This window comes from Winogradskyella vidalii, from assembly GCF_013403955.1.
In the GTDB taxonomy this organism is placed as follows: Bacteria; Bacteroidota; Bacteroidia; order Flavobacteriales; family Flavobacteriaceae; genus Winogradskyella; species Winogradskyella vidalii.
Window position 1 is genome coordinate 1 of record NZ_JABFDG010000007.1, and the last position, 57,671, is coordinate 57,671.

The 57,671-nt window shown below is 33.0% G+C and carries 44 protein-coding genes and 2 tRNA genes (1 of these 46 running past the window's edge); 29 read left to right on the top strand and 17 right to left on the bottom strand.

What is annotated here, in order from left to right; all coding sequences use genetic code 11:
* Together HM982_RS14765 and HM982_RS14770 are read left to right on the top strand one after the other, a co-directional pair.
* Positions 1-138, top strand: a 138-nt coding sequence (locus HM982_RS14765; protein WP_179352803.1) for a T9SS type B sorting domain-containing protein, incomplete at its 5' end; no start/stop codon positions are given.
* Positions 139-145: 7 nt separating this feature from the next.
* A complete protein-coding gene (locus HM982_RS14770; protein ID WP_179354088.1) occupies positions 146-1,162 on the top strand; it encodes a PorP/SprF family type IX secretion system membrane protein in 1,017 nt (338 codons plus the stop codon).
* A 67-nt stretch (positions 1,163-1,229) separates the two neighbouring features.
* Here HM982_RS14770 and HM982_RS14775 read toward each other — a convergent pair whose 3' ends face one another.
* The gene (locus HM982_RS14775) at positions 1,230-2,402 is read right to left on the bottom strand and encodes a vWA domain-containing protein (protein WP_179354089.1); all 1,173 of its coding nucleotides are present in this window, start codon (positions 2,400-2,402) and stop codon (positions 1,230-1,232) included.
* A gap of 152 nt (positions 2,403-2,554) precedes the next feature.
* Entirely contained in the window at positions 2,555-3,586 is a 1,032-nt protein-coding gene (locus tag HM982_RS14780) for an SIMPL domain-containing protein (RefSeq protein ID WP_179354091.1), read from the bottom strand.
* 260 nt (positions 3,587-3,846) lie between these two features.
* Between HM982_RS14780 and HM982_RS14785 the strand changes: the two genes are divergently transcribed.
* Together HM982_RS14785 and HM982_RS14790 are read left to right on the top strand one after the other, a co-directional pair.
* Complete coding sequence (locus HM982_RS14785; RefSeq protein WP_179354092.1) at positions 3,847-5,970, top strand: tetratricopeptide repeat-containing sensor histidine kinase; 2,124 nt, start codon at positions 3,847-3,849, stop codon at positions 5,968-5,970.
* 73 nt (positions 5,971-6,043) lie between these two features.
* The gene (locus tag HM982_RS14790) at positions 6,044-6,778 is read left to right on the top strand and encodes a LytR/AlgR family response regulator transcription factor (RefSeq protein WP_179354094.1); all 735 of its coding nucleotides are present in this window, start codon (positions 6,044-6,046) and stop codon (positions 6,776-6,778) included.
* A gap of 173 nt (positions 6,779-6,951) precedes the next feature.
* On the opposite strand, the gene HM982_RS14795 is transcribed toward HM982_RS14790, so the two are convergent.
* Positions 6,952-7,743: a DUF2797 domain-containing protein gene (locus HM982_RS14795; RefSeq protein WP_179354309.1), complete on the bottom strand. Its 792-nt coding sequence runs from the start codon at positions 7,741-7,743 to the stop codon at positions 6,952-6,954.
* 142 nt (positions 7,744-7,885) lie between these two features.
* Between HM982_RS14795 and HM982_RS14800 the strand changes: the two genes are divergently transcribed.
* Positions 7,886-9,403: a GH3 auxin-responsive promoter family protein gene (locus HM982_RS14800; protein WP_179354096.1), complete on the top strand. Its 1,518-nt coding sequence runs from the start codon at positions 7,886-7,888 to the stop codon at positions 9,401-9,403.
* Positions 9,404-9,505: 102 nt separating this feature from the next.
* Here HM982_RS14800 and clpX read toward each other — a convergent pair whose 3' ends face one another.
* The 6 genes from clpX to HM982_RS14830 form a co-directional block, all read right to left on the bottom strand.
* Positions 9,506-10,735 (bottom strand): ATP-dependent Clp protease ATP-binding subunit ClpX, encoded by a 1,230-nt coding sequence (gene clpX, locus HM982_RS14805; RefSeq protein WP_179354098.1) that lies wholly within the window; start codon positions 10,733-10,735, stop codon positions 9,506-9,508.
* A gap of 74 nt (positions 10,736-10,809) precedes the next feature.
* The gene (locus HM982_RS14810) at positions 10,810-11,484 is read right to left on the bottom strand and encodes an ATP-dependent Clp protease proteolytic subunit (protein ID WP_179354100.1); all 675 of its coding nucleotides are present in this window, start codon (positions 11,482-11,484) and stop codon (positions 10,810-10,812) included.
* A 270-nt stretch (positions 11,485-11,754) separates the two neighbouring features.
* Positions 11,755-13,077, bottom strand: a complete 1,323-nt coding sequence (gene tig / locus HM982_RS14815; RefSeq protein WP_179354102.1) for a trigger factor — start codon at positions 13,075-13,077, stop codon at positions 11,755-11,757.
* Between the two features lie 80 nt (positions 13,078-13,157).
* Positions 13,158-13,505, bottom strand: coding sequence for a phage holin family protein (locus HM982_RS14820; RefSeq protein WP_179354104.1), 348 nt, complete (start codon positions 13,503-13,505; stop codon positions 13,158-13,160).
* Between the two features lie 25 nt (positions 13,506-13,530).
* On the bottom strand, positions 13,531-14,295 hold the full coding sequence (locus HM982_RS14825; RefSeq protein ID WP_179354106.1) for an alpha/beta fold hydrolase: 765 nt from the start codon (positions 14,293-14,295) through the stop codon (positions 13,531-13,533).
* 71 nt (positions 14,296-14,366) lie between these two features.
* Positions 14,367-15,080, bottom strand: a complete 714-nt coding sequence (locus HM982_RS14830; protein ID WP_179354107.1) for a pyridoxine 5'-phosphate synthase — start codon at positions 15,078-15,080, stop codon at positions 14,367-14,369.
* A gap of 90 nt (positions 15,081-15,170) precedes the next feature.
* Between HM982_RS14830 and HM982_RS14835 the strand changes: the two genes are divergently transcribed.
* The 9 genes from HM982_RS14835 (at position 15,171) to HM982_RS14875 (ending at position 23,941) form a co-directional block, all read left to right on the top strand.
* The gene (locus HM982_RS14835) at positions 15,171-15,827 is read left to right on the top strand and encodes a CBS domain-containing protein (RefSeq protein WP_179354109.1); all 657 of its coding nucleotides are present in this window, start codon (positions 15,171-15,173) and stop codon (positions 15,825-15,827) included.
* Between the two features lie 2 nt (positions 15,828-15,829).
* Entirely contained in the window at positions 15,830-16,708 is an 879-nt protein-coding gene (locus HM982_RS14840) for an NAD kinase (RefSeq protein ID WP_179354310.1), read from the top strand.
* Between the two features lie 148 nt (positions 16,709-16,856).
* Entirely contained in the window at positions 16,857-17,546 is a 690-nt protein-coding gene (gene porG, locus HM982_RS14845; protein ID WP_179354111.1) for a type IX secretion system protein PorG, read from the top strand.
* Position 17,547: 1 nt separating this feature from the next.
* Complete coding sequence (locus HM982_RS14850; RefSeq protein ID WP_179354311.1) at positions 17,548-18,288, top strand: isoprenyl transferase; 741 nt, start codon at positions 17,548-17,550, stop codon at positions 18,286-18,288.
* A complete protein-coding gene (gene bamA / locus HM982_RS14855) occupies positions 18,260-20,887 on the top strand; it encodes an outer membrane protein assembly factor BamA (protein ID WP_179354113.1) in 2,628 nt (875 codons plus the stop codon). The genes HM982_RS14850 and bamA overlap by 29 nt, the downstream gene beginning before the upstream one ends.
* Positions 20,888-21,043: 156 nt before the next feature.
* Positions 21,044-22,165: an OmpH family outer membrane protein gene (locus HM982_RS14860; protein WP_179354115.1), complete on the top strand. Its 1,122-nt coding sequence runs from the start codon at positions 21,044-21,046 to the stop codon at positions 22,163-22,165.
* A 45-nt stretch (positions 22,166-22,210) separates the two neighbouring features.
* Positions 22,211-22,711, top strand: a complete 501-nt coding sequence (locus HM982_RS14865) for an OmpH family outer membrane protein (RefSeq protein WP_179354117.1) — start codon at positions 22,211-22,213, stop codon at positions 22,709-22,711.
* A 66-nt stretch (positions 22,712-22,777) separates the two neighbouring features.
* Entirely contained in the window at positions 22,778-23,557 is a 780-nt protein-coding gene (murI, locus tag HM982_RS14870) for a glutamate racemase (RefSeq protein ID WP_179354119.1), read from the top strand.
* A gap of 33 nt (positions 23,558-23,590) precedes the next feature.
* Positions 23,591-23,941, top strand: coding sequence for a GTPase (locus HM982_RS14875; protein ID WP_179354121.1), 351 nt, complete (start codon positions 23,591-23,593; stop codon positions 23,939-23,941).
* Positions 23,942-23,973: 32 nt separating this feature from the next.
* On the opposite strand, the gene HM982_RS14880 is transcribed toward HM982_RS14875, so the two are convergent.
* The 5 genes from HM982_RS14880 to HM982_RS14900 form a co-directional block, all read right to left on the bottom strand.
* Positions 23,974-24,492 carry a gamma carbonic anhydrase family protein gene (locus HM982_RS14880; protein ID WP_179354123.1) on the bottom strand — a complete coding sequence of 173 codons (519 nt, stop codon included), beginning with the start codon at positions 24,490-24,492 and terminating at the stop codon, positions 23,974-23,976.
* Between the two features lie 127 nt (positions 24,493-24,619).
* Complete coding sequence (gene rpsU, locus HM982_RS14885) at positions 24,620-24,814, bottom strand: 30S ribosomal protein S21 (protein WP_114308482.1); 195 nt, start codon at positions 24,812-24,814, stop codon at positions 24,620-24,622.
* Between the two features lie 210 nt (positions 24,815-25,024).
* Positions 25,025-25,888: a sigma-70 family RNA polymerase sigma factor gene (locus HM982_RS14890; protein ID WP_179354124.1), complete on the bottom strand. Its 864-nt coding sequence runs from the start codon at positions 25,886-25,888 to the stop codon at positions 25,025-25,027.
* A 109-nt stretch (positions 25,889-25,997) separates the two neighbouring features.
* Complete coding sequence (locus HM982_RS14895; RefSeq protein ID WP_179354126.1) at positions 25,998-28,685, bottom strand: AsmA-like C-terminal region-containing protein; 2,688 nt, start codon at positions 28,683-28,685, stop codon at positions 25,998-26,000.
* Between the two features lie 130 nt (positions 28,686-28,815).
* The gene (locus HM982_RS14900) at positions 28,816-29,520 is read right to left on the bottom strand and encodes a queuosine precursor transporter (protein ID WP_179354312.1); all 705 of its coding nucleotides are present in this window, start codon (positions 29,518-29,520) and stop codon (positions 28,816-28,818) included.
* A gap of 308 nt (positions 29,521-29,828) precedes the next feature.
* On the opposite strand from HM982_RS14900, the gene folK reads away from it, so the two are divergent.
* A complete protein-coding gene (gene folK / locus HM982_RS14905) occupies positions 29,829-30,956 on the top strand; it encodes a 2-amino-4-hydroxy-6-hydroxymethyldihydropteridine diphosphokinase (protein ID WP_179354128.1) in 1,128 nt (375 codons plus the stop codon).
* A gap of 49 nt (positions 30,957-31,005) precedes the next feature.
* Here the strand turns inward: folK and HM982_RS14910 are convergent, their stop codons facing one another.
* Together HM982_RS14910 and HM982_RS14915 are read right to left on the bottom strand one after the other, a co-directional pair.
* The gene (locus tag HM982_RS14910) at positions 31,006-31,707 is read right to left on the bottom strand and encodes a methyltransferase domain-containing protein (RefSeq protein WP_179354129.1); all 702 of its coding nucleotides are present in this window, start codon (positions 31,705-31,707) and stop codon (positions 31,006-31,008) included.
* A gap of 245 nt (positions 31,708-31,952) precedes the next feature.
* The gene (locus HM982_RS14915; protein ID WP_179354131.1) at positions 31,953-32,489 is read right to left on the bottom strand and encodes an RNA methyltransferase; all 537 of its coding nucleotides are present in this window, start codon (positions 32,487-32,489) and stop codon (positions 31,953-31,955) included.
* 262 nt (positions 32,490-32,751) lie between these two features.
* Here HM982_RS14915 and mutS point away from each other — a divergent pair, with 262 nt between their 5' ends.
* The 3 genes from mutS to HM982_RS14930 all read left to right on the top strand — a co-directional run bounded on the left by mutS (position 32,752) and on the right by HM982_RS14930 (position 35,657).
* A complete protein-coding gene (gene mutS, locus HM982_RS14920; protein ID WP_179354133.1) occupies positions 32,752-35,364 on the top strand; it encodes a DNA mismatch repair protein MutS in 2,613 nt (870 codons plus the stop codon).
* A gap of 94 nt (positions 35,365-35,458) precedes the next feature.
* Positions 35,459-35,530 (top strand) — tRNA-Gly (locus HM982_RS14925).
* Between the two features lie 43 nt (positions 35,531-35,573).
* A tRNA-Leu gene (locus HM982_RS14930) sits at positions 35,574-35,657 on the top strand.
* Positions 35,658-35,913: 256 nt separating this feature from the next.
* Here the strand turns inward: HM982_RS14930 and HM982_RS14935 are convergent.
* A complete protein-coding gene (locus HM982_RS14935; RefSeq protein ID WP_179354134.1) occupies positions 35,914-39,981 on the bottom strand; it encodes a hybrid sensor histidine kinase/response regulator transcription factor in 4,068 nt (1,355 codons plus the stop codon).
* Positions 39,982-40,178: 197 nt separating this feature from the next.
* Here HM982_RS14935 and HM982_RS14940 point away from each other — a divergent pair, with 197 nt between their 5' ends.
* From HM982_RS14940 to uxuA, 11 genes are all read left to right on the top strand, one after another.
* A complete protein-coding gene (locus HM982_RS14940) occupies positions 40,179-43,199 on the top strand; it encodes a SusC/RagA family TonB-linked outer membrane protein (RefSeq protein ID WP_179354136.1) in 3,021 nt (1,006 codons plus the stop codon).
* Between the two features lie 19 nt (positions 43,200-43,218).
* Positions 43,219-44,886: a RagB/SusD family nutrient uptake outer membrane protein gene (locus tag HM982_RS14945; protein ID WP_179354138.1), complete on the top strand. Its 1,668-nt coding sequence runs from the start codon at positions 43,219-43,221 to the stop codon at positions 44,884-44,886.
* A gap of 148 nt (positions 44,887-45,034) precedes the next feature.
* Positions 45,035-48,043, top strand: coding sequence for a glycosyl hydrolase 2 galactose-binding domain-containing protein (locus HM982_RS14950; protein ID WP_179354140.1), 3,009 nt, complete (start codon positions 45,035-45,037; stop codon positions 48,041-48,043).
* Positions 48,044-48,062: 19 nt separating this feature from the next.
* Complete coding sequence (locus HM982_RS14955; protein ID WP_179354142.1) at positions 48,063-49,316, top strand: Nramp family divalent metal transporter; 1,254 nt, start codon at positions 48,063-48,065, stop codon at positions 49,314-49,316.
* Positions 49,317-49,320: 4 nt separating this feature from the next.
* A complete protein-coding gene (locus HM982_RS14960) occupies positions 49,321-50,412 on the top strand; it encodes a type I phosphomannose isomerase catalytic subunit (protein WP_179354144.1) in 1,092 nt (363 codons plus the stop codon).
* Between the two features lies 1 nt (position 50,413).
* The gene (locus HM982_RS14965) at positions 50,414-51,646 is read left to right on the top strand and encodes a hypothetical protein (RefSeq protein ID WP_179354146.1); all 1,233 of its coding nucleotides are present in this window, start codon (positions 50,414-50,416) and stop codon (positions 51,644-51,646) included.
* A 7-nt stretch (positions 51,647-51,653) separates the two neighbouring features.
* Positions 51,654-53,462, top strand: a complete 1,809-nt coding sequence (locus HM982_RS14970) for a hypothetical protein (protein WP_179354148.1) — start codon at positions 51,654-51,656, stop codon at positions 53,460-53,462.
* Between the two features lie 42 nt (positions 53,463-53,504).
* Complete coding sequence (locus tag HM982_RS14975) at positions 53,505-54,644, top strand: PKD domain-containing protein (protein WP_179354149.1); 1,140 nt, start codon at positions 53,505-53,507, stop codon at positions 54,642-54,644.
* An 84-nt stretch (positions 54,645-54,728) separates the two neighbouring features.
* Positions 54,729-55,811 (top strand): T9SS type A sorting domain-containing protein, encoded by a 1,083-nt coding sequence (locus HM982_RS14980; protein WP_179354150.1) that lies wholly within the window; start codon positions 54,729-54,731, stop codon positions 55,809-55,811.
* 118 nt (positions 55,812-55,929) lie between these two features.
* Positions 55,930-56,757, top strand: coding sequence for an SDR family oxidoreductase (locus HM982_RS14985; protein ID WP_179354151.1), 828 nt, complete (start codon positions 55,930-55,932; stop codon positions 56,755-56,757).
* A 62-nt stretch (positions 56,758-56,819) separates the two neighbouring features.
* Positions 56,820-57,671: the 5' portion of a mannonate dehydratase gene (gene uxuA, locus HM982_RS14990; RefSeq protein ID WP_179354152.1), read on the top strand. It continues 324 nt past the right edge of the window; only the first 852 of its 1,176 coding nucleotides appear in the window; its start codon is at positions 56,820-56,822; its stop codon lies beyond the right edge, outside the window.

Genomic DNA, 57,671 nt, shown 5'->3' on the forward strand with positions numbered 1-57,671 from the left:
CCAGAAGGCGAAGGTTGGGATGGAACGTTTAATAACAGTCCATTGCCAACGAGTGATTACTGGTTTACAGTAGAATACGATGAGCCATTGACCAATGTACGTAAAGAATTTAAAGCCCATTTTACATTGAAACGATAAAAAAATTATGAAATTGAAAAAGTATTTTTTAGTAACATTTATAGCTTTTTTGGCAAATTTTAGTTTGGCACAAGAAGGTATACCAATTTATTCGGATTATTTAACTGATAATTATTATTTAATCCATCCTTCTATGGCGGGTGTTGCTAATTGTGCTAAAGTACGATTAACGGCTAGACAACAATGGTTTGGTGTAGATGATGCTCCAAGTTTACAAACATTGAGTATGAATGGTCGAATAGGAGAGTCGCCAGTAGCTGTTGGTGGTATTCTTTTCAATGATACAAATGGTTATCATTCAACCGTTGGTGGTTATGCTACTTTTGCATATCATTTAATGTTTTCTAGAAATGAGATTGACCTAAATATGTTATCTTTTGGTTTAAGTGCTGGGTTTTTGCAGTACAAATTAGATGAAACGAGTTGGTTGGTTCCAGGAGAGCCACATGATCAAGCTGTGGCTGGAATTGAGCAAAGTGCTACTAATTTTAATATTGATTTTGGATTCTCATACCACTTTATAGATTTCTATGCACATTTTACGGCAAAGAATATCTTAGATAATGAAGGTATTAATTGGAATGGTATTGATGGCTTTGAATATCAGAACTTAAGAACGTATTTATTGTCTTCAGGTTATACGTTTAGTAAGTATGGAAGTGATTGGAGCTATGAACCATCAATAATGTATATGTACAGAGATGCAACAGAAGAATCATCTATTGATATCAATGCTAAAGTTTACAAGGAAATGGATTTTGGTAAAGTATGGGGAGGTTTGTCTTATAGACGTAGTTTAGATGGTGCAGAATTTCAAGATGGCTCAGGAGTAAGTAATCAAAAATTACAATATATCACACCATTTTTAGGGGTTGATTATAATAATTTTGTTTTTGCTTACACATATTCTTATCAAGCAAATACGGTAAACTTTAATACAGGTGGTTTTCATCAGTTAACACTTGGTTTTAACTTTAATTGTAGAAGAGAAAAGTATGAGTGTAATTGTCCGGCGATAAATTAATACATTATTATATCATACAAAAAAAGGCTCAATTTAATAAAATTGAGCCTTTTGTTTTTTTCAGAACTTATTCTTCCCAACTATAATTTTTCTTTTCGGCTTGGGTCTTTAAAGCTTTAATCATTGCCGTTTCTAAGTTATTTGTAGAACTATTATTATGCTCAGCCACATAATGACGTCGCTTTAAATTTAGTGTTGCAATTTCATCTTGAAGTTTTTCACGTATTTTCGCCTTAGCTTCAACATAAGCTTTAATTTCTGATTTTGACTTTCCTTTTAATTCTTTTGGTAATTCGCTTTCTTTTAATGTATCATAAGAAAAATTAGCTTCTTTTTCTGCATCCACCAAATCCCATGAACTGTTTTTATATAACCGAGAACTTTTACTAACGGTTCTACTCACCGCATTGGCTTTATTATAATTTCTAGCATTAGTATCCTGTTCAGCTTGCATTTCCATTTTAGCTTGGCCAGCGCTTCCATAAGCAATATAGGTTTTATTTAACGCTTCATTGAGTCCTATAATTTTATCATCATAAGGTGAAGCGATATGTACTGTTGCTTCATTGTGATTAATGGCGGTATAGTTGCCATGAGTTAAATCGGCACCAGCTTTCCATTTTGTAGCAATACCTTGATTATAGTCGCCACAAAAAATAGTATTGACAGTTACATCATTTTGATGAGCAAATTTTGAGGCTTCCTCATAGTTTACGTTTCCTTGAGTGTAAGGTTCATTTCCAGCAATAAAAATAAGTTTTAAATCGGCTTTGTTATTTCCCCATTCTAATTGGTTAAGTGCGGTTTTAATTACTTTTCCACAGTATTCATTACCGCCATTTGTAGTTAATGAGAATAATGCTTTCGATATTTCATCTAAATCATCACTAAATGCTAGCACTTGCCTTACGTAGCCTTCGTCTGCATTAAGGTTATCATTACCGTATTCATATAAGGCAATTTTAAGATTCGGGCTCTCATCTTCACATTTAGCATACGATAATTCATTAATAAGTTTCCAAAGTTGTGCCCTAGCTTGATCTATTAAACCATCCATACTATTACTGGTGTCTAATAGTAAGGCGACTTTAATTTCAGGTTTTTCAGTTTTCGAATGTGTTTCAATTACGGTTTCAGTAATTAATAATTCTGCTATATTTGATGAGTTATTATTCGCATTACAAGCTATTACTGTTGTTAAGCTCAGTGCGATGACTACGGGCTTAAATAGTGTTTTCATATTTCTCATTTTTTAATTATTATATATTTTGTTTCTCATTAATCTTAAGGGAACAATCTAAATCGGTAGCTTTAGTGTCAAAGGGTCTCGTTATTTTTTAATTTAACATTATCGCTTCTTTCAAGTCTAACAACAAGCGGTCTTAAGTCTTTTTATTTTGTCTTCAATTCTTTTACGTCAATAGTACCATTTGGTGATATCACATAATATTTGTGGTCGATTTTTGTTTCTACAGTTGGCGTTTCTTTTTTGACTTTTGGTTTCGGTGTAAAAGCGAGTTTAATGTGCATTCCGATTTGAACAACGGGTTCTAAGATGGAAGCATTAATCACCACATCATAAGTTTCGTAGGTCAAAGGTTGGTAGTAATAAGAGGTTTGTTTTTTTGCTGTAGTAACGCCTTTTTGGCGATCTAAAGCTTCAATAGAAATACTGTTATAAGCTTGATAGCTTCGGTAAAAATCTTTAGGAAAATAACAATATTTGTCGTCTGCAATAGCCACATTGTAATCAGACATATCAAAACCTAGAACTTCGTAGTAAGCCTTTTTTTCTTCAATGAGTTTTAATAATTCATCTTGAAGGTTTTTATACACCTCCTGAATATTTTCAATATAATAATCCACTTTTACCAAGTTATAAACTTCACTTTGCGCACAGGCTTCTAAAATGGCTTCAAATTGATTGGTTTTTGTAAATTGAATATGAATGTTTTGTTGCAACTCAAAGCCCTTAGGAACTTCCGTATAGGTTTTGCTGAATAGTTTTTTGGTTACTTCAACTTCATACATCGGGGTAAAAGAAATGACATCAATTACAATACTATTTTGAGTAATCCCTTTTTCATTCAATCGCTCTTTAATGCTGTCTATGCGTTCTTTCATAAGTTGATTGGTGGCTTCGGCAGAAGGGCCAATTTGAGCGACATTAAAAATTGCGGTATAGGTTGTTGCACTAGCATTTTGTAACGCTTTTACATCAACAGTGAGCACATTACTCGGATATAATGTGTTTTGTATGGGGTGTTGTGCTGTAGGGTTATAAATTTTAGCATTTCCAGAACTTAAAATGTTTTGTCTAGAAATATCATCTGTAATTTCATTATAGTTTCCTCTGTGTTGCGCTCCTAGGTTGATACTAAAAATTAGTAATGCTACTAACCCTAAATTGAATGTGTTTTTCATGATTATAATTGTTTTTTGATTTCTAGTGTAAAGCTCTGTCTAAAAAACAGGTACAAAAAACAGGAATGAGTGAACTAGTCATTTCGGAGCGTAAAGCGGACGGTAAATTTAGTAGGTGTCGCTTTTTTAGGATGTAAAACACACGATTTCTAAATAGGCTATTTTTTGATACCGAATAAAGTATGTAAGTTTATTGCTAGAAATTAATAGTGTCTGTGAGAACTGCTTTAACATATCGAATCTTATTACTGTTTTGCCTGATGGGATGTATTGCCTTTGGGCAACAAAATCAGTTAGATAAAAGGACCAATGAAGCCGTGTTTAACATTAGAGGTTCCGTGTATGAGAAAGATTCCTATTCGCCATACAAGAATGTAGAGATTTTGATTAATGGCGGTGGTTACACCAGAAGTAGTGCGGATGGTTCTTTTAATGTGCAGGCCAAAATTGGCGATGAACTCATTATTAGTCATAAGGATTTTGAAACCATTTATTACACTATAAAATCTAATGAACGTATAAGTATTGAGGTTATAGGTGCTAAGCAATCAAATTCGCGTTACCGAAAAAGTAGCGATTTTAAACGCTTTAATGAGATGATAGATTCTGCTGCGACTTATCTTAAAAAAGACGCGGAAAAAAGTATAAAATTTATTGGTAATGCTTTAAATGCCAATGTTGGCACTACCGAAAATGCAGAAGCGCATGAGTTGTTAGGCGATGTTTACATGCATTGGAAACAGTATGATTTAGCAGTTTCAGCCTATAAAATTAGTCTTCAAAATACGGAAACTAATTCAGCAAAACTTAAATTAGCAAAGGCTTACCTCAATAATGAGAATTTTGAAGCCAGTCTTTCTACGTATCATCAAATTGAAGAAAGTAGTCTATCTAATTATAATAAGACGGTTTGGTTTGAAGGCATTGGTGATGTGCATGTAAAACAGAAAGCTTACTCTAAAGCTATTGAAGCTTATGAAGCGGGTTTAAAAGTAGCAACAACACACTTAATTGCACCTAAAGTTACTGACTTAAATTCAAAAATGGCTCAAGTTTATAGCGACCAAGGGCAAACCTCTAAAGCAAAAAACTTTTTTAGTAATTCATTGAGTTTAGCTGAAAGAGAAAATAAAAAAAGAGCTGTCGAAGAGCAAATTAAGGTGGCCGAATTTAACAATACTAATGCCGATTACGAAAGTGAAATTGTGTTACGAAAACAAGCTATCGAAGGAATTAAAACTATTGAATTAGATTCCATTATTGCTAATGAAAGCCCAATTACATCTCAAAAGCAAAATTATAAAATTGGAAATGCGCTAATCTTACAAAATCGAAATGATGATGCCATACTATATTTAGAAAAAAGTAGAAAAGAGGCTGGTGAAAAAGAAGATCTTGTTGTAGAAAAGGATGCCACCAGAAAGTTATCTGAGGCATTAATTAAAAAAGGAGCAACCGAAGAAGGGCTCGCTATGATTGAGAATTATGAGATTATTGTAGATGAATTATATGCTAAAAAAGAACAAGAGATATCTCAAGCTGCACGTTTTAGTCGGAATATTGCAGAGCAGCAAAACCGAATCACATCATTAGAAAGCGACCGTGCTTTATCTAAAAGTACCTACGAGTTAACCCAAGAGCGTAATAAACGGCAACAGCTCATTATTTACACCTTAATCGGTGGCTTGGTGTTATTACTTATTACAGGTTTTTTAATGTTTAAATACATAAAGCAGCAACGTTTGGCAAATAATTTATTGGCTTTAAAATCCTTGAGAAGTCAAATGAATCCCCATTTTATTTTTAATGCTTTAAATTCCGTTAATACCTTTATAGCGACCAATGATGAACGCACAGCTAACAAATATTTATCCGATTTTTCACAGTTAATGCGTGCTGTTTTAGAGAATAGCGAAGAGGATTTTATTCCATTAAAAAAAGAAATTGAATTGTTGAATTTATACACTAAACTCGAACACTTTAGGTTTCAGGATAAATTTGATTATGCGATACATGTAGATGAAAGCATAGATGTTGACGAATTTCAGATTCCACCCATGTTATTACAACCTTATATAGAAAATGCAGTTTGGCATGGCTTACGTTATAAAACGGAAAAAGGACATCTAGATATAACTATTCAACCCAAATCTAAAGGTGAAATTACCATAACCATATCAGATGACGGTATCGGAAGAACACGTTCTAAAGCATTGAAAACGGAACATCAGAAAAAACAAAATTCAAAAGGCATGAATAATATTAAAAAACGTGTCGCCATTTTAAACGAAATGTATAAGGGTAAAGTAGACGTGATCATCGAGGATTTTCAAGATTTGGATGATGCAGGAACGAAAGTCGTTGTGACATTAAAGAAGGATTAATTAAGTTGGAAGAAAGGCGTTTGAAGTTGGAAGCAACTTTGAGCTACAAGCTTCGAACTTCAAACTAAAACACATGAAATTAAAGGCCATTATAGTTGAAGACGAAGAAAACAGTAGGTTAATTCTTAGAAATTATTTAACGAAGTATTGTCCAAATATTTCAATTTTAGGTGAAGCAGCTAATGTTGAAGACGCTTTGGTTCTCATTAGAAATAATGATTTGGATGTGGTGTTTTTAGATGTAGAAATGCCTTATGGTAATGCCTTCGATTTATTAGATAAAGTAGGTGATATTAATTTTGAAACCATATTTGTTACCGCATATAACCATTATGCCATTGAGGCTTTAAATGCGCATGCGTCTTATTATTTAATGAAACCGATTTCAATTGACGAGTTGATTAAGGCCGTAGATTATGTTACAGAAATTAGGGTCAAGGAAGAGGCGCTTCAAGACCAGGTGTTAGTACCAAAGACTAATTCTGTTAATGGTAAAATTACCATTCCGCAACTAGACGGTTTTGAAGTGATTGAAACCGCAACAATCATGTATTGTAAAGCAGATGATAATTATACAGAAATTTTCCTGAATAATAATCAAAAGAAGCTCGTCAGTAAAACTCTAAAATATATTGAAGAAAGTTTAAATGAGGCTAATTTTGCAAGAGTTCACAAGAGTTATTTGGTCAATGTGGATGAAATTGTAAAATACGTTAAAGGGAAAGGAGGAAGTGTGGTGCTTAGCAATGGCAAAGAAATTAATGTTTCTGCTTCAAAAAAATCAGATTTGTTGTCTTATTTTAAATAACCGTATCCCTTTGAAAAAAGGGATCTCCGAATAGATAAAAAAAGAGTACCTTCAGTTAAAGTACTATTCTAAAATATAAATGGCCTGCAAGTTTATTTTAACCTTGTAAGTATGACTTCTAAAATTGAAAGACCTACAAGGTATTCAAAACCTTGCAGGTCAAAATAGAAACTTTACACACTCAATTCTACAACTAAGCCTTCATTAGAACGTATATTAAAAACGGTATTATCTTCAAAAATGAGGTATTGTCCTTTAATGCCAACTAATTTACCGGAGTACTCAGGTGTTTTACTTAGATTAAGACTTTTAGGTTTTTCAGGATATTGTTCAACAGGAAATAATAGGTGTGTTTCGGTGTTGTTTTCAATAAAGTATGGCAATGCTTCCTCAGGAATATAAGCTTTTAGTTTCTGTCGCCATTCTAAAAGGTTTTCATCTTTAATGTCATTTTTAAGCATTGTTCTCCAATTGGTTTTATCGGCGACATAGTCTTTTAGAGCAACTTCTGTAATGCCTGCTAAATAACGGTTAGGAACTTCAACAATTTCAATAGCTTCATGAGCGCCCTGATCGATCCAACGTGTTGGTACTTGGCTTTTTCGTGTTACACCAACTTTAACGTTGCTAGAGTTTGCTAAATATACAATATGAGGTTGTAGCTGTACTTTCTTTTCGTATTCTAAGTCTCTGTCTTCTTTATCTAAATGTGCGGTGCTTAATTCTGGTCGCATAATCCAATCGCCAGCAAAAGGTTTATCAAAAAAACACGATTTACAAAAGCCCTGTCTGTAAATAGGTCGGTCTAATCCGCAACTTAAACATTGATGACCAATAGGCTTTATATTAATCGTTTTATTCAGTAATTGATTCACATGAATAAAGTCATTTTTAAAGATCAAATAATATTGAATTGGTTCTAAAAATTCGGTTTGCATTTTTGTGAGAACTCCTGAGTAAAGCATAAAAGAATTTAGTATTTTTATCATTTAAGCCTTACTGAGATTCGTCTCAAAGAACTTAGATGAATATTAGAATTTAAGATTCAAAATTACGTACAATAACTGAACTATTAAATCTCGTTTAGCGAGTAAAGATAACTAATCCATGCCAATTCCTATTGTAAACTCTATAGCTTCATGGTTTTTAAAAAAACGATTTCATCAAATAGAATTGTTTTTGAAATATCCAAATGAAGTGCAGAATGAGTTGCTTTTTAACTTATTGAAACTAGCTAAAGATACTGAAATTGGTCGGCAATATGATTTTGATGCTATAAAAACGTATCGTGAATTTAACGAACGCATTCCAATTGTAGATTATGAAAATTTTCATCCATTAATTGAACGTTCTAGACAAGGTGAACAAAATATCTTTTGGCCTAAACCAATCAAGTGGTTTGCCAAATCTAGTGGTACTACTAATGCCCAAAGTAAATTTATTCCTGTAAGTTTTGAGTCTTTAGAAGATTGTCATTATGCGGCTAGTAAGGATTTGCTTTGTATGTATTTAAACAATAATGAAGATGCACAATTGTTTACCGGGAAAAGTTTACGTTTAGGTGGAAGTAAAGAATTATATAAAGAAAATGGGACTGTTTTTGGCGATTTAAGTGCCATTCTTATTGATAACATGCCGTTTTGGGCAGAGTTTAGTAGCACGCCAAGCAATCGTGTGTCGCTAATGAGTGAATGGGAAACCAAGATGCAAGCTATTGTTGAAGAGACGATTGAAGAAAATGTAACCAGCTTAGCTGGAGTGCCATCTTGGATGTTGGTGTTGTTGAATAATGTTTTAGACAAAACAGGTAAAGACAGTCTTTTTGATATTTGGCCTAATCTAGAAGTTTACTTCCATGGCGGGGTTAGTTTTAACCCTTATGTAGAGCAGTACAAGGCTATTTTACCATCTCAAAGTTTTAGATATTACGAAATTTATAATGCGTCTGAAGGCTTTTTTGCAATTCAGGATCAAAATAATTCAAGCGATTTACTATTAATGTTAGATTATGGAATTTTCTATGAGTTTATTCCTATGGATGCTTATGGCACTGAGACACAAAAAGTGATTCCATTAAGTGAGGTCAAGCTCAATACAAATTACGCTGTTATTATTACGACGAATGCTGGTTTATGGCGTTACAAAATAGGAGATACTATTCGGTTTGTGAGTTTAAGCCCTCACCGAATTAAGGTTACAGGAAGAACCAAACATCATATCAATGCCTTTGGCGAAGAGTTAATTATAGAAAATGCAGAGGAAGCCTTTAAAAATGTTTGTAAACGTACTGCTTCTGAAATTGTAGACTATACAGCAGCACCTATTTTTATGGATGGCAAAGAAAAAGGTGCTCATGAGTGGATTATAGAATTTAAAACACCTCCTGAAAATATGTCTTATTTTGAAGAGTTATTTGATAATGCGTTAAAAGCATTGAATTCAGATTATGAAGCCAAACGTTTTAATAATATGACTTTAAATAAGCCTAAAATACACAGTGCAAGAAAGGATTTATTTTACGATTGGCTGAAAGTAAACAACAAACTTGGAGGTCAACATAAAGTACCTCGTTTGTCTAATTCGAGAAGTTACTTAGAAGAGTTATTGCGTATTAATAGTTTGTAAGCTGTGGTATTGAAATAAAAATTAAGCGGTTTATAAAAAACAAAAAACCACAATTTCAGATGCGAAATTGTGGTTTTTTTATTTCTTAAATGAATTGAAAACTTAGGAAACAGCCTTCAATTTTTTTAATGTTGATTTATTTAAACGATCTTCAGCGTAAGATTTAGTCACGTTTAATTTGGTTTCACCAGACCCAGGTAAATCAAACATGGCTTCCGTTAAAATTTCCTCGCAAAGTGATCGTAATCCACGAGCACCAAGTTTGTATTCAATGGCTTTATCTACTATATAGTCTAAAGCACCGTCGGTGATGGTAAACTCAACATCATCCATTTCAAACAACTTTTTATATTGTTTAATAATAGCATTTTTAGGCTCTGTAAGTATAGCTCTTAATGTTTTTGCATCTAAAGGATCCATATGCGTTAACACAGGAAGTCGACCAATGATTTCTGGAATAAGACCAAAATCTTTTAAATCTTTAGGTGTAATATATTGTAGAATATTGTCTTTATCTACGGTGTCTGTTTTCATTGAGCTATAACCAATGGCTTGCATATTTAAGCGTTTGGTAATGACACGCTCAATACCATCAAAGGCACCACCTGCAATGAATAAGATGTTTTCGGTATCAACTTCAATAAATTTTTGGTCGGGATGCTTGCGCCCTCCTTTTGGTGGGACGTTAACAACGGTTCCTTCTAAAAGTTTAAGTAGTGCTTGTTGCACACCTTCTCCCGAAACATCTCTGGTAATAGATGGGTTATCACTTTTGCGCGCAATTTTATCAATTTCATCAATAAAAACGATACCGCGTTGTGCTTTTTCAAGATTATAATCTGCAGCTTGCAATAAGCGTGTTAAAATACTTTCTACATCTTCACCAACATAACCTGCTTCTGTTAATACGGTAGCATCAACAATAGCTAAAGGCACATTCAACATTTTAGCGATGGTTTTGGCCATTAATGTTTTTCCTGTACCCGTTTGCCCAACCATAATGATATTACTCTTTTGTATTTCAATATCATCATCAGAAGGTGGTTGTAATAAACGCTTGTAATGATTGTAAACTGCTACAGACATTACACGTTTGGTAAACTCTTGTCCTATAATATATTCTTCTAAAAACCCTTTAATTTCTTTAGGCTTTCTCAGCATTAATTCTGCACTTAAATCTGAATTTCCCGATTGTTTAGATTCTTCTACAACAATACCATGAGCTTGCTCAATACAACGGTCACAGATATGTGCATCTAAGCCTGCAATTAACAAGCTTGTTTCTGGCTTTTTCCTACCACAAAATGAACATTCTAATTCTTCCTTTGCCATCTTAAATTTTTTTATTCCTGCGAAAGCAGAAATCTTAATTGTACTTTTAAGTTATTAGTCGAAAGTGTTATTAATTACTTTCGTTCTAAAATTTCATCAATCATTCCATATTCTAAAGCTTCAGGAGAACGCATCCAATAATCTCTATCAGAATCTTTTTCTACTTGCTCAAAAGAATTGCCTGAATGATTTGCGATTATTGTATATAATTCTTCTTTAACTCTAATCGTTTCCTTTAAGGCAATCTGCATATCGCTTAACTGACCCTGTGTACCGCTGCTTACTTGGTGAATCATTACACGAGAGTGTTTTAAAGCTGAACGCTTACCTTTTTCACCTGCACATAATAATACAGCAGCCATTGAAGCAGCAATACCTGTGCAAATCGTTGCGACATCTGGTTTTACAAATTGCATGGTGTCATAGATACCTAAACCAGCGTAAACAGATCCTCCTGGAGAATTGATATAAATTTGAATATCTTTTGTAGCATCAGTACTCTGTAAGAATAATAATTGAGCTTGTATAATGTTAGCGACTTGGTCATTAACGCCTGTACCTAAAAAGATGATACGATCCATCATTAAACGTGAAAAGACATCCATAGCAACCGCATTCATTTGGCGCTCTTCAATAATGTTTGGTGTTAGGTTTGTAGGATTCATGCTCGTAATTATTTTTTGATAATAATTACTGTTTATACCTTGATCTTTAGTGGCGAATTTTTCAAATTCTTTTCCGTAATCCATATGTTTTTTAATTTCTTTTAATTAGTGAGTGTTATAAGATCATAATGTGTTTAGTAACTTAAGAGTATCGTAAAATATTATGATAGAAGTATTTTTAGTTACGTTTAATATGACAAACTTATTACTTTTTTAAGTTGTTTTTAAAAAAATAAAAACAAAAGGCGTAAAACTGAATGGTTTTACGCCTTAAAGATACTAATATTTTTTAGCTTACCATTTTCATGATAAGTACATTTTAAGGTTTTAAGGCTTGGCCTTAATTCAAAAAAATTAGCTATAGAATTCTTTTACGAAATCATCATAAGTAATTTCTTTCGTTTTAATGTTTGCTTCAGTTTTGTAAAGTTCTAATAATTTCTGACTCATTAACTGTTCTGAGATACGCTTTACTTCATCTTGATTACCTAAAATACGCGCTGCAATATCTTCTAATTCTTTTTCTGAAGGATTTAATTGTCCAAATTGTGCCATTTGTCCTTTAATCATTTCCATAGCATGTGCTTTTAGTTCTTCAAATTGAACTTGAAGATTATGCTCTTGGATTAATTTACCTTCAATAAGCTGGTAACGCATGCTTTTTTCAGACTTTTCGTACTCTTCTTTAGCTTGCTCTTCAGTCATTTCTTCTTCACCTGCAGTTTGCATCCATTTTTGTAAGAAGCTTGTTGGTAAGTCAAATTTAGTGTTTTCAATCAACGTTTCAGTTACATCATTCAACAATTTTTGATCACCTTGTTGCGTAAATTGCTTTTCAGAATCTTCTTTAATCTTGTCTTTTAATTCTGTTACAGAAGTGACGTTCCCATCTCCAAATAACTTATCAAACAATTCTTGGTCTAAATCAGCTAATTCTCTTTCGTTAATTTCTGTAATTGTGAAGTTAACATCAATAGCTAAACCATGAGCATCATCGTGTGCTACTTTTAAAGCGTTCATTAAATCATGATCATCTTTAAATAAGCCTTTTGTTTTTAATGAAATAACATCACCAACTTTAGCGCCGATAAATTTCTTAGGATTTGTTTTTCCTTTTAATTTATCTAAAGTAATCATGGTTGAATTATCGATTTCTTTTTCTTCGTTAACAAAAGTTCCTGTAATTTCAGAAGCTTCTGTAACTTCAGTTTGTGAAACGATTTTACCATATTGCTTTTGGATGTGCTCAATCTGATCGTTGATCATTTTGTCATCTGCAACAATATTATAATGGGTAATTGCTTTTTTGTTTTTTAAATTCACTTCGAATTCTGGAGCAAGACCTAATTCAAATTCAAATGTAAATGCTTCAGCATCCCAATTTAAATCGTCTTGTGCTTTTGGTAATGGATTACCTAAAATATCTAATTTTTCTTCAGTTAAATACTTGCCAAGTGCATCTTGCAGTAATTTATTTACTTCATCAACCAATACGGCTTTACCATACTGCTTTTTTACCATTCCCATTGGGACATGACCTTTTCTAAAACCAGGAATGTTTGCAGATTTACGGTAATCCGTTAATATTTTCTCTACTTTATCGCTGTAATCTTCTTTAGCGATATCCACTTTTACAACTGCATTTAATGCATCGATGTTTTCTCTTGTAATGTTCATTTTTATTGAAACTAAAATTGGGCTGCAAAAATACAACATTTTTTGCAACCCAACAATAGTTTTAAAGGTTTGGAAGTTAGCTACTTTTTATCGTCTTTTAATAGGGATTGTAAAACCGATTGTAAAAAGGATAAAAGGATACTAAATAGTAAGGCGGTCCAAAAGCCAGAGACGCTAAACCCATCGAGAAGGTTGCTGGCTAATAGTATCATTAAAGCATTAATAACTAAGAGAAAAAGACCAAGCGTTACAAGGGTTACTGGTAGTGTTAAAATTACTAATATTGGTTTTACTAATAAGTTAAGAATGGATAGTACAATAGCAACAATAATAGCGCCCAAATAACCATCTACAGTAACGCCTGTTAAAACGTATGCTAAAATAAATACAGCTAAGGCATTTATTAAAAGTCTAATAAAAACATTCATAATCGTTTATTTTTTGAATCGTGTTTTAAGATACGAAATTTATCACAGCATCGTAAAATTCTTCAGGGTTTTCAGCATGTAGCCAATGGCCAGCATTAGAAATTGTTATGATTTTTGAATTTAAAAAATGACGGTGAATAATAGCTGTATCAGCTTCGCCTATATATTCGGAACGGTCACCACGTAAAAATAAGGTGTCTTTATTAAATGTGGCATGTATAGGAAGTGCTTCACCTACCTCAGCAACATTGTCTTTAAGAACTTGCAGATTTATTCGTAAACCCAATTGTCCTTTTTCTACCCAATATAAATTTTTGAGTAAAAACATACGTATACCAGCTTCATGAATATAATTAGCTAGGGCTTTGTCTGCAGCGCCTCTACTTTTTAGTTCTGAGAAATCTAAGCTACTTAAGCCTTCTAAAATAGCATCGTGATGAACAGGGTAATAACGAGGTGATATGTCAGCGACTATAAGCTTACTTACTAATTCAGGATATTTGGTAGCGAAAAGCATGGCTGTTTTTCCTCCCATAGAATGCCCTAATAAAATAATGTCTTGTAAATTATTTTCCTCACAGTATTGTTTTAGGTCTTCTGCCATGATTTCATAATCAAAGTCTTCAGAATGAAAACTACGGCCGTGATTACGTTGGTCAACTAAGTGGATTTCAAAATTAACTTCAGAAAATTGCTTTCCTAGGGTTTTCCAATTGTCCCCCATGCCTAAAAATCCGTGTAAAATGATAAAAGGTTTTCCTTCGCCTATAATGTTTGAATGTAATGTCATAATTCTTTTAGTTTAAGGTTTGAAATTTGAAGCGTGAAGTTTCTTTTAACAACCTAATTGGTATCTTCAACTTATTTAAGTTTCTTCAAATACATTCCAATCACATTCTCAATGCCCATATATAAACTTTCAGCAATTAAAGCGTGTCCAATAGATACTTCTAAAAGGCCTGTAATGTTTTCTTTAAAGAATTGTATATTGTCTAAAGATAAATCGTGACCAGCATTAATACCAAGTTGTAACGTATTTGCTAAGCCAGCACATTCCATATAAGGGTTTATAGCCTCTTTGTTGCCTAAACTGTATTGATGGGCAAAAGCTTCAGTGTATAATTCTATTCGGTCTGTACCAGTGGTTTTAGCACCTTCAATTTGGTGTAAATCTGGATCTACAAAAATGGAAGTTCTAATGCCATTAGCTTTAAATTCTTTAATGACTTCAGTAAGAAAATCTTTGTGTTTTAAAGTGTCCCAGCCCGCATTAGAAGTAATGGCATCAACAGAATCTGGCACTAAAGTTATTTGTGTTGGCTTAATTTTTAAAACCATATCCACAAACTTAGGAATCGGGTTTCCTTCAATATTGTATTCGGTTTGAACTACAGATTTTAAATCGTAGGCATCTTGGTAACGAATGTGTCTTTCATCGGGTCTTGGGTGAATGGTAACACCTTCTGCCCCAAAACGCTGTACATCTTTTGCAAACTGAACTACATTTGGCGTATCGCCTCCACGGCTATTTCTCAGTGTAGCAATCTTATTTATATTAACACTTAATTTGGTCATGTGATTAGGTTTTCTATTACAAAAATACAAACATGAGAACGTATTTTATGGTTAATTTTGATTAATTTGCAACTTAATTAATTGCGTATAATGGAGCTACAAGATTTTGTAATAAATGATATTAAACCACTTAGTTTAACGGATAAAGTGAGCGATTTAAAAATGCTATTTAATCAGTTAACCTATTCGCATATTCCTATTGTAAGGGATGGTGTGTATATGGGATGTCTTTCTGAAACTGATGCCCATTGCTTTGAAAGTGCAAAAACGTTGAGTGATTGTAGTCATGCTATTGAAGGTTTTTTTGTAAGGCCTACCACAAGCTGGCTCGATGTCCTTGAGACCTTTGCACAAAACAGCTCTAATATTATGCCTATTTTAAGCCAGAATAATAAATATCTTGGTTATTACGAACTCAGCGATATTATACATTTATTTAATGAAACGCCTTTTTTCTCAGAACCAGGAGGTGTTTTAATTATAGAAAAAGGAATTAATGACTATTCGTTTAGTGAAATAAGTCAAATTGTAGAATCTAATGGCGCTAAGCTATTAGGGGCTTTTATTTCTAAAATGGATGGCGATTTAATAAAAATCACCTTAAAAATTGGTAATGCTAGCCTTAACGAAGTTATTCAGACATTTAGGCGTTACAGTTATAATATTGTTTCTGGACACGAAGAAGACTCTTTTATAGAAAGCTTAAAAGATCGCTCGCAATACCTCGATAAATACCTCAACATGTAATGATTAAAGTAGCAATATATGGACAGCATTATGAAAATAAAACGACTCTAAAAGCGGTTGAAAAACTTTTGGAGGTTCTCTTGGTAAAACAAGCCAATGTGTTTATTGAAAGTGATTTTTTTGAGATTCAAAAGTCAGAAATAAAACAGAACCCAAAAATTAAGATTTTTGAAACTTTAGACAAAACCTATGATTTATTAATAAGTGTTGGTGGAGATGGTACCATATTGAGAGCTATAACTTATGTGAGAGATTTAGGGATTCCGGTAGTAGGCATCAATGCAGGGCGATTAGGTTTTTTGGCTACGATTCAAATTGATGATATTGAAGAGGCTTTAACAGAAATATTTAACGGTGATTATAAGATTTCTGAACGTTCATTATTAAGTGTGTCTACAGACCCCATACATCAAGATGTTGTGGATACCCATTTTGCACTTAATGAAATTGCTATTAGTAGAAAAAATACCACCTCCATGATTACCATTGAAACACATCTTAACGATGAGTTTTTAACCTCCTACTGGGCAGATGGTCTTATTTTGTCTACGCCAACAGGATCTACGGGGTATTCCTTAAGTTGTGGCGGTCCGGTTATTGCACCCAATGCTAATAATTTTGCATTAACACCAATATCACCGCATAATTTAAGTGCACGTCCTTTGATTCTTCCAGATAGTACTTCTGTAACGCTAAGAGTAAATGGGAGGGAAGACCAATTTTTAATGTCTCTTGATTCTAGAATTGTAACCTTAGCAAACACGACTACGGTTACCATAAAAAAAGCCGACTTTGTAATTAAAATGGTAGAATTGTTAGATGAAACTTTTTTGGCAACCTTGAGAAAAAAGTTGCTATGGGGAGAAGATCGTCGCAACTAAAGCAATAAATACCTATAAAATCTGTTTATCTGTAAATAGCAATTTAGCGGATTGAAGTGAATAAGTTTTAATACTTAATATATAATCAATTGCATCAAATTGTTACACACAAATCTTAATTGTTATATTTGCAAACTTTGGAAAATTTATGAAGTATTTTTTTCTGCTTTTATTAAGCGTTTTTATTTCTAACACTGTTGGTGCTCAGACCTATGAGGTTGGCGTATTTGCGGGGGGGAGTAATTTTATTGGAGACGTTGGAGCTACAAATTATATTCTGCCAAATCAGGCTGCATTTGGTGCGCTGTTTAGATGGAACAGGAGCACAAGGCATTCTTTTAGGGCGTCATTAATTTTTTCAGATTTAAAAGGCGTTGATACAAGATCTGATGACCCAAGAAGAAAGCAACGCGGTTATGAGTTTGATACGAGTATCGTGGAGATTTCAGCAGGTATGGAGTTTACGTTTGTAGATTTCGATTTACATTCACCAGGCATGAAAGGAACACCATACTTATACTCTGGTATCTCGTTAGCTCACCATGATAATTATTATTTTTCATCATTGGGGCAACTAACGTCGGAGGATACAAGTAGCTGGGCGGTGGGTATACCTATGGCTATAGGATATAAGTCTAATATATCTCATCATTTTGTATTAGGAGCAGAGATAGGAGCCCGTTATACCTTTTCTGATGAATTAGATGGTAGTGTGCCAGATTCTGTTGATAGAGAGGCTTTAAGTTTTGGAAATATAAATAATACTGATTGGTATATGTTTACAGGAATTACATTAACGTATACCTTTGGTAGAAGACCGTGCTATTGCAATTTTTAAAATGAGTTTAAAAGAACAAATAAACAAAAACAAGCTCCCCAGTCATGTGGCAATTATCATGGATGGTAATGGGCGTTGGGCTAAACAACAAGGGTTGTTACGTGCTATAGGTCATGAAAATGGTACAAAATCAGTTCGGCAAACTGTAGAAGCTAGTGCAGAATTAGGGATTAAAAATTTAACCCTTTACGCATTTTCAACCGAAAATTGGAACCGACCAAAGCTAGAAGTGCAAACTTTAATGAAGCTGCTAGTTAAATCTTTAAAAAAAGAAATAAAGACACTGCAGGACAATGGTATAAGGCTGTGTGCTATTGGTTGCCTTAAAGATTTACCAAAAAGAGCATATCAAGAACTTCTCGATGTAATAGAAAAAACAAAAACGAATACAAATATGACATTAACACTTGCGCTGAGTTACGGTTCTCGCGAGGAGATTGTTAATGTTATTAAGGAATTATCAGTTAAAGTTAAAAATAATATAATTTCTATAGAAAGTATTGATGAATCAATTATAAATAAGCATCTTTACACGCAAAATTTACCAGACGTTGACCTGCTTATTCGCACAAGTGGTGAGCAACGGATTAGTAATTTTTTGCTATGGCAAATCGCCTATGCAGAATTATATTTTACAGATATTTTATGGCCAGATTTTCAAAAAGAAAATTTATATGAGGCTATCATAAACTATCAAAACAGAGAACGAAGATTTGGAAAAACAAGCGAACAACTTACCTAACAATTCAGTATTGAAATCATTTATTAAACTTTTTTGTACTGTATTTCTCTTTACATTATCATTTTCAGGTAATGCTCAGGTTGAAGGAGATACCTATTTAATTAAAGAAATTACGGTTACAGGAAACACTAATTTTAGTGCACAAACCATTATTGCTTATTCTAAACTGAGGAAGGATGAGGAGATTCAAGTCGGTGGAGAAAAAATTGCCAATGCAGTAAAAACATTATGGAAATCTAATCTATTTAGTAGTATTGATATCTACATTACAAATATAGACGGAAGTACGGCAAATTTAGAGATTAATCTTAGTGATTTACCAGAACTAAAAGAACTGACTATAGAAGGGATTAAAAAAGGTAAAAAAGAAGAACTTATTACCGAAAACAAACTAAAAACGGGTCAGAAAGTTACCGAAAATCTTATTGCAACGACTAAAAACTATCTTACTAATAAGTATAAGAAGAAAGGATTTTTAAATACCAAAATTAACATCGCAACATCACAAGTTATCGATTCTGTTGAAAAAGAACGTGTTGATATGCGTATCGATATTGATAAAGGTGAAAAAGTAAAAATAAAAGCGATAAACTTTATAGGGAATGAGAAAATAGCAGAAAAAAAGCTTCGTAAGGCGATGAAAAATACGAAGCAAAAAAGCTTAAGTCCTTTAAGAATATTTAAACGTTCAAAATATATTGAAGAAGATTTTAGAACTGATTTGGTAAGCGTTGTAGATTATTATAAAGAAAACGGCTATAGAGATGCTCGGATTATTTCAGATTCAATTACTTACTTAGATGAGAAAAATATAAATTTAGATATAAAGGTTGAAGAGGGAGAAAAATATACGTTTGGAAAAATAACTTTTGTAGGTAACACGGTTTATTCTAACCAACAATTATCAAATCTTCTAGGTATAAAAGAAGGCGACACTTATAATGGTGTAGAGTTACGAGAACGTATTGCAGATGAGACCGATCCTGATGCTAATGATATTACCAACGCTTATCAGAATTTTGGTTATATGTTCTCCACTATAAACCCCGTTGAGGTTAGTGCAGAAGGCAATGTAATTGATATGGAAATTCGTATCACAGAAGGAAAGCCTGCTTACTTTAATAATGTAACTGTTGTTGGTAATGATGTTACAAACGATCACGTGGTTTATAGGGAAATTAGAACGCGTCCAGGACAATTATACAGAAAAGCAGATATCATTAGAACGATTAGAGAATTAGGTCAATTAGGTTATTTTGATGCGCAACAAATTACACCAGACATTAAAAACCCAAACCCCGTAGATGGAACTTTAGATGTTGAATATTCTGTTGTAGAGCAAGGGTCTAGTCAAATACAATTGCAAGGTGGTTACGGTGGCGGTGGCTTTATTGGTACCTTAGGATTATCGTTTAACAATTTTGCCATAAAAGATATCTTCAAGAAAGATGCCTACAAACCAGTACCAAGAGGTGATGGTCAAAGTTTAGCATTGAGACTTCAAGCGAGTCAGTTTTTTCAAACCTATAGTTTTTCATTTAGTGAGCCTTGGTTTGGAGGTAAAAAACCGTTTCAAATGTCAACATCACTATCTCACTCTAGACAGTTTTTATACGATTCGTCAACAGGAACAGCTGATAAAAGTAAACGTTTTAATATTACAGGCTTAACGTTTGGGCTTTCAACAAGATTATCTGAGCCAGATGATTATTTCTTATTGTCACAGGCTATTAGTTACCAACATTATGATCTTCAGAATTATAATACGGGGTTATTTACTTTTGGTGATGGAACTTCTAATAACTTATCTTACACCATTGGTTTAAGTAGAAATAACCTTAGTGTAGATCCAATTTATCCAACTGGAGGTTCTAATTTTTCAGTATCAGCGAAGTTTTCATTCCCTTATTCTCTAGTTAATGGTGTGGATTATGATGCACTACAAGATGAAAGAACTGAACAAAATGAAATTATTAGTGAATACTCATCTAATACTAATCCAACACCTGCAGAAACAACAACTTATAATAATGCCATAGCAAGAGTAGGAGAAATTGATCAAGAGCGATTTAACTGGTTAGAATTTTATAAGATTAAATTTAAAGCAGACTGGTATCAAGCATTAACCAAAAAATTAGTATTGCGTCCTAGTATGGAGTTTGGATTCCTTGGTGCTTATAATAATGCACGTGGCGTTATTCCTTTTGAGCGTTTCTTTGTTGGTGGTGATGGTTTAGGAAACTTTTCTTTAGATGGTAGAGAGGTCGTGCAATTACGTGGTTATCCTAACCAATCTTTATCTTCAGATGATGGAGGATCTATTTATAACAAATTCTCTTTAGAATTAAGATATCCTATTACTTTAGGGGCTCAAGCTAAAATTTATGCATTATCATTTTTAGAAGCAGGTTCGTCTGTAAATGATTTTAAAGATTTTGATCCATTTAACCTTCAGAGATCTGCTGGTTTTGGTCTAAGAATTTTTATGCCAGCCTTTGGTTTACTTGGGATTGACTTTGGTCATGCATTTGATGAGTCACCTTACGGAGCCACAGTTAAAAATTGGGAGACACACTTTATAATAGGACAACAATTTTAAGTTTGGCACGATATTTTCTAATAGCTAAATAAGGATTTCATCATGTTGTTAAAATTTTTAAGAATATATTTCGTTAAATTTGAAGATTAGTAACATTAATAGTTTAAAACATTTAATGTTACGAGTAGAATGTCTCAAAATATAAAAACAATAATGATGAAATTTAAAGTTCTTTTTTTAATATTAATTATAAGTTTACTAGCTTTTAGTGCTAATGCACAGCGAGGCGTAAGATTAGGTTATATTGATACGGAGTATATTTTGCAAAATGTACCAGAGTATCAACAAGCGTCTTCACAGTTAGATAAAAAAGTTGAAGCTTGGAAATCTGAAATTGAAACAAAATTAAACGCCATTGAACAAAAGAAAAAAGAGCTCGATAATGAACGTGTACTTTTAACTAAAGAATTGTACGATGAGCGTTTTGAAGATATTTCTTATGATGAAGCAGAAGTATTAGATTATCAGCAAAAACGTTTTGGTCCCAATGGGGATTTGATGATTCAAAAACGTCAATTGATAGAGCCAATTCAAGATCAAATTTTTGCAGCTGTTAGAGATATTGCAGAGACCGGAAAATATGATTTTGTGTTTGATAAATCTGCAGACGTTGTTATGTTATACTCAGCAGAACGTTACGATTTAAGTGAACGCGTACTAAATACCATTACCAGAACATCTAAGCGGTCTCAAGCTAAAAACAGGAAAGAACGTCAAGAATTAGCCGATGAAGAGGTTGTTCCGGAAGTCGATTCAGATAAAGATGCACGTCAACAAGCTTTAGAAGATCGTAAAGCCAAACGAGAAGAAGAATTAGCCGCTAAACGTGCCGAACGTGAAAAAGCAGCCGAAGACAGAAAAAAGGCCATAGAGGAAGAAAGAGAAGCTAGAAGATTAGAAGCAGAAGCAAGAAGAGAACAAGCGCAAGACAGTAGAAATAAAAGTAGTGTACCAGAAGAAGCTGAAGAAGAAAAGAAGGAAAAAGTTACAGAGAAAGATTCTGTAGCCACACCAACACCGAAGTCAATTATAAAATCAGATAGTACAGAAGTAAAAAACGAAGTTAAAAAAGACTCAGCAAGTACTGCCACACCAAAAACAGCAGCAGAAATTGCAGAAGAACAACGTCAAGAGAAATTAAGAGATAGAGAAGCTCGCAAAAAAGAATTAGAAGCGCGTAAACAAAAAATTATAGAACAACGTAAAGCTGCACGAGAAGAACGTGAGCGCCAAGTAAAACGTAATGATTCTATCGCAAAGGCAAAGAAAAACGAATAAATCAATTAATAATCTATAACACACAAAACAAATACAATTAAGAAAATGAAACATTTAAAAACATTATTATTTGCAGCAGTACTTTTTATAGGAGCAACAAGTTTTACAACTGCTCAAAGTAAAATTGCTCATATTAATAAGCAGGAGTTAATTAAAGCGATGCCAGCTTATACTCAAGCTCAAACAGAAATTGAGAATTTAGGAAAAACATATGAAACTGAAATTCAAAATTCAATTAAAGAGTTAGATAAAAAGTTGAAGCAATACACTGCTGAAGAGCCAACGCAAACTGAAGAGGAAAACATGAAGCGTATGCAAGAAGTTGAAGGAATTAAACAAAGTTTAGGAGAATATCAACAACAAGCTCAGAAGCAATTACAAGAGAAAGAATTTAATCTTTTAAAGCCAATTGTTGAAAAAGCTGATAATGCAATCAAAGCGGTAGCTAATGCTCAAGGTTTTCAGTATGTAGTAGATTCTGGTATGCTTATCGTAGCAGAAGGTAAAGACCTTATGGCAGACGTAAAAAAACAATTAGGAATGTAATTCCTAGTTAAAAATAATAGTTAAAAAGTCGCTTATTATTAAGCGGCTTTTTTATTTTTATACAATATGAGTAGTCAACCTATAGGTATATTTGATTCTGGTATTGGAGGAACATCTATCTTCAAGGAAATTCACGCACTTTTACCGCATGAAAACTGTATTTATTTGGCAGATAGTAAATATGCGCCCTATGGAAACAAGTCTCATAAAGAAATTGTTGAGCTTAGTATAAAGAATACGGAGCATCTTATTGATAGAGGTTGTAAAATCATTGTAGTAGCTTGTAATACGGCAACAACCAATGCCATAGATTACCTAAGGCGTAATTATAATATACCTTTTATAGGTATAGAGCCTGCTATAAAGCCAGCAGCATTAAACACACAAACTAAAGCAATTGGTATTTTGGCCACTAAAGGAACTTTAAGTAGTCAACTTTTTCACAAAACTACAGATTTGTATGCTAATGGTATTAAAGTTGTAGAACAAGTTGGAGAAGGTATTGTGCCATTAATAGAAGCCGGAGAAGTAGATTCGGAAGCCATGCGTTATCTGTTAGAAGCTTACTTAGAGCCTATGCTAGCACAGAATATAGATTTCCTAGTCTTAGGATGCACACACTATCCTTATCTTATTCCTATGCTTTCTAAAATGCTTCCTAAGCATATTAAAATAATCGATTCTGGTAGAGCGGTAGCACATCAGACAAAAGCTATATTAGCCTCTCAAAGTTTACTTAATTCTTCTATAGCCATCCCAGAAATTCAATTATTTTCAAATAGTGATCTTACGGTTTTAAGTTCAATACTAGACAATAAATTTAAAGTAACTTATTTAGAATTTTAGTAAGGTTAATTAGATTTCTATTACTAAGACCTTATGACATTACTATTTGTTTATAACGCCAACTCCGGGACGTTAAATGGATTATTTGATATAGGGCATAAATTATTTAGTCCTTCAACGTATCAATGTAGTCTTTGTGCTATAACACATGATATCTTTAAGGAAAATACAGCATGGAAAAACTTTAAAAACCAAAGTCAATTTCAAATGGAATTTTATCACAAAGATGAGTTTGAAACTAAATTTCCAAATGTAAACCTGAATTACCCTACGGTATTAAGACGAGATTCGTATCAGCTAACTACAGTTTTAACACCTGAGGTATTGAATAAGATATCGTCTGTTGAGGCTTTAATAAAAGGACTAAAAGCTAATGTACAATAATCCGTGTAAATATTAACCAGGAGTATTTTTGTCTAATCTTCTTTAAGCCAGCTAGAATACTTTACATAATTATTAGCAATACGATCAATCTCACCCGAAATTAATTCTTTGCTAATATCTTTTACTTTTTTTGCAGGTACGCCTGCGTAGATGCTTCCAGATTCTACAATTGTATTTTTGGTAACCACTGCTCCTGCAGCGATAATGCTATTGCTTTCAACAATACAGTCGTCCATAACAATACTTCCCATACCAATAAGTACATTGTCTTTAACGGTACAACCATGTACTAAAGCATTGTGCCCTATAGAAACATTGTTTCCTATTGTTGTTGGTGATTTTTGGTAAGTGGCGTGAATAACAGCACCATCTTGTATATTCACTTTATTTCCTATTTTAATATAGTGTACATCACCTCTAATTACGGCATTAAACCATACGCTACATTCACTCCCTAGAGTAACATCTCCAACAATAGTTGCATTCTCTGCAACGTAGCAATCTTCTGGTATTTGTGGATGTTTTCCCTGTACAGTTTTTATAATTGGCATAACTTATAATTTAGTAAAATTAGTATCCCTTAAAGATAAAATGAAAAACCCAAATAAGGTAGTTTATGGCACAAAAAAAGAGTAGCAAATTTGCTACTCTTTAGTCTTAATTTTATGAATGAGAAAATTATACGTTTTCTGCGTCTCTTAAGCCTTGAATGTACTCAGCTTTCTGAACTTCTCTTCTTCTCTTTACAGAAGGTTTAGTGAAATAACGAGATTCTCTAAGGTTTTGCATAATTTGCACATTTCTGTGTTTACGCTTGTAACGCTTAAGTGCACGTTCTATATTTTCTCCTTCTTTGATTTCGATTTTAATCATTATATCGATATATTTTTGTTAACTAATTCTTGCAAATGGTCGGCAAATATACTCTAACTATTTGAAAATAAAAAATTAATTGAAACTTTTAAGTATTTATTTTTAACTTAAAACGATTCCGTAATATTTAAGTGCGATAATTAATACGTTAAGCCTAAAACTCCTAAAAAAAAGATTTTACTTTTTTAGATTAAAGCTCAAAAATATTGACTATCCTAAATAAGTTTTTAGAATCTTACTCTTACTGGCGTGTCTTAATCTACGAATCCCTTTTTCTCTAATTTGTCTAACACGTTCACGCGTTAAGTCATAGATGCTTCCAATTTCTTCTAAAGTCATTGGTGGCTGGTCTCCGATGCCAAAATTTAAACGAATCACATCGCTTTCTTTTTGCGTTAATGTTTCTAAAGCACGCTCTACTTCAACATTTAAAGATTCGCGCATTAAATCTTTATCAGGTCTTGGTGATTCACCAGAACTTACCACATCATATAGACTAAAGGTTTCGCCGTCTTTTAATGGTGCATCCATTGACAGGTGACGACCAGAATTTTTCATAGATTGCTTAACCTCACGAACGCTTATATCTAATTCGCCAGCAATTTCATCGGCGTTAGGTGGTCTTTGGTTAATTTGTTCTAAATGCGAAAAGGCTTTATTAATTTTATTAATAGTCCCAATTTTATTTAAAGGCAAACGTACAATACGAGACTGTTCAGCTAAAGCTTGTAAAATAGCTTGTCTAATCCACCATACTGCATAAGAAATAAACTTAAAACCTCTAGTTTCATCAAAACGCTTTGCTGCTTTTACCAAACCTGCATTACCTTCATTAATTAAATCTGGTAATTTTAAACCTTGATTTTGATATTGTTTTGCAACCGATACAACAAACCTTAAGTTGGCCGTTGTTAATTTATCTAGTGCAGCTTGATCACCCTTCTTTATAAGTTGTGCTAATTCCACTTCTTCATCTGCTGTTATCAACGGAATCTTACTTATATCTTGTAGATATTTATCTAAAGATTTATCTTCCCTGTTGGTAACCTGCTTGGTGATTTTTAATTGCCTCATGTATCCTATTTAAAATTTAGTGAACCTTCAATGTAAACTAATTATTAAGAATTCCAAAAAATTAGGTAATTATTAACAGAATTTTGTTGAAAATGGTTATTTTTTGCGATTAACGGTCCGTTTGGGTAGTGTCTTGTGCTTTGTCGTTTGTAGAATTTTTCTTTCCACCTAAAAGACCTCCCAATATATTACTAACCCCTTCTTTAACTTTATCTTTGGTTGCTTGCTTTGTGCTATCTTCTTTTGTTGTTGTAGAAGTAGAGTCTGTTTGGGTTTTATTGTCATTTACAAGTCCGCTTAATAAATCCTTGACTTTATCCTTTCCTTGACCAATTAATTTTTGTTTTTCAATTTCAATTAATTGTTTCGTTAAGTCGGTAACACCACTTGTTAAATCGGTTTGAACATTAGGACTTGTAAATGTGCCTCCAATGTTTGCGGTTATAGGAACCGTAAGATTGTTAACTTCACTATCATTAATTTGACCTATTAAACGGTTAACTTCACTACCTAAATATTTTGCTGGTACTTGTAATACAGCACTGTAATTCATGGTATTTGTAAAGCTGTGAGAACCCGAAACTTCAATAGGGATATCTTTGTAGTTAATAGTGAATGGCTGTACAGCAACATTGCCGTTTTCAAAACTTAAATTAGCTACGATATCTTTTAGGTTAAGTCCATCAAAATCCACAAAATCTAACTTGCTGTCTAAAGTATTTAATAAAGGGCTATTACTGGTGTCTACTTCATCTGTTAAAATTTTTGCTAAAGCGCTACCTGAAATCGTGGCTAAATCTGGTGAAAGACTATCATCTAATAACCCACTGACATCAATTGTAGAATTAAATTTACCTTGTAATACTTTTGCGATAGGCGCTAAAGCTTTCAGCATTTCTAATTCTGAAAAGGATTGTGAAATATCAAAATTTTGTATACCAAGCTTCATATCAAACGTTGGCTTTTCACCTTTGGTTGAAACATTTCCTGTAAGACCTAATTGCCCGTTAAAAATATCCGTAGTCATATTCTGAAGACTCGCGGATTGATCTTTAATTACTAACTGTCCCTTTACATTTTTTAAGTTGAGGTTGTCATAAATAACCGTTTTGGCATTGGCTGTGATAGTACAATCTAAAAACGCAGGAATTTTAAGTGCTTCTGCCGTTGCTGTTGTTCCACCAGTAGTTTCGTTTGACGTTTCTGTTTCTGTGGTTTCAGTGTCGTCAGACATAAAATCTGACAAAGCAAAGGTGTTAGAGTTGAGGTTGAAATTACCCTGAAGGTTTTTGTCACTCAACATAAATCCTAATAAATTATTGATAGTTCCTGTGGCCGAAAAATCACTTTTTCCAGTTAAGGCATCAAAACTATTTAAACTTACGGTTCCTGGTTTAAAGCTTAAATCTGCCTTATTTATTTGAATTGGATTTAATAAGTCTTCAGAAGAAAATACAAAATCAGATAACGATACGTTTCCTACGCTTTTAATACGTTGGTAAGCATTAGTGTCTATAGCATCCATATCAAAAGACGTGCTTACATTGGCTTTTAATATACCACTTAACTGCGTGTCCAATTCCACAGGATACGCTTTCGTAATATTTGCTAAATTGAGTGAGCCATCTAATTTAGCAGCTACTAACATGTTTTTAGTAAGATTTTTAAGTGAAGCTTCGGCCTTAAAAACATCTTCATCAATTTGAAAATTAAACTTGTCAATATTCACAAAGGTGTCATCAACATTTCCTGTCGTGTTTTTTACAGAAATATCGATTCCTATATTTCTAACACTTTTTTGAAGTTGTGGAAATTTGAAAGACGCATTTTCTGAAAGTAAATTAATGTCTAGGGTCGGAATCGTTTCTTCAGAGACTAAACCTTTTACAATTCCATTAACGGTAAAATTTCCTGTGGTACTTACATCGGCAACATCTTTGGCGTAAGCCTCAGGAACAAGTGCTAAAAAGTCTTTAAATGTGGCACCTGGGTTTTTAAACGTTATGTCTATTTGTTGTCCGGCTTCAACCAGTTGTACATAACCGTCAAATTCTAACGGCAATGCATTGATAAAGCCAGTATTATCTTTAAAGGTGTATTTCTGTTGGTCTAAATCTAAATCGATAAGCGCATCTAATTTAACACTTGTGTTTGTTAAATATGATGTGCTATCCATAACGAAACTCACATTGGCTTCTGTATTCGTATCTAATTCAGAAGTGCCCCCAGAAAAGATACCTGTTCCTGAATGGTTAATTTCTGTAAGATAAAAAGACATGTTAGATGTGTCGTCTATATAAGTAAAGGCGCTATTATTTAACTCGTAATTGTCAATGTCAAAACTAAAACCAGCTGAGCTTTCTGTTTCTGTAGATGTTTCTACTGCGGTCTCACTTTCTTTTACAATATCGTAATTTACAGCACCTGTTTTATTGGTTTTTATAACTAAAAGTAGTTCGTTGGCAATAATTTCATTGATTTCTAAAGGCTCTTCTGTACCTTTTAATAATTGCATCATTCCCATTTCAAAAGAAATAGATTTTGCAGTAACTAAGTCTTCGCCTTCAAAAGGGGCGCGGTTGGTTATTTTTAGATTTTGAATACTGACTTCAGCCTTAGGAAAACTACTAATAAGACTCAAGCTGATATCATCAAACGATAACTCGGCTTCTAAATTTTCATCTGCATAGTTTTGAACAATGGTGTCTATTTTAGATTCTAAAACAAACGGTATCGCTACAAGAATTACGATAAATATTAGTAATACAATTCCGATAATTTTCAAAAATTTCTTCATAAAGTTTATTTGTAGGTGTTTGTTAAAGACGCTTTTAATATATACGCAAATTTCTGCATAAAAGTTGCTAATTTCAATAAGTTTAAGAAGATTTTAATGATTTGATACTGATAAATGGCTTACCGTATTGTTATAGTAAATCAATTTCCTCATTTACTTTTAAATTGAACCGTTTTCGAAATAAATAAACACCTAAATATAAAAAAGGGGTGTCTAATAAGGCTACGATAACTTTAAAAAGAAAACCACTAACCAGTAAGCCTGCGAAATTTTCCCAATCGATAATCCCAAAAAAACAAAGTAAACTTACAATAGTTAGCGTATCTATAAACTGTGAAAACCAAGTGGAAAAGTTGTTTCTAAGCCATAAGTGTTTGCCTTTAGTAACGCGTTTCCAAAAATGATAAATTTGAATGTCTATAAATTGCGCAAATAAGTAAGTGAGCATACTTGCGAAAACAGCAATTGTGGTATTGCCAAAGACTTTGTTAAATAGAGTGTCATTAACATAAGACCAGCTTGTTGCTGGTACACTCGAGGCCGTATAAATGATTAGTAACGAAAATAAAGAAGCAAAAATACCGACAACCACAATATCATTAGCGCGTTTTTTACCGTAAATCTCACTAATTAAATCGGTGATTAAAAAGGTGATAGGATAGGGTAAAATACCTACTGAAATCTCGAACAGTTTAGAACCGAATATTTCAACCTCAAAAGGATGCCAATAAAAGAATTTTTGAAAGATGAGGTTAGAAACGACAAGTGATGTAATGAATAGTCCACCGAGTAAGAGGTAGATGCGTTGGGCTAAATGCTTGTCTCTTAAGGATATCAAATTGTAAATAGGGCTTGTTTTCTGTAAAGGTAAAGAATTTGAGTGAGAATGGAGCGTATATTAGGTGGGAAGCGGGAGTGAAGACGGTAGGAGCACGAAACATGAAGCGCGAAGCTGGCGAGGATAGAAACTTAAAAAAGTTGGTTTTCAAATAATTTGTCCCGTTAGGTGTCACAAATTGGTGGCCAAATATATCCGCAACAATGTTTTTAATGTGCCGTTTTGCACATGGTGTTTTTTATTTATCAACAAGAAGGGGTTATCATTAGCATAATAGATATTGTTTTAGTTATTTTGAAAATTCTATGAAGCCAACCAAAATCATTCACATCGCATTAGGAAGTAATAAAGGTCAGAAACTGCAGCATTTGCAATTGGCTATTGATGCTGTTTTTAAGCGTGTTGGCGTGGTAAAAAAGATTTCTAAAGTTTATAAAACACCAGCTTTAGGATTTAATGGGGACGATTTTTATAACGCCTGCATTACGGTAGAAACAGAACTGAAACCGAAACGTGTTTTAAAAATTCTTCAGGAAATTGAAAAGGAACTCGGCCGAAAACCAAAAACTTCAAATGCCTATGAATCTCGAGAAATAGATTTGGACATTTTGTTTTTTGAAGATGAAATTATTGAAGAAAAAAACTTAACCATACCTCATTTAGAATTGCATAAACGCAAATTTGTTTTACAACCGCTAACAGATATTGCAATAGATTTTAAGCATCCTATTCTTAATAAATCGATGGAAACTTTACGACTAGGTTGTGAAGATGATTCTGAAATTGAAGCTCTTGAAGTTTGTCTCAAAAATCCAACAAGTGCTTATGTTTTTCACAATCATAATTATATTGCTATCGAAGGGAATATTGGCGCGGGAAAAACAAGTCTAGCGAATAAAATTTCTAGAGATTTTAATGCGAAATTAATTTTAGAACGCTTTGCAGACAATCCATTTTTGCCAAAATTTTATAAGGAACCAGACCGTTATGCATTTACTTTAGAAATGTCTTTTTTAGCAGACCGTTACCAACAAATTTCAGACGATTTATCGCAACTCGATTTGTTTAGGGATTTTATGGTCAGTGATTATGATGTGTTTAAATCTTTGATTTTTTCTAAGATTACTTTACCGGAAGACGAATTTAGGTTGTATAGAAAATTATTCTATCAAGTATACAAGGATATTGCTAAACCCGATTTGTATGTGTATTTGTATCAGAATACCGAACGGTTACAGGCTAATATTAAAAAACGAGGACGTAATTATGAAAAAGATATTAAAGACGATTACCTTGAAAAAATAAATGCTGGCTATCTCGAATTTCTAAAAAGTCAGCAAGAGATGAATGTGAAAATTATTGATATTTCGGATAAGGATTTTGTGAAATCTCGTGAGGATTATTTGTGGCTTTTGAATGAGATTAATAGTTAGTTTACAGTCTCAGTCGCAGTTTAGTTGATATTAAATTTAAAATTTAGGATTAATTCTCTGTGAATCTCTGTGCCTCCGTGGTAAATCTCTGAGGGATAATCTCGTAAAGTTGAGTCACAATAATCCCTTTTTTATCCTTAGGATCAACCACATTCAAGACTTTTACATCTTTAACATGTAAATTGAAAGGCGCTTTTAATAAGTCGACGCCACTTTGTTGTTTTAATCGAATGCCTTGACTTGCAATTTTGTCTTTATTGGCTTCAAAATGACCTTGTGGGAGGTGTTCTGTTAAAATGATGTATTTGTAATCTTTTATCTTTTCAATGATTTGAAGGATTTCCGCATTTGATAGATGCTGCAATACTTGTCTTATGAGTACACAATCTGCCTTTGGTAATACATCTTCGGCAATATTTAAACAATGAAACTCTAAATTTTCAGCTTTGAATACGGTTTTATTCCGCGCAATAAGACTTTCAACAATATCAATCCCAATATATTTCTTAGTGTATTTGGTGAGTTGCTTTCCAATATTAAAATCACCACAACCCAAATCTAAAACCACTAGATTATTGTTGTGCGATTTTAGAAATTTGATAACCGCTTCTAAGTAAGGTTGTGTAATGTCAGTGTTGTGAGAACCCTCACCAGAATAAAAATCCATGTCGGTTCCGCCCCAAAGATGTTTATCGTAAACCTGTTCCATAACAGCTTTAGTAGGCCAAGGGATTTTATTTCTTCTATGCATTTTTCATGTTTGTTTCTGCTTGCTTTTTAGATGAATTTGTAATTTATAGTCTCAGTCTCAGTCCCACAGAGTGTCGGAATGGCATACATTTTAAGACTTCGTTTTGTATAATTTTGAAATTACACCCTTGGTGTCATTGACTGCGTCGAACCGCTTCGCTAGGTTTCCAAAATGAGGCGCGATTGGGAATCTCAAATTTATAAAAGTTTTGTTCCGTTTTTCATTTTTACTCGAGAAACAACAAGTTAACCTCTAGCATCTAGTTTCGAAAACACATCCCAAATCACCACGCCACAACTCACTGAGATATTTAAGGAATGCTTAGTGCCATATTGCGGAATTTCAATCACTACATCACTGGCGTCCACTACCTCTTGAGCTACACCTTTAACTTCGTTGCCAAATACAAAAGCGTATTTTTTATTAGGCTGAGGTGAAAATTTGTTGAGCATCGTTGCATTTTCTGCTTGTTCAATCGAACAGATATTTACGCGCTCAGTCTTTAATTTTTTTATAACCTCTAAGGTGTTTTTAGCATATTCCCAATCTACGGTTTCGGTACTTCCTAAGGCAGTTTTTCTAATATCGTTATGTGGAGGAGTCGCTGTAATACCACAGAGATAAATCTTTTCAATTAAAAAAGCATCACTTGTTCTAAACACAGAGCCGATGTTATTTAAACTTCTAATATTATCGAGTATAATAATGATTGGTGATTTTTCAGCCGTTTTAAATTCTGAAACTTCCAATCGGTCTAATTCTTCGTTTTTTAGTTTTCTCATCTTTAGTTTCCGCTAAAATGGTATTTTGTTTAAGAGACCTGCAAGGTTTTGCCAACCTTGTAGGTCTAAAATAGCAACTGTTCTTAATTTTTTAGACTTATCAGGTTTCTAAAACCTGACAGGTCTGAAAAGTGCAATTATCAACACCTGTAAATAAATTCTAACTTTTCAGTTTTAATAAGCCTCAAAATATAAGTAATTTAGCAAACTTGCAATTCTGAAATTTTTCAAGACAAAAATATAACTTAAAACCAGATTACCATTGGCTAAATCCGCAAAAAAAGTAACCCCATTAATGAAACAATATAATGCCATCAAGGTAAAGTATCCGGATGCATTGTTATTGTTTCGTGTAGGCGATTTTTACGAAACATTTGGTAGCGATGCCGTTAAAGCTTCTAAAATTCTAGACATCATCTTAACCAAACGTGGTGCTGGGAGTGAGAGCGAAACAGAATTGGCTGGTTTTCCGCATCATTCTTTAAATACTTATTTGCCTAAGTTAGTTAGAGCAGGGGAACGCGTGGCGATTTGCGATCAGTTAGAAGACCCAAAGCAAACCAAAACCATTGTAAAACGTGGTGTTACGGAATTAGTTACACCAGGCGTGGCTTTTAATGATGATATTCTACATTCTAAGTCCAATAATTTTTTAGCCGCTGTCTATTTTGAAAAGGAACGTATTGGGGTTTCATTTTTAGATATTTCAACCGGAGAATTTTTAACCTCTCAAGGCAATGCAGAATATGTAGATAAATTACTTCAGAATTTTAATCCAAGTGAGGTCTTAATTTCTAAGAAAAGCAGAAAAGTGTTTTTGGATACTTTTGGAGATGATTTTCATACCTTTTATTTGGAAGATTGGGTATTTCAAGCCGATTATGCGCATGAAACTTTAACCAAGCATTTTAACACAAAAACGCTTAAAGGCTTTGGAATAGAGGATTTATACGAAGGTATTATCGCTTCGGGCGTGGTGCTTCATTATTTAGGGGAAACACGTCATAATAAATTAGAACACATTACTACAGTTTCTAGAATTGCAACCGACGATTATGTGTGGATGGATAAATTCACTATTAGAAATTTAGAGTTGTACCATTCTACCAATGCTAATGCGGTCACCTTAATCAATGTCATTGATAAAACGATTTCTGCTATGGGCGGAAGAACCTTAAAACGTTGGTTAGCCTTGCCTTTAAAACATGCTAAAAAAATAAAGCAGCGTCATGAAGTTGTAAAATATTTACTAGAAAATGAAACCGTATTACAAAAGGTTCAAGGACAAATAAAACATATTGGCGATATTGAACGCCTTATTTCAAAAATAGCAACCACTAAGGTTAGTCCGCGTGAGGTTATTCAACTTAAAAATTCCTTAGATGCTATAGTGCCCATAAAAGCCGAAGCTGAAACTTGTGAAAACGAAGCTTTAAAAGTTCTGGGCGATAATCTGCATCGTTGTGATTTATTGCGCCAAAAAATAAAAGAAACCTTAAACGAAGACGCCCCAGTTAATGTGTTAAAAGGACAGACCATTGCTGTAGGTTTTTCTGAAGAATTAGACGAATTAAGGGGGTTATCGCAATCGGGTAAAACGTATTTAGATACTATGTTGAAGCGCGAAAGTGATCGTACAGGGATTACCTCTTTAAAAATAGCCTCTAATAATGTATTTGGCTATTATATTGAAGTTCGTAATTCTCATAAAGATAAGGTGCCTGAAGAATGGATTCGTAAACAAACCTTAGTTAATGCAGAGCGTTATATCACCGAAGAGCTAAAAGAATATGAAGCAAAGATTTTAGGTGCAGAGGAACGTATTCTAGTTATAGAACAGCAATTGTTTAGCGAATTGGTGACGTGGATGCATCAGTTTATTGTTTCGGTACAACAGAATGCACAACTTATTGGGCAGTTAGATTGTTTATGTGGTTTTGCAAGTTTAGCAAATGCAAATAAATACGTGTACCCACAAATTGATGATAGTTACGATTTAGAAATTAAAGATGGTCGCCACCCAGTTATTGAAAAACAATTGCCAATCGGTGAGCCTTATATAACTAACGATGTTTTTTTAGACCGAGAGACCCAACAAATTATTATGATTACGGGGCCTAACATGTCTGGTAAGTCGGCCATTTTAAGACAAACGGCTTTAATTGTGTTGTTAGCGCAAATAGGAAGTTTTGTGCCTGCTGATAAAGCAAGAATTGGTTTAGTAGATAAGATTTTTACTAGAGTAGGTGCGAGCGATAATATTTCGATGGGTGAATCTACTTTTATGGTAGAAATGAATGAAACCGCTTCTATTCTAAATAATATTTCAGACCGGAGTTTAGTGTTGTTAGATGAAATAGGAAGAGGAACTAGTACATACGATGGTATCTCTATTGCTTGGGCCATTAGCGAATATTTACACGAGCATCCGTCTAGTCCTAAAACGCTGTTTGCAACACATTACCATGAGTTAAATGAAATGAGTGAGACCTTTGGTCGTATTAAAAATTTCAATGTCGCTGTAAAAGAATTAAAAGACAATGTGCTTTTTGTTCGGAAATTGGTTGAAGGCGGCAGTGAACACAGTTTTGGTATACATGTAGCAAAAATGGCTGGGATGCCACAGCAAGTAATTCGTCGTGCGAATAAAATTTTATCCAAATTAGAAAAATCACACTCCAGTGAAGAACTCACAGATAAAGTTAAAGGACTTAAAGATGATTTACAATTAAGCTTTTTTAATTTAGATGACCCTCTTTTAGAGGACATTAAAGAGGAGATTTTACATACAGATATTGATACCTTAACTCCGGTAGAAGCTTTAATGAAACTCAATGAAATTAAGCGCATGTTGCTTAAGAAAAAGCAGGCTTAAATTTTTTTAATTTTTTTTTAAAAATTGTTTTTTAATTCCAAAATAAAGTATAAATTTGCACCCGCTTTGAAAGCGAAAAACGTTCATTTAAATTGCGAAAGTAGCTCAGGGGTAGAGCATCACCTTGCCAAGGTGGAGGTCGTGGGTTCAAATCCCATCTTTCGCTCGATATAATATACCAATTTTTAGTTACAGTCTGTAGCTAAAATGCTGAAGTGGTGGAATTGGTAGACACGTTGGACTTAAAATCCAATGTCCATTAGGACGTACGGGTTCAAGTCCCGTCTTCAGTACTAAGCCTTTGTAGGATTTCCTGCAAAGGCTTTTTTTATTCAGGTACAACATAGGTACAACATTTTGATGTTTTGGTAGGCTACATATAAAATAATATAAATTGATGTTATTTAATAGCTAAACGTATTATCATATTCAGCGCTTTCATTTATTAATCTTTAGTATTAGCAAACAGATTAGATTGCAGTTGTCGTAGCCGATTTAAGTATTGATTTTCTATCATAATAAATTATTGTTTTTTGATCATTTTAAAAATCAACTATTATATGTGTTATTTTTTATAAACTCACTAGGGGTCATTCCATATTGTTTTTTAAACGAGGTAGTAAAATAGTTATGCGAATTAAATCCAACAGCATGACTAATTTCGCTCATTCTATGATTTCCGCTCTTTAAAAGTTTTACAGCATGCTTCAATCTTTCATATCTAATGAATTCTGTTGCTGATTGGTTTGTTAAAGACTTTAGTTTTCTGTGCAATGTGGTTCTGCTTAGACCTAATTCACTTGCTAATGTTTCTACTGAAAAATTCATGTTAGAAATATTAGAGTCAATAACTTGCACAGCTTTTAGTATCAGTTTTTTGTCAATATCCATTTGGTCAACTTTTGATTCCCAAATTTCGTTTATACTAATAAATGATTCTCTTAAATTTTTTCTAGATTCTAATAAGTTAATAATTTGAGTAATCAAAAGTTTGTCATCAAATGGTTTAGATATATAGGCGTCTGCACCAGAAGAAAGTCCAGAAATTTTGTTTTTAACGCTTTCTAAAGCCGTTAATAAAATAATTGGAATATGGCTAATTCGTATATCTTTTTTAATGGTTTCGCAAAGTTCTATACCGTCCATTTCAGGCATCATTATATCAGAAATAATAATGTCTGGGAAAAGAGAATGAATTTGTTCTAAAGCTTCAATACCGTTTTTTGCTTTAGAAATTTTAAAATAATCACCTAAAACATTACTTAGATAATTTAATAATTCAATATTGTCTTCAACTATTAGTATTAGTGAATCTTGATGTGAAGATTCAGATTTTTCAACTTTTTTTTCGAATTCTATTAGTTCTACTTTAGATAAGTTACTATCGTAGACTTCTAAATTCTCTGAGCTTTTATCACTTTCCCCTTGTTCACAGGGTAAAATAATACTAAAAACAGTACCTTTATTTTCAGAAGAAACTACTTTTAAGCCCGCATTATGTAGGTTAATATATTCTTTAGTTAAATCCAAGCCAATTCCTGAGCCTTGGCCTTCTTTGCTGTCCATATGATAAAATCTTTTAAAAATATTTGGAAGATTATCTTTAGAAATGCCAACTCCAGTATCGCATATTGATATTTCAACAAAATTTTCAATGTTAGGGTCTCCAATTATATATTCATTGCCATTATCAAATTCAATATTATTTTTAGAATTGTATTTTATTTTTATTTCTATTGTAGAACCATCGGGACAATATTTAAATGCATTTGAAAGAATGTTAAAAATTATTTTATCTAGTTTTTTTAAATCAAAATTCATTTTAAGTGAACGAATATCAGATTTGAAATTATAGATAAAACCTCTATATTTTGCATGTTCAGTAAAGCAATCAAAAATGCCTTTTGTAAAAGAGACGATATCTAGATTATTGATTTCTAATTTTAATTTATCTGCTTCTAGCTTACGGAAATCTAGAATTTGATTTATTAATCTTAATAGACGCTCAGAATTATTTTTTATTAGATTTATTTGATTAAAATTAGGGTCGTTTTTATCATAACTAGCTATTAATCTTTTAACGGGTCCCATTATTAATGTTAATGGAGTTCTAAACTCATGAGTTATGTTTGTGAAAAATTGAAGCTTCAACTGGTGTAATCTTTCTTCACTTTCATTTTTAATTTTTTCTAATTGTATCTGATTTTTTAATTTTCGACGATTTAAAGCTTCTTTTTTTATGTACATTATTATTGCTAAGGACAATAAACTATAAATAACAAAAGCATACCAGCGCGTCCAAAAAGGATTTGAAATTTTAATTTGTAATGTTGCTGGTGTTTCATTCCAAATATCATCGTTATTAGAAGCCATAACTTCGAAAATATAGTCACCTGGGGGAACATTAGTATATATTGCAGGTCCATTTATATCCGTTTCTACCCAGTTTTCATCAAAGTCCAATAAACGGTATTTAAAGCGGTTTTTATCGGGATCTATGAAGTTGTTTGCTGCAAGTCTAAAACTAAAAGAATTCTGATTATGTTTTAATTTAATTAATTTGGAATTATTAATATTTGATTTTAAAATTTTGTTTTCTTGTCCAGGCAAAACTTCTTTATTACTTAAATAGAAATTTGTAATTATGGCATCTGGTTTAATCGTGTTTCGAATAAGTATATCATTAGGTCGAAAATAAATAAAGCCGTTAGAGCCGCCAAAAAACATTAATCCGTTCTCGGAAAAAAGTCCTGCATTGGGTGTGAAGCTGTTATTATAGATACCTTCAATATGACCAAATGTTAATACCTTATTTTCATTAGGATAAAATTTACAAATACCATTGTCTGTTGCTAACCATATATTGTTATTGATGTCGTCTAGTATAGTATAAACCTCATTTCCTGGTAGATTATTTTTAATTGTATAATGCTCAAATTTTAAATTTTCGACATTCAATTTATCTAATCCACTGCCATTTGTGCCTATCCAAAGATGACCTTCAAAATCTTCAAATATGGAATAAATATAATCAGCTGATAAACTATTTTCATCTTCTTCAGAATGTAAAAAGCTAATAAATTTTTTAGTATTCGATTTTAATAAATTAAGTCCTTTTTCGGTTGCAAACCATAAGTCACCTTTTCTGTCTTTTATTATTTTTCTGATATGATTATTAGATATAGAATTGGCGTCTAAAGGATTGTGTTTGTATTGTTTAAAAGTGTGGTCTATAAAAGAATAATGAAATACACCTTGCTGATAATCACTAATCCAGATACCATCTTCTTCTGGAAGCATAGTTGTGATTTGAAGCCCAATATTAAAAGGGACGTTTAGCTTTGTGAATTTTTTTTCATTTTTCTTTCTATATAAAATACCATCATCACGCGTACCAACCCACATTTGTTTTTTACTGTCAAATACAATGGATTTGATATTCTTTACTGTTTTGTCATCATATGAGACTTCTACTTCCTTCGTTTCGTTTTTGTGTTGGTTGTATTTAATTAATTTTCCGGTTTCAGTTCCAATCCAAATATGTACTTTATCTGGGTCTGGTGCAAAAGCAGTGATGATGTTATTACTTCTAGATCTATTTTTATTTGATTGTGTAATGTGTGTTACAGAGTTCTTAAATTCGCTGTGATAACTTAAACCACCTAACCAAGAACCGACCCAAATAATATTATTAGTATCTTTATATAGCGACCAAATGGATTGATGTGTTAGGTTAGGATGGTTTTTAGAGTTTATTACTTTAATTATATCAAGGTTGTTTAATACAGCAATACCATTATAAGTAGCGACCCATATGTTTCCATTATTTGATTTAATGATGCTTCTTACGCGGTCACTTATAAAGTTGTTTTTTTCATTATAATGGTTTAATAATGTTCCGTTGATATCAAAACACATTAGCCCTTTATTGTCATAACCAATCCACACCTTATTATTATCGGCATAAACGGATCTTGGATATCCAGAGATACTTTGTGCAAAAAATTGAAATTGCTTTGAGTCTTTTGTTTTATAATATACTTTTCCATCTTGAAAAACGATCCAGATATTATTTGATGCATCCATATATAACAACCGAGCGCGAGACGAATTATTATCAATGCTAATGTACTCAGCTTTATCTAAGTTCGCGTTTAATTGTGCAACACCTCTCTCGTCTAAAAACCAATAGTCCCCATTTGAAGTTTGAATTAATGCGTCAATATTATTACCTATTTTGGAATCTTGATTGGTTTTAATTTGCAGTCTAGTAAAATCATCAGACACAGGATTGTATTTACAAATACCATTTTCTGTGGCAATTAGTAAATCCCCGTTGGTATTGCTTAATATTTGATTAATTCTATTTGTAGATAAACTTTTTGGGTTTGATTGTGAGTAGCTATATCTTTTTATTTCATTGGAGTCATATTTAAAAAGGCCATTATTAGTTCCAAACCAAATAAACCCTAAATGATCTTCATTTATGCACATTACAGATGTAATTGAGACACCTCCCTCGGGGCTGACGCTTGTTAAAGAAATAATAGGGTCGTTTTGTGCACCGATAGATATCGAGAAAAAGTAAATTAAACACGTAAGTTGGAGCATTCTCATTTATACTAGGGGTTTATTGCTAATATAGAAATTTCGTAAGTAATATTTTTTATATTTCGTATTAATTATATCACGTATGTTTCAGGGTGAAACATCTTTAAACTTTTGAAATGATTTTGATAGAAAACGAAACATTTCGTGTAAATAAGTATCTCTAAGCCACTTATATTTGGCTTACTAAATAAAACTGTATAATAATGAATCTCTACTTTATTTTATCTAAAAACAAATTATGTCTTATTGCTTTTATCTTTTTTTCTGCGCTGTCCTTTGGACAAGATTTAAATATAAAAGGAACAGTGTTCGATGCGAGTACAAGTTCACCTTTACCCGGAGTTAATATAATAGTTAAAAATACGTCTACAGGAGGAACTACTGATTTTGATGGAAACTTCGTAATCCCTAATCGAAAAATCGGAGATGTATTAGTATTCTCATATCTTGGATTTATAAGTCAAGAGGTTGAAATTAAAGGGGATGATACTTTAAATATTCAGTTAAAAGAGGATGCTCAGTCATTGAGCGAGGTTGTAGTGGTTGGTTATGGCTCTCAAAAAAAGAGTGATATTACAGGTACTGTAGCGTCCTTAGATCAAGAAAGGTTAGAGATGGTTCCTAACGTGGATATTTCACAGGCTATTCAGGGTGCATTACCTGGTATTTCCGTAACGACATTATCTACGGGAGCTGCACCTAGTAATGATGACACTTCAATCGTTATTAGAGGTAGAAATTCTATTTTAGCGAGCAACGGTCCTTTAATTGTTGTTGATGGTGTTCCATACCAAGGACAACTTAGAGATATAAGTCCTAACGATATTAAGTCTGTTGAAATTTTAAAAGATGCATCATCAGCGGCAATTTATGGTTCTCGTGGATCTAATGGTGTTATTTTAATAACCACAAAAGGTGGTGTTGAAGGAAAAACAGTTATTAGATACGACGGTTATAGTACTATTCAAAAATTATCAAACTTACCTCGATTAATGAATGGTGAAGAGTTTTATAATTTTAAATTAGAACGAGCAATAGCTACAGATGGTCTAACTGATCCTGATTTAACTACGATCTTTACCGAAACTGAACGAGAAGTTTATGCTAATAAAGCATGGGTTTCGTGGCCTGATATTGCTTTAAGAGATGGTTTTAGTCAAAATCACAATGTCTCTATATCTGGTGGTTCGGACAAAACGAAATATTATACTGCTTTTAATCTGTTAGATGTAGCTGGTATTGCGATAAACGATGATTATCGAAGGTTTTCTACAAGACTTAACTTAGATTATAAAATCACTGATTGGTTGTCATTAGGCACAAGAACGACATTAACATATGGAGATCAAAGTGGTATTTCTGCTAATTTTGAAGATGTTTTTTGGATGAATCCATTAACTAAACCATATGATGAAAATGGTAATCTAAATATCTATCCATGGGATGAAGATAGATATTTTAGTAATCCTCTAGAGGGTATTTTTATGGAAAACACAAATACCTCAATGCAAATTGTAACTAATAATTTTTTAAATATTGAATTGCCTTTTGTAAAAGGTTTGCAATATAGATTAAATACAGGGTTTAGATATAGAACTACTAATTCTGGTACATATCGAGGCAGAAATACAACAGAAGGATTTGAAAAACAAGGATCTTCGGATGTTAGCCGTGGCCTTATTGAAAGTTATACTATTGAAAATATATTTACCTATAATAAAGACATCGGAAAGCATACTATAGGTTTAACCGGTGTGTATAGTACAGAACAAGATGAGAGAAGTACTAATAGTTTAAGTGCAGAAGGTTTTCCTAATGATATACAAGGTTGGTATGGCGCTCCACAAGCCAATTTAATAGAACCTTATTATGAGTATAGAAAAACTAACCTTATTTCTCAAATGTTTAGAGCAAATTATGGTTTTGATAATAAGTATTTATTCACATTTACTGTTAGACGTGATGGGTTTTCTGGTTTTGGAGAGGGTAATAAATGGGGTACATTCCCTTCACTTGCTGTAGGATGGAATATTAGTAATGAAGAGTTTTTTAAAAGTGATATAATAAATAATTTAAAACTGAGAGGATCTTGGGGGCAAAATGGAAATCAAGCTCTAGGTGCATATGAGACTATTGCTAAATTTAGAATCTTTGACAATGTTACAGGGTCTGGTACAACGGCACCAGGATATATACCATCTACTTTAGGTACTCCAACATTAAGTTGGGAAACTAGTGAGTCTTATAATATTGGACTTGATTTTAGCTTCCTAAATAATAGAATTACGGGAGACATAAATTATTACAATACCGATACATCAGATTTACTATTAAATAGATCGATATCACCAATACACGGGTTAGATGAAATAACTCAGAATATAGGAAAAACTAATAATAGGGGTATTGAAATATCATTAGTTTCAAGAAACATTAATACACCAAATTTTTCATGGACTACAAGGGGGAATATATCATTTACTAAAAACAAAATAGTATCGTTATATGGCATTCTTGATGAAAATGGAAATGAAACTGATGATTTGGATAATAGTTGGTTCATTGGTAAACCTATTTTAACAAATTATGGTTATCAATATGATGGTGTTTGGCAAGAAGATGAAGCAGGTTTGGCTGCAGCTTATGGAACTCAACCAGGTTACATAAAAATTAGAGATGTTAATGGTGATTTTGTTATAAATGCTGAGGATAGAGTATTTCAAGGTCAGAGGGATCCTAAGGCCATATGGGGAATCACCAATACACTTAATTATAAGAATTTTGGATTAAACTTTTTTGTAACTGGAGTTAGTGGAGCAACAAAATCAAATAGTTTATGGAGTACGGATGTCTTTCAAGGTACAAGACGTAATACCGTATACCGCAATTGGTGGACACCAGATAATCCAACCAATATAATTTTTGCTAATGACGAGAATGCACACGAGCAAGGAGGGGTTTCAGTAACAAGATATGAAGACGCGAGTTTTATTAGGCTAAGGGATCTTACAGTGTCTTATGATTTACCCAATGATGTATTAGAAAAATTAGGGTTAACTGAATTTAGATTATATGTTACTGGAAGAAATTTAGTGACCATAACAGATTACACAGGTTTAGATCCTGAATTAGGTTCAGGAGTAACGAATGCTAATGGCGATGATGGGCAACGTTCTACACCACTCGTTAAAGAATATGTACTTGGACTAAATATTGGACTTTAAAATTATAATAACTAAAAATATGAAAACTTTAAAATATAACATAATAGTCATAGTCACATTACTATTGGTAGCTAGTGGCTGTTCAGAAGATATTCTTGACGAAAAAACTCCATCCATTGTAACTGCTAATTCATTATTTCTAGATTTGGCCGGATTTGAGGCTGCGTTAAATGGTTTGTATGCCAACGTAAGAATGGAACGTGAAGGAAGATCAACTAGTAGTTCTGATAGAAGTTCAGATAGGTTAAGAGCAGAAATGTTTCTTAACGGAACAGATAACATGTGTACAAATCAACCTGATGGTTGGGGATATGTAGCAGACAGTTGGGGAGAATCTAATAATGCAACTAACTCTGAACTTCAAGGGAATTTCACATGGCTTTACAGTATAATTAACGCTGCAAATACTATCGCTGGCAGAGCAGAAAATCCAGATGTTGATTGGGAAGCTGATGCTAACAAAAACCGTGTTATAGCTGAGGCTAGAGCAATTAGAGCATGGGCTTACAGACATTTAACATTTACTTGGGGAGACGTCCCTTTAACTTTAGAAGAATCTAACGGATCAGACATTAAAACAGATTGGGAAAGAACACCTGTGTCAGATGTGAGAGCACAAATAGAAGCAGATTTACTTTTTGCGGAACAATATGTTCCCGTAACTCCAATTCCTGGAAGAATTAGTAGGGGAGCTGTGCAGCACTATCTTGCAGAATTATATTTAGTTTTAAACGAACCAGGACAGGCGCTAATCTATGCTGACAAAGTAATTAATACACCAGAGTATACACTTGTAACAGAACGTTATGGTGTACAATCTAGTGAGCCTGGAGTGCCTTTTATGGACATGTTCCTTGAGGGTAATAGTAATAGAGAACAAGGAAATACGGAAGCATTATGGGTTTGGCAATGGGAATTTGCAACCGCAGGAGGTGAAGGCAGTGACATGAGACGTTATCACACTAGTAGATATAATGATATAAATATAGGAGGTGTAACTCCTTTTGAGCTTACTGTTGAAAGAGGAGGTAGGCCAAGAGGTAGAATGTCTCTTACTAAATTTGCTTTAGATCTTTACGAAGATGGTGATGATAGGTTTTCCAATCATGTTATAAGAAAATATTTTGTATTAAAGGATGCGTCGCAAAATGATACTGGTGTTGCTGATGATTTACCACCAGGTTATAATTATGGAGATATTATAAACTTAGATTGGAGTGTACCTATAACTAATCCAGAAACAAATAGAAAAGACTGGCCTTTTAGTAGAAAGTTTGAGTCAGCAATTGCTTCTGATATTCAACTGTCTTATCAATATAATGATCAGGTATATTTAAGAATGGCTGATACTTATCTTTTAAAAGCTGAAGCTCAGTTTTTATCAGGTAACATTACTGGTGCTGCAACAACAATAAATATAATTAGAGAGAGAGCTAATGCTTCAGCTATCACAGCTGCAGATGTAACTATGGATTTTATTTTAGATGAACGATCTCGTGAATTATTACTTGAGGAACACCGCAGATACACATTACTGAGAACAGGGAAATGGTTAGAAAGAACGCAATTACATAATTTTAAAGGAGGTGAAACTATTCAGGATAGAGATAGACTTTTACCAATTCCTCAAAGTGTAATAGATGCTAATTTAACTCTTGAATTTCCACAAAATCCTGGGTATAATTAAAATACAAAACCGACTTCTAAAATAATTAATACAAGGTTTATCCTTATCAAGATATTTTAAAACTCATCCTGAATTTTTGATTCAGCAGGGCGCATCAATCCTAATAATATTTAAATATAGTAACGAATTTTTTAAAATTAAACACAAAATGATTAGAAACAGAAGCTTAAAATCATTAGTCCAAATATTCATTCTTGTAGCAATTATGTTCACTTGGAAAGGATTTGCCCAAGAGACTAATATAGCAAAATATAGAATTGTTACCCACTCTTCATCAATAGATGCTAATCAAACAGGTCATCTTGTTGTTGATGGTAATGAGGATACTTATTGGGAGGCGCATTATAAAGATAAAAGTCAGTTTATTTTAATTGATTTAGATTCAGAACAAGAAATAAATACACTTAAAATAAAATGGGGTGTAAATTTTGCAATCAAATATAAAATCTCATTAATTTCTAATGGGGCTACAGAGGAAATATATACTACTACAGAAGGTGTAGGCGGTGATCAAGTACTAGATATTAAAGGAAAAGAAGCTCAGTTTGTAAGAATCGATATTTCTGAAGTAAATGATATTATACGTGGTTGTTCTATTAATGAAATTGAAGTACTCGGTAATAGTAATGATAGATTTAAACCATCAAAGATAAGTGAGATTTCATTAAATAATCTATCGTTAAATAATTCTAATTGGCGCGTACAATCTACCGCAATGGTTAATGATAATGAAAATCAAATTTCTGCTTCAGGTTATGATGATACAGAATGGATTCCTGCCAAAGTACCAGGGACTATTTTAGGCGATTATTATAATTTTGGTGCTGTTCAGGATCCTTTATATGGAGACAATATGCATCAAATTTCTGATAAGTTTTTCTCTGGTAATGACTTTTGGTACCGTACCGAAGTATCATTTTCACCCGAATTAGCAAATAAAAAAATCTATTTGAATTTCGCTGGTGTTAATTGGAAATCCGACATATATATTAATGGAAAACACCTAGGAAAAATTGAAGGTGGATTTCTTCGAGGTGAATATGAAGTTTCAGATTTTATAGACTTAGATAAACCTAATACCATCGCTGTTTTAGTGCATCATAATGAAAATTGGGTGTCAGGTACTTTTAAAATAATTAAAAAGACATTAGGAGCTAGAATATCAAATGGAGATATGTTGGGACTTGATGGACCTACATCATTGGCTTCAGCGGGTTGGAATTGGCTTCCAATTATTCGAGGTAGAAATAATGGTATTTGGAACAATGTTGAATTTAAAGTTGGTGGTGATGTAACCATACAAGATCCATGGGTTTCTACAAAATTACCTGAGGATAATCTTAAAAAGGCCGATTTAACAATTAGTACAGAACTTAAGAATTCGTCTGACCAAGTGGTTTCAGGAAAATTAGTGGCAAAGTTAGAAGGGAAAATAACTTTAGAATTACCTGTCACAATTCCCGCCAATGAAACAAAAACTGTCACATTTGATAAATCAAAATTTTCAAAACTATCAATAAAGAATCCTAAACTTTGGTGGCCAAATGGCTATGGTGAACAACATCTTGAAAATTTAGATTTAGAATTTATAGTAGATGGCAAAATTTCTGATGAAAAAAGTATTAAGTATGGTATCCGTGAACTAGAGTATATAGAAAAAGATAATGTTTTATTCATCTATTGCAATAACACTAGAATTTTACTTAGAGGTGGAAATTGGGGATTACCAGAAGCCATGATGAGAATGGATGCAGAAGGATATGATTTGCGAGTTAAACTACATAAAGAAGCTAACTTCAATATGATTCGCAATTGGATTGGTATGACTAATCATGAAGAGTTTTATGAGGCCTGTGATAAATATGGTGTTTTAATTTTTGATGATTTCTGGTTAGCAAACCCAAAAAACGGCCCAAACCCAAAAGATTTAGATTTATTTATGCTTAATGCTCGCGATAAAATTAAATGGGTACGTAAACATCCATCTTTAGCATTTTACTGTGGACGTAATGAAGGTATTCCATTGTTAGAATACGACGTAGCTATGAGAAAGGAAACCGAATTATTGGATGGTACCCGCCATTATGTTTCTAATTCCGCAGATGCTCCTTTAAGTGGTTTTGGCCCTTATGAAGTAAAGTCACCAGAATGGTATTTTCAAAGAAGAGGTGAAACATTTCATAGTGAACTTGGCATTATTGCAATACCAGAAATAGAAAGCTTACGTAAAATGATGCCAAAAGAAGACTTGTGGCCAATTAGTGATATGTGGGCAGTTCATAATTACCAAGATTCACGTTCACATAAATATACTAATACAATTGAAAGCCGATATGGCACAGCAGTAAGTGTCGAAGACTATAGTAATAAAGCTCAATTATTAAACTATGAAACGGGTAAAGCGATGTTTGAAACACTTCAATCAAAACAAGGAAGTGGTATGATTTTGTGGATGAGTCAATCGGCATGGCCATCTTTAATTTGTCAGCTATATGATCACTATTTAGAGTATACTGCTTCTTACTTTGCAGTTAAAAAAGGGTCTTCAAATATTCATGCGTTTTGGGATATTGATAGAAACGAAATACGTGTAGCTAATAATACAAGAGAGGATATTAAAAAAGCAACTATTAAAGCAACCATATTTGATAATGAAGGACATGTTATTTGGAGTGAAGAAACACCGATTACAGTGGCTTCTACTTCTGTAAAAACATCATTTCCTTTAGTACATACGCCAGCTGATAAAGTGCTTTATTTAAAACTAGAATTGACAAAAAAAGGAAAAGTAATAAGTGATAATTTTTATTGGTTAGAAAATAAAAATGAAAACTGTTTGGACTTAAATGATTTGCCTAAAGCAGATATAGATTTAAAAATAACAGAATCAGTTGAAGATACCTTTTATACCGCACAAATTAAATTAACAAATAAGTCTAGCAAGATTTCTTTGTTGAATAAAATCAAATTGAAAGATAAAAACTCAGGAGAAAGTATACTTCCAGTTCATTTTGATGATGATTATGTGTCTTTACTTCCAAACGAAGAAAAAACAATCAATATAAAAGTCGATAAAAAGTATTTAAAGAATAAAAATGTTGAAATGCATTTAGAAGGCTGGAATACAAAAACTATTGCTTTAGATATTAAAAACTAGTTCTAATAATAAGAATATTATGAAACAAACCTTCCGAAGTAAGTTTTTAAAATGGTTAGCCTTATTTCTTCCAGGTATTTTTTTACTTGGTTTAAATATTGGTACTGGTAGTGTAACAACAATGGCAAAAGCAGGAGCCGATTACGGAATGTCACTCTTATGGACAATCGTCGCCTCTTGTTTAACGACCTATTTTATGATTAATTTATATGGTAAATATACGTTGGTCACAGGAGAAACAGCTTTACAGGCTTTTAGGAAACATATACATCCAGGGGTTGGTATATTTTTTATAGTGGCTTTAACAGTTGGGGTTTGTGGAAGTGTAATGGGCGTAATGGGTATTGTAGCTGATATTTGCTTCGAATGGTCTAAAACTGTTGTTGATGGAGGGATTTCTCCTATATATTTTGCAGCCACTTTTATTGCATTGGTATATTTTATTTTTTGGAATGGTAAAACGCAGTTTTTTGAAAGAGCATTAGCCGTAATTGTAGCAATTATGTCAGCGAGTTTTCTTCTTAACTTTTTTATCATGATGCCACCTCCAATAGATATTTTAAAAGGACTTATACCAAATATACCAGAAGGTTTAGATGCGGATAAAAGTCCATTTTTAATTATTGCATCTTTAGTAGGGACAACTGTTTTTTCTGGTTTATTTATTATTAGAACGACATTGGTTAAAGAAGCCGGTTGGAAAATAGCTGATTTAAAAAAACAAAGAAATGACGCTGTCGTATCAGTTACATTAATGTTTGTTATTAGTGCTTCTATAATGGCAGCAGCAGCAGGTACGCTCTATGTTGAGGGAATTGGCTTAACCAATGCCTCTCAAATGATAGGATTGTTAGAGCCACTAGCCGGAAGTTTTGCAACTTCAGTGTTCGCTATTGGAATCATTTCTGCAGGTGTTTCATCTCAGTTTCCAAATATTTTAATGTTGCCTTGGTTATTATGTGATTATAATAATTCTAAACGAGATATGACGCTGCCAAAATATAGAGTAATGGTGCTTTTAATTTCTTTATTAGGATTAGTCGTACCTGTCTTTAATGCACAACCTGTATTTGTAATGGTGGTTTCACAAGTGTTTAATGCAGTGATTTTACCAGTAACTGTTTTGGGTATTCTGTATTTGAGTAATAGAGTAGATCTAATGGGAAGTCAAAAAAACAAACCGTTAGAAAATGTTTTTTTAACTCTGATATTATTGTTTTCACTATATACTTCTATTGTAGGGGTTACTGGAGTCATTGAACTTATAAATTAAAATAATGGAAGATTTACAAAAGTTAGCATACATACCTTTAAAACAACAAAACAATAGAGTTTGGCGCACGTACGGTGGAGGTGCACTAATAGATAAATGGAAAAAAAGTCCTCGAGAGGTTGATGGAGACATGCCAGAAGAATGGATTATGTCTACAATTACTGCGAGAGGGAAAGGACGTCCTGAAGAAGAAGGGCTTTCAATGTTGAATACGCATCTTGGTTTAAAATCACTTAAAGAATTAGTCGATTCGAACAAAGAACTTTTTTTAGGAGAGAAACTTGCTAAAAAACATGGAACAACTGGTGTTTTAATCAAGATGCTAGATTCAAATGAAAGATTGACAATTCAAGTGCATCCAGATAAAGCATATGCGAAAAATATACTTAATTCAAATTTTGGTAAAACAGAATCTTGGTATGTATTGAATAAGCGCGAAATAGACGGCGAGAAAAGTGTTGTTTATATGGGCTTTAAAGAAGGAGTCACTCGCGAACAATGGAGGGGTTATTTTTTAAGTCAAGATATTGAAGGTATGCTAAATTGCCTACATAAAATAGAAGTGAATCCAGGTGATGCTTTTATGATTTATGGAGGCGTTCCTCATGCTATAGGAAGTGGTTGTTTTTTAATGGAAGTTCAAGAACCTACTGATTATACCATGCGTGTTGAAAAAGTAACACCCAAAGGTTTGAAAATTTCTGATGAATTAATACATCAAGGAGTTGGAGAAGAAACGATGTTAGATTGCTTTCATTACGATAATTATTCCTATGAAGAAGCTATGAAACGTTGGAAAGTTGAACCAAAAGTTATTGATAGCTCAGCGACTCACAATTTGAAATCAATTTTTAACGAAACGCATACAGATTGTTTTGGACTTAAAGAACTCGATTTAGATGGAGAATACACTATAAAAGGAAATGACGCTTTTTATGTGGCCGTTATATACTCTGGTGAAGGTTCTGTGGAATGTAATGGACAAGAATTTAGTTTTAAACAAGGAGATGAAATATTCTTATCTGCCGCAATTAACGAAGTCACTTTTAAATCTCATATAGAATCGAAGATATTATTGTGTTATCCACCAAGTTAATATGAGAAATATAATTTTTATAGCGTTCTTTTTTATGCATTATGTTAATGCACAAGATTTTGTGTCTAAAAATTTATCAGATGAGCAGATTCTAGAATTAATTGAAAAGCATAGACCTTCAAAAGGTGCAGAAATTCCAGCTGATTTAAAATATAAATTAGGAGCAACTCATGTTAATGGACAATATCATTTAACGGACAAACCTTTCATTATTGAAGGTGCTAAAAAAATGCATGATTTAGGGTATGGTATTTTAAAACTATGGTTTTATAAAGCGGACGGACAAGCCCATGGCTATAAATACAATTCGGAATGGAATTTAACCAAAACCATGACCTTAAAAGAATTGGCTACTCACAAATACTATGATGAGGTTTTTAATATGCCTTTCAAAGTTTTCGCTTTAAATATAAAAGATGGTTATGCAGGAGCATCGACAGAAGATCAAACTGAAAACTTAAACCGTGTAGAGAAAGAATTTTATGATTTAACAGCGCATTTTCTTAATAAATATAAAGATAGAGATGTGTCTTTTATATTATCAAACTGGGAAGGCGATTGGATGTTACGAGGTGGTACAAGTGCCAAAAGCAAATGGAGAAAAGATTCCGTTTCACCAAATGCACCTGTAAGAGTTAAAAACATGATTGACTGGATTAAAGCACGTCAGAAAGGGGTAAGTCGTGCAAGAAAAGAATTTAGTAATTCAAAATGTAAAGTTTACAACGCTGTTGAAGTTAACAAAGTTTATGATGGTATTCTTTATAGCATGCCTTCAATTACAACGAGTGTGTTACCAAATGTGGAAGTAGACATGGTCGCATGGTCTGCTTACGACGGAAAATCTGACGACGGTATTAAAATGTATAAAGGAATTGATTATTTAAGACATTATATGAATCCTACACCTTATATGAAAGGCGAGAAGTTTGTGTTTATAGGTGAAATAAATGAACACGAAAATAGAAATAACAGAACCAAAGCATATGTTCAGAATTTTACAGATGTGATTATGGGAGTGTATTTGGCACAAAACATACCTTACATATTTTATTGGGAGTTGTATTCTAATGATACAAAAACAGGATCAAAAAAACAAGATAGAGTACTTAAAGCAGAAGAGTTAGCTGGTAATTGGTTAATACGTCCAGATGGATCATTTGGTTGGGCGCAAGAGTACTTTCATAATCTTTTGGAAAAATCTCGAACTAAAAACATCACATCTAAAAATTAAACCAAAAATGAAAAAGTATCTAATTTTAATTATAATAATATTTACATCATTTAATACATTTTCTCAAGATTATACTTGGACTGTAGATGCAAATGGTATGTACAGAGATGGTATACCTTTCTTTTTAAACGGTCAATCTTGGGCTAAAGCAACACCATTTACAGATGGGACTCAAACTACTAATGAAACTTTAGTAAAAGAAAAACTCTCTGAATTAAGTGCTATTGGAGTTAATACCTTGCGTATTTATGGGAGTCCGGATGAAAGTAGTTGGGGAAATCAATATTTTGATAATTATGCTAATTTAATCAAATGGATAGAGGAATGGAATGTAGCCAATCCTGATGGTGGTGACCCTAATAAAGCGATGCATTACATGGTGCAAATATCACCAGAAGATAATATATCAACGCTTTCGGATGATTTACCAACAAATGATGCAGCATCTTTTGCGAGAGCCATCAGTGATACTTCTCACCCAGGGAGTGTTGCAAGCTTAATTGCGACTATAAATGATGCAGCTGGCCCAAATGGAAGTCAGTATTTAATGGGGTATTTAATTTTTCACGAGTTTAATGTTTCTTCAAAATATGCGTCTTGGTATAATGAGGTAGGAGCCCAAGGAATTGAAGATTTTATGAATGCTGTTGCAGATGCTATTCATACTACATACGCACCCGGTAAGCTAGTGTCTCATACGGGAGATGCTAAAGATTCTGGTAATGGAATTTCTGTTAATATATATGAGGAACTTGAAGATTTAGACAACACAGATGGGAACGTGTTTGAAAATTTCGATTTGTTAGGGTTTAATCTATATATCTCAACAGATGCCATGTTAAAAGAAAATTCTTATTACAATAGAATTGTTAACCGGAGAGGCTATAGTGTAAATAGTAACCGTGGTTGGTACATTGGTGAAACAGGGGCTTCTTATGATAGGGATGCAAACTCAAGTAGTGTAGCTGCAGCCAATTATGAGAACCATGAAGGTGGTGCCAATTTACAAATCATGTGGCAAAAATCTAAAGCATTAGGAAATCTTATTGGTTTTATGCTGTTTACAGTACAAGATAATGATACCGACTTACCAATTAGTAGCGCTATAAAACAAAGAGGGCACTATGATTTTTATGGTGATAAGAAATTTTTATACTACATCTATAAGGATATATTAATTGATGAAATTTCAACAAATAATCGTTTTCATTCTACTGATGAACACGACATAGGAGTAACTATTGTTGAGACTTTAGCAGATTATACCATTACGTTTCAATTTAATAATAAAAGTGTTTTAGATAAAGAGTTCTTCTGGTCTATTCATGGAGATGCAGGTAATGGAAGTCAGCGTTTTTCAAATCTTGAAGAAGAGAATTATTTAATATTAAATGCAGGCCAAGAAACCACTGTTGTAAGAACAGTAGTAAAACCAGGAGGCAATGACCTTTTTGCAGTATCTGCTTCCGTAATAAAAGAGAAAACCCCTAGTAATCAATATTTCTACGGAAGAGAGCATGTGTTTAGTGATGGTATCAGTACGGTAGCAGGATTAAATTTAAATCTAAATAATCTTCCATTATCAGTTACCGATCTAACGGCTAATAATTATCATAACTCAAAATCTGGTGTGGTTGTAATTACTGACAAAAATGGGTTTAAAATACCTGAAGGCTCTTGGGAAATTACACTTTACACATTAACAGGAGAAAAAATAGCGAGTAGAAAATTACATAATTCTGTGTTTTTAAAATGGGGAGAATTAATCTCAAATATAAAAACACAAACATTAATCTATAGGCTAGAAAAGATATAATCTCTGTAAACAATAAACTAAAATTATAAAACAATGAAAGCAATGAAAAATTTTTTTAGACTAAAAAAGGCAATGTTATTTAATAAAGTTTTAATGTCGCTTTTTTTTGTAATTGGAATATGTCTTGTAACGACATCTTGTGATAAAGATGATGCTACAGGACCTGAAGCATCCTTTACTTATACCACAGATGATAATAGAGTAGTCACAATTACGAATACATCAACAAACGCAGATCAATATTATTGGAATTTTGGAGAAGTAGGTGCACCTATCTCAGAAGAAGAAAATCCAATCTTTACATATGGGTCAGACGGAACGTTTACAATCGCTTTAAGTGCTGTTGGACCAAATGGTGGTGTAGATCAAATCGTTCAGGATGTTACTGTTGAAGAAGTTATTCCACCAGGAATTCCAGTTCCATTATATAATCTGACTACTGATAATCTTGTTGCAAGTTTTGAAAACCTAACGAGCCTAAATGATGCTGATACATTTACTTGGGATTTTGGTGATGGAAACCAATCAAATGAAGCTAGTCCAACACATACTTATGCTGAAGCGGGTATGTATGTAGTAACATTAACAGCATCTGGGCCATTAGGATCAGGTGAATTAGTAGACGATGTTTTTGTTGCTACCGAACTTAAAATAAACAACGGCACTTGGGATGATGAGCCAAATAAAGATGATAATAGAACGGCATGGAGAAACACAACATTAGAAGCTGCAGCCGATGATTTCTATGGTGATTCAGATTATTTTGCAAAAGCGACTAGTAGTAACAATCACACGGTTGATGGTAGTTACTCAGCGAATTTAACAACGAATAATACGTCTACCAAGCCAAGACGTTGGTTGTATCAAGATATAGTTGTATCACCAAATGCAAGTTACACAATAACCTTTTGGATGAAGCATACTCCGGATACGGGTTCTCAGACTTATGTTAATATCTATGAAGATCATTTTGATTTACCTGAATTTATTGATGTTGAAGAAAAAATAATTGCCTCTCAAACTTATGATGATTCAACAGGAAGTTCAACAGGAGACTGGGTGGAGGAATCCATTACGTTTGATACAGGTAGCAGTAGCCAAATTGTGTTTTTTATGACCAATAAAATTGAAGCCTCTGACCAATCTTATTACGATGATTTTACTATTGTAAAAAATGATTAGAGAATGAAAAAAATCCACTTTTTAAATACTTTTTTAGAAAGTGGATATAGTAAAAATAACTATTAATCCAGTAAAACTTTTATTATGAAAACAAAATTATTTTTAACGTTATTACTAACGTCTTGCCTTACTTTTGGTCAAGAATTGTATCAATTGCCACTCTATGAAGGTTTTGATTATGCCGTAGCTTATTCTGACGACACTCCACCAGAGCCATTAAATACTTTGCTATATTCTGATACGATGATTGGGCTTGGACCTTGGATTGAGGATAATTACTCAAGTACCAAAAACCCTTTTTTAATTACATCACCATTCACTAGCTATGCCGGACTGCCTGCATTTACAGGAAACGCCATTGAGATTAAGGGTGGAACAAATGATCCATTATTATATTTTGAACCGGTAAATGAGAATGATGGAGTAAATTTGTATGCCTCTTGCATGGTTAAGGTAACAGATATGAGCTCTGTATCTGGAAGTTTAGATTATTTCTTTGCATTGGCCACATCTGGTTTTGGATATGGTGCTGCTCTTTATTTTTCAAAAGTCGATGATACAACGTACAATCTAGGTATTAATGAAAGTAATACGTCTGGTGAAGCTATAGTTTATACAGGTGCAACTTTTACTGAAAATGTTGATGAAGTATTTGTGGTTATAAAGTATGAATTTAATTCTTCAGGAAACTCAGTGGCACATTTATTTGTTAATCCTGTTATAAATGGAGCTACGGAACCAGCTTCGCATGAAGATACAAGTTCTATATCTTTAGAGGATGAGGCAAATAGATCGACATTCACACTTTTAAAAATAAATGCAAATTCTAACGCTAGAACACCTGGTATCGCAATTGATGAAATTAGGATTGGAACTTCTTGGGAAGATGTCGTTTCTACTACCAACGAACCTTTAGATATAGTTGACAATGAAATAGCTAATTTTAAAATTTACCCTAATCCAGCTAATGACTACATTGAAATTGAATCAGGAGCAGAAAGTGTAACATCAATTACTGTTTTTGATATTTTGGGAGAGCAAGTATTAATACAAGAAGTCTTAAATGATAATCGTATGGACATTTCTTCTTTAACTAAAGGAGTTTATTTCATAAAAATAAGAGGAGATAATAATAGTAGCATCACAAAAAAGATTATTAAAAACTAATAGTATAATTTTTAATACAATTTAAAAACCCTTCGTGAATTGTACTTTTTAATTCATTGAGGGTTTATCATATAAAAGCACTAATCTATAATGGTATTTAATAATAAATAAAATAATAATGAGTAAAGTAGTAGTAATAACTGGAGCTGGTGGTGTTTTATGTAGCACATTGGCCAAAGCGATGGCTAAGAAAGGTCATAAGATAGCTTTATTAGATTTAAAATTAGAAGCTGCAGAAGAAGTGGCTAATGACATTAATGCTAACGGAGGAACGGCCATTGGAATTGTAGCGAATGTTTTGGAAATAGAGTCATTAGAAACAGCAAAGAATGAAGTAAATAAGAAACTAGGGCACTGTGATATTCTTATAAATGGAGCAGGGGGAAATCATCCTTTAGGAACAACATCTAACCCTCATTTAGAAGAAGAAGATTTAAATAATAGAGCGGAAGGTTTTAAAACCTTTTTCGATTTGGACCCTGAAGGCATCAAGTTTGTTTTTAACTTAAATTTTATTGGTACATTATTGCCTACGCAAATTTTTGCAAAAGATATGGTAGGTAGAAAAGGGTGTAGTATTTTAAATATTTCATCTATGAATGCGTTCACACCTTTAACAAAAATACCTGCTTATAGTGGAGCAAAAGCGGCAGTTTCTAATTTTACGCAATGGTTGGCTGTTCATTTTTCAAAAGTTGGAATTAGAGTTAATGCTATAGCACCAGGATTTTTCTTAACCGACCAAAACAGAACATTACTAACCGAAATTGACGGAAGCCTAACTCAAAGAGGACAACAAATCATAGATCAAACGCCTATGGGACGTTATGGCGAGCCTGACGATTTAGTGAGTACAACTTTATATTTATGTGATGATGCGTCATCTTTTGTAACAGGTGTTGTTATTCCTATTGATGGTGGTTTTTCAGCCTATAGCGGAGTATAATTGTTTATTCGTCTAAGAAAGAACAATTGTAATATTAATACAAATTTTAAAATTCAAATAAAATGGAACAAACATGGAGATGGTATGGTCCCAATGACCCAGTTTCTTTATCAGATATTAAACAAGCAGGAGCTACGGGAGTTGTTTCTGCACTACATCATATTCCGAACGGAACAGTATGGACGGTTGATGAAATTTCTAAAAGAAAAGAAACTATAGAGTCATCAGGACTTAGTTGGAGTGTGGTAGAAAGTATTCCTGTTCACGAAAGTATAAAAACGCGTTGTGGTAATTTTCAAGAATATATAGAGAATTACAAACAAAGCATTAAAAATTTAGCTAGTTGTGGGATAAAGATTGTATGCTACAATTTTATGCCAGTTTTAGATTGGACCAGAACGGATTTAGCATTTGAAGTTGAAGACGGCTCAAAAGCACTTCGTTTTGACGTAACTGCTTTTGCTGCTTTTGAATTGTATTTATTACAGAGACCAGAAGCTGCAAAAGATTATTCTGAAGAACAGAAAACTGAAGCTAAATCTTATTTTGAAAAACTTTCAGACGATGATAAGCAAAAGCTTATTAATAATATCATTGCTGGCTTACCAGGAGCAGAAGAAGGGTATACTTTAGAACAATTTCAATTGATATTAAATACTTATGCAAACATTGATGCTCAAAAGCTACGAGATAATTTAGTAGCTTTTTTAAAGGAAATTATACCTGTAGCATCAAAAAATAATGTATTAATGTGTATTCATCCAGACGACCCACCATATTCAATATTAGGATTGCCAAGAGTTGTAAGTACAGAGGAAGATTATGCACATCTCTTTTCAGAAGTTCCAGATAGAGCTAACGGAATTACTTTTTGTACAGGGTCATTAGGAGTAAGAGCAGATAATAATTTAGTT

Excerpts from the sequence above, each read along its gene's own strand:
- HM982_RS14770 (WP_179354088.1), top strand. The coding sequence starts at position 146 with ATGAAATTGAAAAAGTATTTTTTAGTAACATTTATAGCTTTTTTGGCA.
- HM982_RS14775 (WP_179354089.1), bottom strand. The coding sequence starts at position 2,402 with ATGAAAACACTATTTAAGCCCGTAGTCATCGCACTGAGCTTAACAACA.
- HM982_RS14780 (WP_179354091.1), bottom strand. The coding sequence starts at position 3,586 with ATGAAAAACACATTCAATTTAGGGTTAGTAGCATTACTAATTTTTAGT.
- HM982_RS14785 (WP_179354092.1), top strand. The coding sequence starts at position 3,847 with ATGGGATGTATTGCCTTTGGGCAACAAAATCAGTTAGATAAAAGGACC.
- HM982_RS14790 (WP_179354094.1), top strand. The coding sequence starts at position 6,044 with ATGAAATTAAAGGCCATTATAGTTGAAGACGAAGAAAACAGTAGGTTA.
- HM982_RS14795 (WP_179354309.1), bottom strand. The coding sequence starts at position 7,743 with ATGCTTTACTCAGGAGTTCTCACAAAAATGCAAACCGAATTTTTAGAA.
- HM982_RS14800 (WP_179354096.1), top strand. The coding sequence starts at position 7,886 with ATGCCAATTCCTATTGTAAACTCTATAGCTTCATGGTTTTTAAAAAAA.
- clpX (WP_179354098.1), bottom strand. The coding sequence starts at position 10,735 with ATGGCAAAGGAAGAATTAGAATGTTCATTTTGTGGTAGGAAAAAGCCA.
- HM982_RS14810 (WP_179354100.1), bottom strand. The coding sequence starts at position 11,484 with ATGGATTACGGAAAAGAATTTGAAAAATTCGCCACTAAAGATCAAGGT.
- tig (WP_179354102.1), bottom strand. The coding sequence starts at position 13,077 with ATGAACATTACAAGAGAAAACATCGATGCATTAAATGCAGTTGTAAAA.
- HM982_RS14820 (WP_179354104.1), bottom strand. The coding sequence starts at position 13,505 with ATGAATGTTTTTATTAGACTTTTAATAAATGCCTTAGCTGTATTTATT.
- HM982_RS14825 (WP_179354106.1), bottom strand. The coding sequence starts at position 14,295 with ATGACATTACATTCAAACATTATAGGCGAAGGAAAACCTTTTATCATT.
- HM982_RS14830 (WP_179354107.1), bottom strand. The coding sequence starts at position 15,080 with ATGACCAAATTAAGTGTTAATATAAATAAGATTGCTACACTGAGAAAT.
- HM982_RS14835 (WP_179354109.1), top strand. The coding sequence starts at position 15,171 with ATGGAGCTACAAGATTTTGTAATAAATGATATTAAACCACTTAGTTTA.
- porG (WP_179354111.1), top strand. The coding sequence starts at position 16,857 with ATGAAGTATTTTTTTCTGCTTTTATTAAGCGTTTTTATTTCTAACACT.
- HM982_RS14850 (WP_179354311.1), top strand. The coding sequence starts at position 17,548 with ATGAGTTTAAAAGAACAAATAAACAAAAACAAGCTCCCCAGTCATGTG.
- HM982_RS14860 (WP_179354115.1), top strand. The coding sequence starts at position 21,044 with ATGAAATTTAAAGTTCTTTTTTTAATATTAATTATAAGTTTACTAGCT.
- HM982_RS14865 (WP_179354117.1), top strand. The coding sequence starts at position 22,211 with ATGAAACATTTAAAAACATTATTATTTGCAGCAGTACTTTTTATAGGA.
- murI (WP_179354119.1), top strand. The coding sequence starts at position 22,778 with ATGAGTAGTCAACCTATAGGTATATTTGATTCTGGTATTGGAGGAACA.
- HM982_RS14875 (WP_179354121.1), top strand. The coding sequence starts at position 23,591 with ATGACATTACTATTTGTTTATAACGCCAACTCCGGGACGTTAAATGGA.
- HM982_RS14880 (WP_179354123.1), bottom strand. The coding sequence starts at position 24,492 with ATGCCAATTATAAAAACTGTACAGGGAAAACATCCACAAATACCAGAA.
- rpsU (WP_114308482.1), bottom strand. The coding sequence starts at position 24,814 with ATGATTAAAATCGAAATCAAAGAAGGAGAAAATATAGAACGTGCACTT.
- HM982_RS14890 (WP_179354124.1), bottom strand. The coding sequence starts at position 25,888 with ATGAGGCAATTAAAAATCACCAAGCAGGTTACCAACAGGGAAGATAAA.
- HM982_RS14895 (WP_179354126.1), bottom strand. The coding sequence starts at position 28,685 with ATGAAGAAATTTTTGAAAATTATCGGAATTGTATTACTAATATTTATC.
- folK (WP_179354128.1), top strand. The coding sequence starts at position 29,829 with ATGAAGCCAACCAAAATCATTCACATCGCATTAGGAAGTAATAAAGGT.
- HM982_RS14910 (WP_179354129.1), bottom strand. The coding sequence starts at position 31,707 with ATGCATAGAAGAAATAAAATCCCTTGGCCTACTAAAGCTGTTATGGAA.
- HM982_RS14915 (WP_179354131.1), bottom strand. The coding sequence starts at position 32,489 with ATGAGAAAACTAAAAAACGAAGAATTAGACCGATTGGAAGTTTCAGAA.
- HM982_RS14935 (WP_179354134.1), bottom strand. The coding sequence starts at position 39,981 with ATGAGAATGCTCCAACTTACGTGTTTAATTTACTTTTTCTCGATATCT.
- HM982_RS14940 (WP_179354136.1), top strand. The coding sequence starts at position 40,179 with ATGAATCTCTACTTTATTTTATCTAAAAACAAATTATGTCTTATTGCT.
- HM982_RS14945 (WP_179354138.1), top strand. The coding sequence starts at position 43,219 with ATGAAAACTTTAAAATATAACATAATAGTCATAGTCACATTACTATTG.
- HM982_RS14950 (WP_179354140.1), top strand. The coding sequence starts at position 45,035 with ATGATTAGAAACAGAAGCTTAAAATCATTAGTCCAAATATTCATTCTT.
- HM982_RS14955 (WP_179354142.1), top strand. The coding sequence starts at position 48,063 with ATGAAACAAACCTTCCGAAGTAAGTTTTTAAAATGGTTAGCCTTATTT.
- HM982_RS14960 (WP_179354144.1), top strand. The coding sequence starts at position 49,321 with ATGGAAGATTTACAAAAGTTAGCATACATACCTTTAAAACAACAAAAC.
- HM982_RS14965 (WP_179354146.1), top strand. The coding sequence starts at position 50,414 with ATGAGAAATATAATTTTTATAGCGTTCTTTTTTATGCATTATGTTAAT.
- HM982_RS14970 (WP_179354148.1), top strand. The coding sequence starts at position 51,654 with ATGAAAAAGTATCTAATTTTAATTATAATAATATTTACATCATTTAAT.
- HM982_RS14975 (WP_179354149.1), top strand. The coding sequence starts at position 53,505 with ATGAAAAATTTTTTTAGACTAAAAAAGGCAATGTTATTTAATAAAGTT.
- HM982_RS14980 (WP_179354150.1), top strand. The coding sequence starts at position 54,729 with ATGAAAACAAAATTATTTTTAACGTTATTACTAACGTCTTGCCTTACT.
- HM982_RS14985 (WP_179354151.1), top strand. The coding sequence starts at position 55,930 with ATGAGTAAAGTAGTAGTAATAACTGGAGCTGGTGGTGTTTTATGTAGC.